The organism is Lentzea nigeriaca (assembly GCF_016907955.1).
GTDB lineage: Bacteria > Actinomycetota > Actinomycetes > Mycobacteriales > Pseudonocardiaceae > Lentzea > Lentzea nigeriaca.
The window spans coordinates 167,386-222,167 of record NZ_JAFBCX010000007.1 but is presented as its reverse complement, the minus strand read 5'-3'; the positions used below and the strand labels follow the sequence as shown (position 1 = coordinate 222,167).

At 68.9% G+C, this 54,782-nt stretch carries 59 protein-coding genes (1 of these 59 running past the window's edge); 27 read left to right on the top strand and 32 right to left on the bottom strand.

Going from position 1 to position 54,782, the window contains the following annotated elements:
* The 3 genes from purM to arfB all read left to right on the top strand — a co-directional run.
* Window positions 1–504, top strand: partial view of a phosphoribosylformylglycinamidine cyclo-ligase gene (gene purM / locus JOD27_RS25595; RefSeq protein WP_204764807.1) — the final stretch only. The gene continues 558 nt to the left of window position 1, outside the view; the window shows 504 of its 1,062 coding nt (coding positions 559–1,062); the start codon falls outside the window, past its left edge; its stop codon occupies window positions 502–504.
* Window positions 505–606: 102 nt separating this feature from the next.
* Window positions 607–1,758, top strand: coding sequence for a SigE family RNA polymerase sigma factor (locus JOD27_RS46780; protein ID WP_307830316.1), 1,152 nt, complete (start codon window positions 607–609; stop codon window positions 1,756–1,758).
* Between the two features lie 10 nt (window positions 1,759–1,768).
* Window positions 1,769–2,191 carry an alternative ribosome rescue aminoacyl-tRNA hydrolase ArfB gene (arfB, locus tag JOD27_RS25585; RefSeq protein WP_030471673.1) on the top strand — a complete coding sequence of 141 codons (423 nt, stop codon included), beginning with the start codon at window positions 1,769–1,771 and terminating at the stop codon, window positions 2,189–2,191.
* On the opposite strand, the gene JOD27_RS25580 is transcribed toward arfB, so the two are convergent.
* Both JOD27_RS25580 and JOD27_RS25575 read right to left on the bottom strand, forming a co-directional pair.
* A complete protein-coding gene (locus tag JOD27_RS25580) occupies window positions 2,174–2,845 on the bottom strand; it encodes a response regulator (RefSeq protein WP_204764806.1) in 672 nt (223 codons plus the stop codon). The genes arfB and JOD27_RS25580 overlap by 18 nt on opposite strands.
* A complete protein-coding gene (locus JOD27_RS25575) occupies window positions 2,842–4,377 on the bottom strand; it encodes a sensor histidine kinase (RefSeq protein ID WP_204764805.1) in 1,536 nt (511 codons plus the stop codon). Before JOD27_RS25575 ends, JOD27_RS25580 begins: the two co-directional genes overlap by 4 nt.
* 130 nt (window positions 4,378–4,507) lie before the next feature.
* Between JOD27_RS25575 and JOD27_RS25570 the strand changes: the two genes are divergently transcribed.
* From JOD27_RS25570 to JOD27_RS25560, 3 genes are read left to right on the top strand one after another with little or no spacing between them, the layout of a single operon-like run.
* Complete coding sequence (locus JOD27_RS25570) at window positions 4,508–5,476, top strand: Bug family tripartite tricarboxylate transporter substrate binding protein (protein WP_307830329.1); 969 nt, start codon at window positions 4,508–4,510, stop codon at window positions 5,474–5,476.
* Window positions 5,473–5,976 carry a tripartite tricarboxylate transporter TctB family protein gene (locus JOD27_RS25565; RefSeq protein ID WP_204764803.1) on the top strand — a complete coding sequence of 168 codons (504 nt, stop codon included), beginning with the start codon at window positions 5,473–5,475 and terminating at the stop codon, window positions 5,974–5,976. The genes JOD27_RS25570 and JOD27_RS25565 overlap by 4 nt, the downstream gene beginning before the upstream one ends.
* On the top strand, window positions 5,977–7,494 hold the full coding sequence (locus JOD27_RS25560; protein WP_204764802.1) for a tripartite tricarboxylate transporter permease: 1,518 nt from the start codon (window positions 5,977–5,979) through the stop codon (window positions 7,492–7,494).
* A 58-nt stretch (window positions 7,495–7,552) separates the two neighbouring features.
* Here the strand turns inward: JOD27_RS25560 and JOD27_RS25555 are convergent, their stop codons facing one another.
* From JOD27_RS25555 to JOD27_RS25540, 5 genes are all read right to left on the bottom strand, one after another.
* Entirely contained in the window at window positions 7,553–8,062 is a 510-nt protein-coding gene (locus JOD27_RS25555; protein ID WP_239568740.1) for a BTAD domain-containing putative transcriptional regulator, read from the bottom strand.
* Complete coding sequence (locus tag JOD27_RS45200; RefSeq protein WP_239568738.1) at window positions 8,059–8,325, bottom strand: hypothetical protein; 267 nt, start codon at window positions 8,323–8,325, stop codon at window positions 8,059–8,061. The genes JOD27_RS25555 and JOD27_RS45200 overlap by 4 nt, the downstream gene beginning before the upstream one ends.
* Before the next feature lie 387 nt (window positions 8,326–8,712).
* Window positions 8,713–9,075, bottom strand: a complete 363-nt coding sequence (locus JOD27_RS25550) for a hypothetical protein (RefSeq protein ID WP_204764800.1) — start codon at window positions 9,073–9,075, stop codon at window positions 8,713–8,715.
* Between the two features lie 320 nt (window positions 9,076–9,395).
* The gene (locus JOD27_RS25545; protein ID WP_204764799.1) at window positions 9,396–10,889 is read right to left on the bottom strand and encodes a CoA-acylating methylmalonate-semialdehyde dehydrogenase; all 1,494 of its coding nucleotides are present in this window, start codon (window positions 10,887–10,889) and stop codon (window positions 9,396–9,398) included.
* Between the two features lie 12 nt (window positions 10,890–10,901).
* A complete protein-coding gene (locus JOD27_RS25540) occupies window positions 10,902–12,014 on the bottom strand; it encodes a LacI family DNA-binding transcriptional regulator (protein WP_204764798.1) in 1,113 nt (370 codons plus the stop codon).
* Window positions 12,015–12,149: 135 nt separating this feature from the next.
* Between JOD27_RS25540 and JOD27_RS25535 the strand changes: the two genes are divergently transcribed.
* The 10 genes from JOD27_RS25535 (at window position 12,150) to JOD27_RS25490 (ending at window position 22,516) form a co-directional block, all read left to right on the top strand.
* Window positions 12,150–13,145 carry a Gfo/Idh/MocA family protein gene (locus JOD27_RS25535; protein WP_204764797.1) on the top strand — a complete coding sequence of 332 codons (996 nt, stop codon included), beginning with the start codon at window positions 12,150–12,152 and terminating at the stop codon, window positions 13,143–13,145.
* A gap of 2 nt (window positions 13,146–13,147) precedes the next feature.
* On the top strand, window positions 13,148–14,008 hold the full coding sequence (locus JOD27_RS25530; protein WP_204764796.1) for a TIM barrel protein: 861 nt from the start codon (window positions 13,148–13,150) through the stop codon (window positions 14,006–14,008).
* A gap of 14 nt (window positions 14,009–14,022) precedes the next feature.
* Window positions 14,023–15,024, top strand: a complete 1,002-nt coding sequence (locus JOD27_RS25525; protein ID WP_204764795.1) for a sugar ABC transporter substrate-binding protein — start codon at window positions 14,023–14,025, stop codon at window positions 15,022–15,024.
* Between the two features lie 15 nt (window positions 15,025–15,039).
* A complete protein-coding gene (locus JOD27_RS25520; protein WP_204764794.1) occupies window positions 15,040–16,089 on the top strand; it encodes an ABC transporter permease in 1,050 nt (349 codons plus the stop codon).
* Window positions 16,086–16,856, top strand: a complete 771-nt coding sequence (locus JOD27_RS25515) for an ATP-binding cassette domain-containing protein (RefSeq protein ID WP_204764793.1) — start codon at window positions 16,086–16,088, stop codon at window positions 16,854–16,856. The genes JOD27_RS25520 and JOD27_RS25515 overlap by 4 nt, the downstream gene beginning before the upstream one ends.
* Entirely contained in the window at window positions 16,853–17,785 is a 933-nt protein-coding gene (gene iolC, locus JOD27_RS25510; protein WP_204764792.1) for a 5-dehydro-2-deoxygluconokinase, read from the top strand. Before JOD27_RS25515 ends, iolC begins: the two co-directional genes overlap by 4 nt.
* Window positions 17,782–18,687 carry a Cgl0159 family (beta/alpha)8-fold protein gene (locus tag JOD27_RS25505; protein WP_204764791.1) on the top strand — a complete coding sequence of 302 codons (906 nt, stop codon included), beginning with the start codon at window positions 17,782–17,784 and terminating at the stop codon, window positions 18,685–18,687. Before iolC ends, JOD27_RS25505 begins: the two co-directional genes overlap by 4 nt.
* Window positions 18,684–19,571, top strand: coding sequence for a 5-deoxy-glucuronate isomerase (gene iolB / locus JOD27_RS25500; protein WP_204764790.1), 888 nt, complete (start codon window positions 18,684–18,686; stop codon window positions 19,569–19,571). The genes JOD27_RS25505 and iolB overlap by 4 nt, the downstream gene beginning before the upstream one ends.
* Window positions 19,568–21,421: a 3D-(3,5/4)-trihydroxycyclohexane-1,2-dione acylhydrolase (decyclizing) gene (iolD, locus tag JOD27_RS25495; RefSeq protein WP_204764789.1), complete on the top strand. Its 1,854-nt coding sequence runs from the start codon at window positions 19,568–19,570 to the stop codon at window positions 21,419–21,421. The genes iolB and iolD overlap by 4 nt, the downstream gene beginning before the upstream one ends.
* A gap of 105 nt (window positions 21,422–21,526) precedes the next feature.
* Window positions 21,527–22,516, top strand: coding sequence for an NADH:flavin oxidoreductase/NADH oxidase (locus JOD27_RS25490; protein WP_204764788.1), 990 nt, complete (start codon window positions 21,527–21,529; stop codon window positions 22,514–22,516).
* A 72-nt stretch (window positions 22,517–22,588) separates the two neighbouring features.
* Here the strand turns inward: JOD27_RS25490 and JOD27_RS25485 are convergent, their stop codons facing one another.
* Window positions 22,589–22,774 carry a DUF3073 domain-containing protein gene (locus JOD27_RS25485; protein WP_189258117.1) on the bottom strand — a complete coding sequence of 62 codons (186 nt, stop codon included), beginning with the start codon at window positions 22,772–22,774 and terminating at the stop codon, window positions 22,589–22,591.
* A gap of 173 nt (window positions 22,775–22,947) precedes the next feature.
* On the opposite strand from JOD27_RS25485, the gene JOD27_RS25480 reads away from it, so the two are divergent.
* A complete protein-coding gene (locus JOD27_RS25480) occupies window positions 22,948–23,808 on the top strand; it encodes a DUF8083 family protein (protein WP_204764787.1) in 861 nt (286 codons plus the stop codon).
* Here JOD27_RS25480 and JOD27_RS25475 read toward each other — a convergent pair.
* The 5 genes from JOD27_RS25475 to JOD27_RS25455 form a co-directional block, all read right to left on the bottom strand.
* The gene (locus JOD27_RS25475; RefSeq protein ID WP_204764786.1) at window positions 23,751–24,932 is read right to left on the bottom strand and encodes an MFS transporter; all 1,182 of its coding nucleotides are present in this window, start codon (window positions 24,930–24,932) and stop codon (window positions 23,751–23,753) included. The genes JOD27_RS25480 and JOD27_RS25475 overlap by 58 nt on opposite strands.
* A 43-nt stretch (window positions 24,933–24,975) precedes the next feature.
* Window positions 24,976–25,545, bottom strand: a complete 570-nt coding sequence (locus tag JOD27_RS25470; protein WP_204764785.1) for an RsiG family protein — start codon at window positions 25,543–25,545, stop codon at window positions 24,976–24,978.
* Window positions 25,546–25,605: 60 nt separating this feature from the next.
* Window positions 25,606–26,430 carry a beta-keto acid cleavage family enzyme gene (locus JOD27_RS25465; RefSeq protein WP_204764784.1) on the bottom strand — a complete coding sequence of 275 codons (825 nt, stop codon included), beginning with the start codon at window positions 26,428–26,430 and terminating at the stop codon, window positions 25,606–25,608.
* Window positions 26,431–26,612: 182 nt separating this feature from the next.
* A complete protein-coding gene (ygfZ, locus tag JOD27_RS25460; RefSeq protein ID WP_204764783.1) occupies window positions 26,613–27,674 on the bottom strand; it encodes a CAF17-like 4Fe-4S cluster assembly/insertion protein YgfZ in 1,062 nt (353 codons plus the stop codon).
* Entirely contained in the window at window positions 27,671–28,060 is a 390-nt protein-coding gene (locus JOD27_RS25455) for a Fur family transcriptional regulator (protein ID WP_239568878.1), read from the bottom strand. The genes ygfZ and JOD27_RS25455 overlap by 4 nt, the downstream gene beginning before the upstream one ends.
* Before the next feature lie 82 nt (window positions 28,061–28,142).
* Here JOD27_RS25455 and JOD27_RS25450 point away from each other — a divergent pair, with 82 nt between their 5' ends.
* Window positions 28,143–28,985, top strand: coding sequence for an aminodeoxychorismate lyase (locus JOD27_RS25450; protein WP_204764781.1), 843 nt, complete (start codon window positions 28,143–28,145; stop codon window positions 28,983–28,985).
* On the opposite strand, the gene JOD27_RS25445 is transcribed toward JOD27_RS25450, so the two are convergent.
* The 11 genes from JOD27_RS25445 to JOD27_RS25400 form a co-directional block, all read right to left on the bottom strand.
* Complete coding sequence (locus JOD27_RS25445; protein ID WP_204764780.1) at window positions 28,982–31,516, bottom strand: glycosyl hydrolase family 18 protein; 2,535 nt, start codon at window positions 31,514–31,516, stop codon at window positions 28,982–28,984. The genes JOD27_RS25450 and JOD27_RS25445 overlap by 4 nt on opposite strands.
* A 69-nt stretch (window positions 31,517–31,585) precedes the next feature.
* Window positions 31,586–32,461, bottom strand: a complete 876-nt coding sequence (locus tag JOD27_RS25440) for a 5-oxoprolinase subunit C family protein (RefSeq protein ID WP_204764779.1) — start codon at window positions 32,459–32,461, stop codon at window positions 31,586–31,588.
* Window positions 32,458–33,045: a 5-oxoprolinase subunit PxpB gene (gene pxpB / locus JOD27_RS25435; RefSeq protein WP_204764778.1), complete on the bottom strand. Its 588-nt coding sequence runs from the start codon at window positions 33,043–33,045 to the stop codon at window positions 32,458–32,460. Before pxpB ends, JOD27_RS25440 begins: the two co-directional genes overlap by 4 nt.
* Window positions 33,046–33,109: 64 nt before the next feature.
* Entirely contained in the window at window positions 33,110–33,754 is a 645-nt protein-coding gene (locus tag JOD27_RS25430; protein ID WP_239568733.1) for a heme-binding beta-barrel domain-containing protein, read from the bottom strand.
* Between the two features lie 429 nt (window positions 33,755–34,183).
* Window positions 34,184–34,483, bottom strand: a complete 300-nt coding sequence (locus JOD27_RS25425; protein WP_204764777.1) for a DUF1416 domain-containing protein — start codon at window positions 34,481–34,483, stop codon at window positions 34,184–34,186.
* A gap of 6 nt (window positions 34,484–34,489) precedes the next feature.
* The gene (locus tag JOD27_RS25420) at window positions 34,490–35,335 is read right to left on the bottom strand and encodes a sulfurtransferase (RefSeq protein ID WP_204764776.1); all 846 of its coding nucleotides are present in this window, start codon (window positions 35,333–35,335) and stop codon (window positions 34,490–34,492) included.
* A gap of 29 nt (window positions 35,336–35,364) precedes the next feature.
* A complete protein-coding gene (locus tag JOD27_RS25415) occupies window positions 35,365–35,802 on the bottom strand; it encodes a DUF4395 domain-containing protein (protein WP_204764775.1) in 438 nt (145 codons plus the stop codon).
* 72 nt (window positions 35,803–35,874) lie between these two features.
* Window positions 35,875–35,946 carry a putative leader peptide gene (locus tag JOD27_RS47215; protein WP_355300619.1) on the bottom strand — a complete coding sequence of 24 codons (72 nt, stop codon included), beginning with the start codon at window positions 35,944–35,946 and terminating at the stop codon, window positions 35,875–35,877.
* Window positions 35,947–36,031: 85 nt separating this feature from the next.
* Complete coding sequence (locus tag JOD27_RS25410; RefSeq protein WP_204764774.1) at window positions 36,032–36,436, bottom strand: thioredoxin family protein; 405 nt, start codon at window positions 36,434–36,436, stop codon at window positions 36,032–36,034.
* A complete protein-coding gene (locus JOD27_RS25405; protein WP_204764773.1) occupies window positions 36,433–37,254 on the bottom strand; it encodes an LmeA family phospholipid-binding protein in 822 nt (273 codons plus the stop codon). Before JOD27_RS25405 ends, JOD27_RS25410 begins: the two co-directional genes overlap by 4 nt.
* The gene (locus JOD27_RS25400; protein ID WP_239568728.1) at window positions 37,251–37,973 is read right to left on the bottom strand and encodes an alpha/beta hydrolase; all 723 of its coding nucleotides are present in this window, start codon (window positions 37,971–37,973) and stop codon (window positions 37,251–37,253) included. Before JOD27_RS25400 ends, JOD27_RS25405 begins: the two co-directional genes overlap by 4 nt.
* Window positions 37,974–38,147: 174 nt before the next feature.
* Between JOD27_RS25400 and JOD27_RS25395 the strand changes: the two genes are divergently transcribed.
* From JOD27_RS25395 to JOD27_RS25365, 7 genes are all read left to right on the top strand, one after another.
* Window positions 38,148–38,903 (top strand): response regulator transcription factor, encoded by a 756-nt coding sequence (locus JOD27_RS25395; protein ID WP_239568725.1) that lies wholly within the window; start codon window positions 38,148–38,150, stop codon window positions 38,901–38,903.
* 10 nt (window positions 38,904–38,913) lie between these two features.
* Window positions 38,914–39,789, top strand: coding sequence for a mycothiol synthase (gene mshD / locus JOD27_RS25390; RefSeq protein WP_204764771.1), 876 nt, complete (start codon window positions 38,914–38,916; stop codon window positions 39,787–39,789).
* A gap of 198 nt (window positions 39,790–39,987) precedes the next feature.
* Window positions 39,988–41,097 carry a phosphate ABC transporter substrate-binding protein PstS gene (gene pstS, locus JOD27_RS25385; protein WP_204764770.1) on the top strand — a complete coding sequence of 370 codons (1,110 nt, stop codon included), beginning with the start codon at window positions 39,988–39,990 and terminating at the stop codon, window positions 41,095–41,097.
* Window positions 41,098–41,130: 33 nt separating this feature from the next.
* Window positions 41,131–42,195, top strand: coding sequence for a phosphate ABC transporter permease subunit PstC (gene pstC / locus JOD27_RS25380; RefSeq protein ID WP_204764769.1), 1,065 nt, complete (start codon window positions 41,131–41,133; stop codon window positions 42,193–42,195).
* Window positions 42,192–43,106, top strand: a complete 915-nt coding sequence (pstA, locus tag JOD27_RS25375; RefSeq protein ID WP_204764768.1) for a phosphate ABC transporter permease PstA — start codon at window positions 42,192–42,194, stop codon at window positions 43,104–43,106. The genes pstC and pstA overlap by 4 nt, the downstream gene beginning before the upstream one ends.
* A gap of 10 nt (window positions 43,107–43,116) precedes the next feature.
* Complete coding sequence (gene pstB, locus JOD27_RS25370; protein ID WP_204764767.1) at window positions 43,117–43,893, top strand: phosphate ABC transporter ATP-binding protein PstB; 777 nt, start codon at window positions 43,117–43,119, stop codon at window positions 43,891–43,893.
* Window positions 43,894–43,903: 10 nt separating this feature from the next.
* A complete protein-coding gene (locus JOD27_RS25365; RefSeq protein ID WP_204764766.1) occupies window positions 43,904–45,064 on the top strand; it encodes a hypothetical protein in 1,161 nt (386 codons plus the stop codon).
* Window positions 45,065–45,067: 3 nt separating this feature from the next.
* Here the strand turns inward: JOD27_RS25365 and phoU are convergent, their stop codons facing one another.
* The 6 genes from phoU to JOD27_RS25335 all read right to left on the bottom strand — a co-directional run bounded on the left by phoU (window position 45,068) and on the right by JOD27_RS25335 (window position 52,138).
* Window positions 45,068–45,733: a phosphate signaling complex protein PhoU gene (gene phoU, locus JOD27_RS25360; RefSeq protein ID WP_204764765.1), complete on the bottom strand. Its 666-nt coding sequence runs from the start codon at window positions 45,731–45,733 to the stop codon at window positions 45,068–45,070.
* Window positions 45,734–45,805: 72 nt separating this feature from the next.
* Window positions 45,806–48,442 (bottom strand): LCP family protein, encoded by a 2,637-nt coding sequence (locus JOD27_RS25355; protein WP_204764764.1) that lies wholly within the window; start codon window positions 48,440–48,442, stop codon window positions 45,806–45,808.
* A 552-nt stretch (window positions 48,443–48,994) separates the two neighbouring features.
* Window positions 48,995–49,849, bottom strand: coding sequence for a GGDEF domain-containing protein (locus tag JOD27_RS25350; RefSeq protein WP_204764763.1), 855 nt, complete (start codon window positions 49,847–49,849; stop codon window positions 48,995–48,997).
* A 141-nt stretch (window positions 49,850–49,990) separates the two neighbouring features.
* A complete protein-coding gene (locus JOD27_RS25345) occupies window positions 49,991–50,443 on the bottom strand; it encodes a hypothetical protein (RefSeq protein ID WP_204764762.1) in 453 nt (150 codons plus the stop codon).
* Window positions 50,436–51,560, bottom strand: a complete 1,125-nt coding sequence (gene dusB / locus JOD27_RS25340; RefSeq protein ID WP_372441731.1) for a tRNA dihydrouridine synthase DusB — start codon at window positions 51,558–51,560, stop codon at window positions 50,436–50,438. The genes JOD27_RS25345 and dusB overlap by 8 nt, the downstream gene beginning before the upstream one ends.
* Before the next feature lie 77 nt (window positions 51,561–51,637).
* Window positions 51,638–52,138 (bottom strand): O-acetyl-ADP-ribose deacetylase, encoded by a 501-nt coding sequence (locus JOD27_RS25335; protein ID WP_204764761.1) that lies wholly within the window; start codon window positions 52,136–52,138, stop codon window positions 51,638–51,640.
* A gap of 120 nt (window positions 52,139–52,258) precedes the next feature.
* On the opposite strand from JOD27_RS25335, the gene JOD27_RS25330 reads away from it, so the two are divergent.
* Window positions 52,259–52,930 (top strand): DUF4241 domain-containing protein, encoded by a 672-nt coding sequence (locus tag JOD27_RS25330; RefSeq protein ID WP_204764760.1) that lies wholly within the window; start codon window positions 52,259–52,261, stop codon window positions 52,928–52,930.
* Here the strand turns inward: JOD27_RS25330 and JOD27_RS25325 are convergent.
* Window positions 52,927–53,475, bottom strand: coding sequence for a superoxide dismutase family protein (locus JOD27_RS25325; RefSeq protein ID WP_239568723.1), 549 nt, complete (start codon window positions 53,473–53,475; stop codon window positions 52,927–52,929). The two genes, JOD27_RS25330 and JOD27_RS25325, sit on opposite strands and share 4 nt — an antisense overlap.
* Before the next feature lie 89 nt (window positions 53,476–53,564).
* Between JOD27_RS25325 and JOD27_RS25320 the strand changes: the two genes are divergently transcribed.
* Window positions 53,565–54,038: a DUF6328 family protein gene (locus JOD27_RS25320; RefSeq protein ID WP_204764758.1), complete on the top strand. Its 474-nt coding sequence runs from the start codon at window positions 53,565–53,567 to the stop codon at window positions 54,036–54,038.
* Here JOD27_RS25320 and JOD27_RS25315 read toward each other — a convergent pair.
* Window positions 54,003–54,698: a hypothetical protein gene (locus JOD27_RS25315; RefSeq protein ID WP_204764757.1), complete on the bottom strand. Its 696-nt coding sequence runs from the start codon at window positions 54,696–54,698 to the stop codon at window positions 54,003–54,005. The genes JOD27_RS25320 and JOD27_RS25315 overlap by 36 nt on opposite strands.
* Window positions 54,699–54,782: the final 84 nt, after the last annotated feature.

Below are 54,782 nucleotides of genomic sequence, written 5' to 3'. Positions count from 1 at the left end.
TCGTCCGGCCTGCACTCGAACGGCTACTCGCTCGCCAGGCACGTGCTGCTGGAGATCGCGCGGATGCCGCTGCAGGGTCACGTCGAGGAGTTCGGCCGCACCCTCGGCGAGGAGATGCTGGAGCCGACCAAGATCTACGCCAAGGACTGTCTCGCGCTGATCGCCGAGACGGAGGTCCGCGGGTTCTCGCACGTCACCGGTGGTGGCCTGGCGGCGAACCTGGCCCGTGTGCTGCCGCAGGGCCTGCACGCGAAGCTCGACCGCGGCACCTGGACGCCGCCCGCGGTGTTCCAGCTCATCGCCCAGCGCGGCCGCGTCGAGCGCGAGGAGATGGAGAAGGCGTTCAACATGGGTGTCGGCATGGTCGCCGTCGTCGCGCCGGAGGACGTCGACCGCGCCCTGGCGGTGCTCACCGCGCGCCACGTGCCGTCGTGGGTGCTCGGCGAGATCACCAGGTCCGAAGAGGGCGGGGCCGCACTCGTCGGAGACCACCCTCGTTTCTAGGTGCGGCGACCACAATCGTCACCGCGACGGTTAGTGGTCACCCGCACCAGGCAACCTCCTACGGTCGTCGTTGCGTACTAAGCGGCGACCGAGGAGGGGGACTTGGACCGCGATCGCGAGTTCGGGGAGTTCGTCGACGCACGCGCTCTCGTCATGCGCCGCACGGCGTACCTGCTGTGCGGCGACTGGCACCGCGCCGAGGACATCGTCCAGACCGCGCTGATCAAGCTCTACGTTGCCTGGTCACGCGTCCGCAAGGACAGCGTGGACGCCTACGCGCGCAAGGTGCTGGTGCGCACCGCCGTCGACGAGACCAGGCGCGGCTTCTTCCAGCGCGAACGCACGGTCGACGTCCTGCCGGAAGCTGCGGTGACCGACGACTCGGCGGACTTCGACCTGCGGCAGGCGCTCGACGCGTTGCCGCCGGGACAACGTGCCGTCGTCGTCCTGCGGTACTGGGAGGACCTGAGCATCACCGAGACCGCCCGCATCCTCGGCAGGACGGAGGGCACGGTGAAGAGCCAGGCGGCCAAGGGGCTGGCGGCGTTGCGCGACCTGCTGGAGGACGAGCCGACGCTGCGGATCTACCGCTCTGAGGTCATCCGCAAGGGCAAGACGAAGCTCGCCCGCAGGCGGACCGCCATCGCGACGGTGATGGCCTTCGTGGTGCTGGCAGGCCTGGGCACGGTCGGATACCTGGCACTGCCGCGGCAGCCGTCCGGAGCGGCCTCGACTGCCGGGGCAGGGGTCGTCGACCGCAACGCCCAGCTCACCGCGATCCTGCGCGACGCCAAGGTGATCCCGGCCGGAGTGACCGTGCTGGACGTCCCGAGCGTTCCGGCAGGTCCACTGCAGTTCTTCGACCACGGAGACGTCCGTCGAGCCGTGGCACTGCTGAAGGACGCCCAGGGCACCGGTGCGGTGACGATCGAGCTCTACCGCGGCCACACCAACACCGGCGACGACGTCAGCTGGTGCTATGAGCCCGAGGTCGCGCCGTGCGAGCTTCGCGTGGTCGACGGCATCAAGATCCGGTCCAGCATCGCGGGCAAGCAGGACGGCCTCCACATCTACCAAGTGCAGGCGCTTCGACCAGACGGCGTGTTCGTCGAGATCAGAAGCGTCAACGTGGGAGAGTTCCGCACCAACATCGTCGGCATGCCGAAACTGGACGGCCCGACGACCCGGCCGACGCCGGTGCTCGACCGAGAGACGCTGATAAAGATCGCGACTTTGCCGGGCCTCACCTATTAGCCTGGCAGGCATGAACGACGTGACCGTGACTCGGACGCTGGTGATCCCGGCGTCCGAGTTGCGCGAACGTTTTTCCAGGTCAGGCGGGCCGGGCGGGCAGGGAGTGAACACCGCGGACAGCCGCGTGGAGCTCTCGTTCGACCTGGCTGCCTCGCCGTCGATCCCCGAGCACCTCAAGCGCAGGATGCTCGACCGCCTGGAGAACAGGCTGGTCGACGGCGTCCTCACGATCGCCGCGTCCGAGCACCGCGCGCAGTTGCAGAACCGCGCCGCCGCACGGGAACGCCTTGCCGCGATCCTGCGCAGCGCCGCCGCCCCGCCACCGCCGATGCGCAAGCCGACCAAGCCCACCAAGGGCTCGAAGGAACGCCGCATCGCCGGCAAGAAGCGCCGCGCGGAGACCAAGCGTGGCCGTTCAGGCTCCTGGGACTAACGCGTAGATCCGTTCCGGCCGGCCGGTTCCGCCGTACCGCAACCGAACCTCGGCCCGTCCGGCAGAAACGAAGTGCTCCAGGTACCTGCGCGCACTCACCCGAGCAACACCGGTCGACGACGCGCATTCCGACGCCGACAGCCCATCTGGATGCGACCGCAGCGCGTTCTCCACGAGCCGCGCGGTCTCCGGTGTCAAACCCTTGGGCAGCAACGGTTTCGAGGTCGGTCGCGCCCCGAACACCTGGTCCACGTCCGCCTGTCCGGCGGAGTCCAGCCGGTACAGCCTGTCCCGCAACGACGCGAAGCGCGCGAGCTGGTCGCGCAGTGCCGAGTAGTCGAACGGTTTGATCAGGTAGTGCAGCACGCCACCGCGCATCGCGCCGCGCACGGTGTCGACGTCGGTCGCCGCGGTGATCACGATGACGTCGACGTCCTCGTTGGCGCGCAACGACTTCAGCACCTCCAGTCCACTTTGGTCCGGCAGGTAGACGTCGAGCAGCACCAGGTCGGGCTTCAGTGAGGCCACCTGCCGCAACGCGTCCGCGCCGGTGTGCGCGACCCCGGCGACCTCGAACCCCTCGGTGCGCGCCACGTAGCCGCTGTGCACCTTGGCCACCATGAAGTCGTCGTCGACGACGAGCACCCGGATCACCAGGGCAGCCTTGCGGTGAAGACCGAGCCCGCCACGCTCACCGAACCTCCGCGCCGCAGGCACGCCCGCCTGATCAGCGCGAGGCCGATGCCGCGTTCGCCGTGCGATGCCGCCTTGGTCGTGAACCCGTGCCGGAACACCTCTTCCGCCAGCTCCGGTGCCACACCGGGACCGGAGTCGCGCACCACGACCTGGACCTCGTCGTCCAACTGCATCACACCCACCTCGATCCACTTCTGAGCGCCGTTCGTGCTCAGCGAGCTCAGTGCATCCAACGCGTTGTCGACGAGGTTTCCCAGCACCATCACGAGATCCGCCGACAGGGCCTCGTCCACGCGTCCCAGCACGCTGTCCGGCTCCATCCGCAGCGCCGTGCCGCGTTCGGCGGCCAGCGAGGCCTTGGCGATCAGCAACGCTGCCACGGCTGGGTCGCCGATGCGCGAGCTCACCTCGGTCCGCCACTGGTCCTGTGCCGAGCTGATCTGGTGAATGTAGTTGCTGACCTCGTCGTACTCCTTCAGCGCGATCAGCCCGGCGATGGTGTGCAGGCGGTTCGCGAACTCGTGCGCCTGCGCCCGCAACGTGTCCGTCGCGTGCTGCGACGCGTCGAGTTCGTGTTGCAGCGCAAGCAGTTCCGTGCGATCTCGCAACGTCACGACCGCGCCGGCGCCCTCGATCGGCATGCGGTTCAGCGTGAGCACGACGCCCTGCCGCAGCACGAGCTGGTCGACGCCGGTCGCGCGGCCGGTCAGCACGTCGCGCAGCCGGTCGTTGAGCTCCAGCTCCTCGACCGACCGGCCGACCGCGTCGTCCGGCAGCGCGAGGAGGTCGCGAGCGTGGTCGTTGACCAGTGTGATCCGGTCCTGGGCGTCGAGGCCGACGACACCCTCCTTGATGCCGTGCAGCAACGCCTCGCGGTTCTCCACCAGCGCGGTGATCTCGTGCGGCTCCAGCCCGAGCGTCTGGTTCTTCACGCGACGGGCCAGCAGCAACGACCCGGTGACGCCGATGACCAGGGCGATCGCCAGGTACCGCAGCACGTCCTCCGGCTGGTCCAGCGCGCCGTCGAACAGCCCCGGCTCGATCACCCCGGCGACGACCATCCCGTTGACCTTGCGGGTCTGTTCGTCGAACACCGGCACGTGCGCCTCGATCGAGTCGTCGACCGTGCCGACCCACGCCTTGCCGTCGAACGCCGTCGTCGGAGTGTCCAAAGTGGATCCGATCTGGGCCGGGTCCGGCGACGCGAGCACGACCCGGCGGCTGTCGACGATCAACACGTAGGAGGCACCGGACAGGCTCCGCGCGGTCTCCGCGGGCGCGGCCAGGACCCGCCAGTTGCCCATCGACGTCTGCACGACGTTCGTGGCCGCGACGTTCTCCGCGACCGACAGCATCCGGCGTTCCTCGTTGGAGCGAAAGTTACTGCCCGTCTGAACGACCGTCAGCGCGCCGACAGCGCACAGTAGCAAGGTGACGACTACGAGTTGCCACACGAGGAGTTGACTGGCCAGGGAACGGCGGCGTCGCATGAAACCTCCCGTGACCAGAAAGACCGAAAGAAACCTTAGAAGCGCAAGAGCGACATCAAGGTTTACACCAGAGCAACATGTCGAACCACGTGAACGAGAGGCGGGGATCACAGTGTCGGTGAAGGTGTGGGTGGCGGTGGCGACGGCGGTGCTCGCCGTCCTGCTGGTGCCACCGCTGCTGACGCCGGGTGCGGACAGCGGCGAGACCAGCCAGGTGCGGACGCTGCGCGTGCTGGTGCCGAACCAACCGGGTGGCGGTTACGACATCACGGCCCGCACCGCGGCGAAGGCCATGGAGGACGCTGACCTGCTGCGCAACGCCGAGGTGTTCAACCTCCCCGGCGCCGGTGGCACGGTCGGACTCGGCCGTACGGTCGGTGAGCGCGGCAACGGCAAGCTGATCATGTCGATGGGCCTGGGCGTCGTGGGCGCGGTGTACACGAACAAGTCACCGAACTCGCTGCTCGACACCACCCCGATCGCGAAGCTGATCGAGGAACCGGACATCGTCGTCGTGTCCAAGGACTCGCCGTACACCTCGTTGCAGCAGCTCGTGGACGCGTGGAAGGCCAACCCCGGCACGGTGACCGTCGGCGGCGGCTCCGCGCCCGGCGGCCCCGACCACATGGCCCCGATGCTGATGGCGAAGGCCGTGGGCCTGCAGCCGAAGACCGTCAACTACATCCAGTTCGACGGTGGCGGCGAGCTGCTCGCGTCGGTGCTCGGCGGCAAGGTCGCGTTCGGCGTCTCCGGTGTCGGCGAGTACCGCGACCAGATCAAGGCCGGCACGTTGCGCGTGCTGGCGGTGACGAGCGGCAAGCGGGTCGACGGCATCGACGCGCCGACGCTCAAGGAGTCCGGAGTGGACGTCGAGTTCGCGAACTGGCGGGGCATCGTCGCGCCGCCGGGCATCACGCAGACCGACCGCGACAAGCTGGTCGACCTGCTGGGGCGGATGCACAGGACGCCGCAGTGGGCGGAGGCCTTGCAGCGCAACGGCTGGACCGACGCGTTCGCACCGGGTGAGGGGTTCAAGACCTTCCTGGACAACGAGAACAAGCGGGTGGCAACGGTGCTGAAGGACTTGGGGCTGGCATGACAGCGACTAGGAGTTGGTTGCGAGAGCGGTCCGAGCTGGGCATCTGCGCCCTGCTGGTGGCGCTCGGCGTGCTGGTGCTGACCGACGCGCTGCGCATCCCCACCGACTTCGCCCAGCGCGGACCGGTCGGCCCGAAGGCGGTGCCGATCCTCGTCGGCTCGCTGCTGCTGGTCGTCGCGGTGCTGCTGGCGCGGGACGTGCTGCGCGGCGGTCGCGGTGAGGCGGAAGGCGGCGAGGACGTCGACCTGACCGAGCCCGCCGACTGGCGCACGGTTCTGCTGCTGTGCGGTGCTTTCCTCGCGAACGCCGCGCTGATCGGCGTGGTCGGTTTTCCGATCTCCGGCGCGATCCTGTTCTGGGGTGCGGCCTACGCGCTCGGCAGCCGCGCGTTCGTGCGGGACCCGTTGATCGCGGCGGGCCTGTCGATCCTGACGTTCGTCGTGTTCAACAACCTGCTCGGCGTCCCGCTCCCCGGTGGCCCGTTGATGGAGGTGTTCTAGGTGGAACAACTGCTCAATGGCTTCGCGACCGCGCTGACGCCGACGCACCTGCTGTTCGCCGCGATCGGCGTGCTGCTCGGCACCGCCATCGGCGTCCTGCCGGGCATCGGCCCGGCGATGGCGGTGGCGCTGCTGCTGCCCGTCACCTACGGCATGGAGCCGACCGGCGCGTTCATCATGTTCGCCGGCATCTACTACGGCGGTATGTTCGGCGGCTCGACGACGTCGATCCTGCTGAACACACCCGGCGAGAGCGCAGCGGTGGTCACGGCGTTCGAAGGCAATCCCATGGCCCGCAAGGGCCGTGGTGCGCAAGCGCTTGCCGCTGCCGCCATCGGCCACTTCGCCGGCGGCATCATCGGCACGATCCTGATCGTTCTGCTGGCGCCGTTCGTGGCCAAGCACGCCGTCGACATCGGCGCGCCCGACCTGTTCGCGATCATGGTGCTGGCGTTCATCGCGGTGACCTCGGTGCTCGGCGCCTCACGGATTCGCGGTGTCGCGTCGTTGCTCATCGGCCTGACGCTCGGTCTGGTCGGCCTCGACGACATGACCGGCCAACAGCGTCTGACGTTCGGCTCGTTGCACTTGGCCGACGGCATCGACGTGGTCGTGGTCGCGGTGGCCCTGTTCGCGGTCGGCGAGGCCCTGTGGGTCGCCGCTCACCTGCGCCGCAAGCCGTTCGAGCCGATCCCGGTCGGCCGGCCGTGGCTGTCGAGGGCAGACCTCAAGCGCACCTGGAAGCCGTGGCTGCGCGGCCCGGCGATCGGGTTCCCGTTCGGCGCGATCCCGGCCGGTGGTGCGGAGATCCCGACGTTCCTGTCCTACGTGACGGAGAAGCGGCTCTCCAAGAACAAGGACGACTGGGGCAAGGGTGCGATCGAGGGGGTCGCGGGTCCGGAGTCGACGGCCTCTGCTTCCGCCGCGGGCACGCTGGTCACGATGCTGACCCTGGGACTGCCGACGACGGCCACCGCGGCCGTGATGCTCGCGGCGTTCCAGCAGTACGGCATCCAGCCCGGTCCGCTGCTGTTCCAACGCGAAGCCGGTCTCGTCTGGGCGTTGATCGCGTCGCTGTTCATCGGCCTGACGTTGCTGCTGGTGCTGAATCTGCCGTTGGCACCGCTGTGGGCGAAGCTCCTGCGCATCCCGCGGCCGTACCTCTACGCGGGCATCCTGTTCTTCGCCTCGGTCGGTGCCTACGCGGTGAACGCGGACATCTTCGACCTGCTGCTCATGTTCGTGATCGGACTGCTGGGCTTCGCGATGCGCCGCTACGGCCTGCCGGTGCTGCCCGCGATCATCGGCGTGATCCTCGGCCCGGCCGCGGAACAGCAGATGCGGCGCTCGCTGCAGCTCTCCGACGGCTCGCTGACCGGCCTGGTCAACAGCCCGATGGCGGTGATCGTCTACGTCGTCGTGCTGCTGATCGTGTTCTTCCCGCTGCTCAAGCGCTTCGTCCCGAGCCCAACCCCTCCTGCTGCTCCCACTCCAGAGCGCCACAAAATCGACGCCTGAGGACAGTACGCGGGGAGCTTTCGTACTCTCTGAGCGCACGGAAGCTCCCCGCGTACCGTCATGCGGTGCGCACGATCAGGATCGCGAACGGTTTGTCGTCCTCCGGTTCGCTGACGGCGAGCTCGGTCTGCTCCCGCAACGTCGCCCACAGCTCCATCACGCGCGCCACCTGCGGTTCCGGCAACCCGCAGATCGTGACGAACGCCCGCACCTGTTCGGGCTTCGTCGGCAGCTTGCCGCGTCTGAGCATCGAGTAGACCTGGCTGCGCGGCAGCACCTGGCCCGCCCGCCGGGAGACCTCCGGCCGGGTCAGCCCCGACCGCACGTGGATCGTCCGCAGCAGCTCGATGAACTCGGCCTCGGTCGCGGCCCGCAGTTCTGCGGTCGACGTCGCGATCAACGGCAAGGCGGGCTCGGGGTCGATGCCGAGCTCGGCGGAGAGGATGACGCGCACCTCGCGGTACGCGGCGAGCGCTTCCGCCCGCCGCCCTGACCTCGTGAGTCCGAGCATGAGCTGTGACCAGAGCCGGTTCAGGCGCTCGAGCGGGTCGCCCTCCGGGTAGGTCATCGCTCGTCTTCCTGCCAGATCACCATCGGGTTGGCGGGCGGCAGCGGGCCGAACCTGGCGCTGAACAGCCGGCTGCGGCTCAGCGTGGTGGTCACGGTCAGAACGGCTGTCGTCGTGGCGACGGCGGCGACCGGCGAGTGGCCCTGCGCGAGCATCCATCCGGTGAAGACGAACGCGGTCGGCGCCAGCAGGACGCTGCTGGTGGCGGACGTGGAGCACTTTCGGCGCGGATGCGGTGCCCCGTTGTAGGGGGTGGTGGTCATGCGTTCTCCTGGAAGAAGGGACCCGGCGCAGGGCGGCACCGTGCGCCGGGCAGACCAGCTGGTTTGGCGGGACAGCGGAAAAGCCGATGTGCGGAAAGCGTCCGTGCGGGCAATTGGCGTTGCCGCAGGACTCCGCGACATAACGGCTCGACCACGATCCTGTCACTCACACGGGTGATTGCCAACCGAATCGTCGTCCAGGTTTTTCATGTCCTGTGCAACGGGGTCCGACATCGTCCAACGAGGTCCAACTGACCAGTTTTTGTCACCTTTTCCGGCGTCCCTGACCATGCGGTGGTCAATTGGTCGTATTGGCCACGTCCAATGCCGTCCAACAGTCTGGTGGGCACCGTGGTGGACGGTTAGGCTTGCGAACGTGCCGGAATGCTATTCCGGTGGTGAGAAACCCCTGGCCGAGCTTTGGACCAGCTGAGCAGCGGGGTGCGGCCTCCTGTTGGCGCGGGAGGCCGTCACGCGCCGCCACTGCTCCACCCACCCGTCGAGCGCGTCGGCCGGCTCCCCGCACCCGGTGAGGAAGGCCCGGAGCTGGTCTTCTCGCTTCTGGAACCGGAAGGTGCACAGCGCGTGGGCGCTGCTCTTCGGCAGTACGCGGGTGCCGGCGCTGTCCGACACCTGCTGGTAGGACAATCCTCTCGTCTCGCGCAGCTGGTTCAGCGCGCGAACGAACTCGGCACATGTGGTGGCGCGGCGTGCTGTCGCGAACGGACTGTCGTCCTCGCTGGGCGACATCGTGTTCGGTCCTCCTGCTGCGGCGTTCCTCTTCCTTTCCGGCGAGGGCTGTAACGAACGCGACCGCGCCCGCGAGAAAGGAAGCGTTGTTCGACTGATGAGCGCGGATCCTACCGCCGTGTCCAGCATCTTTGTCGAACCGATGATCTGTGTCGGAATATTCCATGATCAGCGAACTGCGGAAATCTCAGCAGGACAATCGTTCGCTTAGTTCGTCGGCCCAGATCAGCGCGCCGCGGCCGGCTGCATTGGTTCGTACCAAATAGAAACGGTGGCCCTGTTCGCTGAATGCGGACAGGGCCACCGTTGGGCCGAACGGGTCAGCCGTGCGTCGGGAAGCCCAGGTTCACGCCGTGCTGCTGCGGCCAGCGGGCCGTGATCGCCTTCGCGCGGGTGTAGAACTTCACGCCCTCCGCGCCGTGCACGTGCGTGTCGCCGAACAGCGAGTCCTTCCACCCGCCGAACGAGTAGTAGGCCATCGGCACGGGGATGGGCACGTTGATGCCGACCATGCCGACGTGCACGCGCCGCTGGTACTCGCGGGCGGCCAGGCCGTCACCGGTGTAGATCGCCGTGCCGTTGCCGTACGGGTTGGCGTTGACCAGCTCCACGGCGTCCTCGAACGTGTCGACGCGCACGACCGACAGCACCGGGCCGAAGATCTCGTCGGTGTAGATCGTCATGTCGCGCGTGACGTGGTCGAACAGCGTTGGCGCGAGCCAGAAGCCGTTCTCGTGGCCTTCCGGCGCGTGGCCGCGGCCGTCGACGACCAGCGTCGCACCGGCCGCCTCACCGGCGTCCACATAGGACTTCACCTTGTCCCGGTGCACACCGGTGACCAGCGGGCCCATCTGCGCGTCGGGGTTGGTGCCCGGCAGCACCGACGGGTGCAGGTCGCGGGTCCGCGCCGCGACCTTCTCGACGAGGGCGTCACCTGTCTCGCCGACGGCGACGACGACCGAGATCGCCATGCACCGCTCACCGGCAGAGCCGTAACCGGCGGAGACGGCGGCATCGGCGGCCACGTCGAGGTCGGCGTCCGGCAGCACGACCATGTGGTTCTTCGCGCCACCGAGTGCCTGCACGCGCTTGCCGGCCGCCGTGCCGCGCGAGTAGACGTGCTTCGCGATCGGAGTCGAGCCGACGAACGACGCCGCGGCAACATCCGGGTGGTCGAGCAGCGCGTTGACCGCGAAGGCATCGCCCTGCAGGACGTTCAGCACGCCGTCGGGCAGCCCGGCCTCCTGGAACAGCTCGGCGAGCCGCACCGACGCCGACGGGTCGCGCTCGGAAGGCTTGAGCACGAACGTGTTCCCGGTCGCGATGGCGATGGGGAACATCCACATCGGCACCATCACGGGGAAGTTGAACGGCGTGATGCCCGCGACCACGCCGAGCGGCTGGCGCAGCGAGTACGCGTCGACACCGCGCGAGACCTGCTCGGAGTGCTCACCCTTGAGCAGCTGCGGGATGCCGCACGCGAACTCGACGACCTCCAGCCCGCGCTGCACCTCGCCCGCGGCGTCGGAGAGGACCTTGCCGTGCTCGGACGTGATGATCTCGGCGAGCTCGTTGCGTGCCTCGTGCAGCAGGTGCCGGTAGGCGAACAGGATCCTGCTGCGGGTCGACAGCGACGACTCGGACCACGACTGCGCCGCCTTCAGTGAGGACGACACCGCGAGATCGACGTCGGCCTGCTCCGCGAGCACGACCTGGGCCGCGACCTCACCGGTGGCCGGGTTGAAGACGTCGGACGTGCGGGACGACACCCCCGTGGTGCGGGCGCCGTCGATCCAGTGGGGGATGGTGCTCAACGCGGACTCCGTTCAATGGTCGCGGCTGCGCCGCTCCGGCGACTTCGCCTGGAAGTCGGCCGTCCGGCTCCCGCTTCCCGCCGAATCGCCTTCGGCGGCTGGCAGCAAGGGGGAACCGGACGACCGACGCGAAGTCGCCGGTGGGGCAGTCGTGTTGCGGACGACGAGAGAGGGATTGAGGAGATGGCGCACGGGTTCGGTGCGCCCGTCGCGAACTCGTTGCAGCAAGGCGAGAGCTGCCAACCGGCCGAACTCGGCGCGCGGCTGGTCGATCGTGGTCAGCGAAACGTGGCGGAGAGCCGCCAACGACGTGTTGTCGTACCCCACAACGGAAACGTCAGCAGGCACGCGCAGCCCGGCGTCCTCCAACGCCGAGATCGCGCCGACGGCGTTGAAGTCGTTGCAGGACAGGATGGCGGTGGGCAAGGTGCCATCGGAGATCAGCCTGCGAATCGCCCGCGCGCCGGCGGCGTCGGTGTACTCGGACGACACGACCTGCGGCACAAGGCCGTGCGCTTCCATCGCGGTGACGTATCCGCGCCGACGAGGTCCGGCCTGGGTGCCTTCACCGCCGTCCAGATGGGCAATGCGCTTGTGCCCCAAGGAGACCAGATGGTCGACCGCCAGCCGCGCGCCCTGTTCGCCGTCGTCGTTGATCGTATCCACAGTGGACACCCGAGACGACCGGGCGACGAGCACGATCGGAAGCTGTTCGGCGGCCTTCGAAATCGCCGTCGCGGGTACCACGGGCGACAACAGGATCAGACCGGCCGGGCGGAACGAGAGCAGCGATTCCAGCGCCCGGCGCTCGCGCGCGGGCGAACGGCCACCGGTGTTGATGATGATGTCGAACCCCTGCTCGCGCGCTACCTCGTCGATGCCGTCCACGACCTCGGCGAAGAACGCGTTGTGCAGGTCGGACACCATCACGCCCAGCACGGTCGACGTGCGCGACGCGAGAGACCGCGCCATCGCGTGCGGCGAGTACCCCAGCTCCTCCGCGGCCTTCAGCACTGCGGCGCGTCGCGCCTCGCTCACCTTGGGTGAGTTGCGCATCACGAGTGACACCAGTGCGCGGGACACGCCCGCACGCAGAGCCACGTCCTCCATCGTCGGTCTGACCACCGGTAACCACCTCCCCTCACGTCACGGGCGGGAAACACACCCTTGACACCCGTGTGACGGAAGCTACAGCATTAGAGCGCTCCAACCAATAGAGCGCTCTAACACATCATCGGCGATGAACAGGGGAAACCTGCGATGCGGATCGGAGTAGCGGGTGTCGGTCGAATCGGCACCATGCACGCGACCAACCTCGCCGCACTGGATCGAGTCGACGAGGTTCTTCTCTTCGACCCGGTGCCCGGTCGTGCCGCGCAGGCGTCGGCTGAGCTGAGCGGAACCAAGGCGGTGGACGACCTCGACACGTTGCTCGGCAACGTCGACGGCGTCCTGCTCGCCACCCCGACGAACACCCACCCCGAGATGCTGCGCGCGGCGATCGCCAAGGGTGTCCCCACGCTGTGCGAGAAGCCGATCGCGAGCGACCTCGCCGAGATGACCGCGCTGGTCGAGGACGTCGAGAAGTCCGGCGTCGAGGTCCTGGTGGGCTTCCAGCGCCGCTTCGACCCGGCCATCTACGAGCTCAACCGCCGCATCCGCGCGGGCGAGGTCGGCAACATCTACCTGGTCAGGGCCGTCGGCAACGACGCGAACCCGCCGGACTTCTCCTACCTGCCCGCGTCCGGTGGCATCTTCCGCGACCTGCTGATCCACGACCTGGACTGCGTGCCGTGGCTGGTCGGCGAGCCCGTCGTCGAGGTCTACGCGTCGGGCTCCGTCCTGGTGCACCAGGCGTTCGCGGACGCCGACGACGTGGACAACGCGGTCGTGATGCTGAAGTTCGCGGGCGGCGCGCACGCCACGCTGGCCGGCGGCCGGCACGACCCGGTCGGCTACGACCACCGCATCGAGGTGCTGGGCAGCAAGGACTCGCTGGTCGCGGGCGTCGACCCGCGCACGCCGCTGAACTCGCTGGAGCCCGGCGGCCACGTGGCCGGACCGGACGCCTACCCCGGCTTCCCGGAGCGCTTCCACCGCGCGTACGTCAACGAGATGAACCTGTTCACGCAGGTCATCAAGGGTGAAGTCGCGAACCCGTCACCGGCGCGGGAGAGTCTGATCAGCCTCCGCCTGGCTGAAGCGTGTGAGCAGTCGCGCCGCACCGGCGCACCGGTGAAGATCGAGGGGAACTAGGCATGGCCAAGATCGCTGGAGCACCCATCTCCTGGGGCGTGTGCGAGGTTCCTGGCTGGGGCAACGTCCTGCCGGCCACGACCGTTCTGGACGAGATGAACTCGCTGGGCCTGGCGGCCACCGAGCTCGGCCCGCCCGACTACCTGCCCGCCGACCCCGGTGCGTTGAAGGCGCTGCTCACCGAGTACGAACTGACGCTCGTCGGCGGGTTCCTCGCCGTCACGCTGCACACGGACGTCCAGTCCACTCTGGACGAAGCCGACCGCGTGGCGGGAATCCTGAAGGCGGGCGGGGCCGAGGTGCTCGTGCTCGCCGCCGCGACGGGTCTCGACGGCTACGACGAACGACCGCAACTCACCGACGACGAGTGGAACACCCTCGTCGACACCTGCGCGAAGATCCGGGAGATCGCCGCCGAGCACGGGCTCACCACCGTGCTGCACCCGCACGTGGGCACCCACGTCGAGCGGGAGGCGGAGGTCGACCGGTTCCTCGCGGACTCCGATCTCCAGCTCTGCCTGGACACCGGCCACCTCCTGATCGGTGGCACGGACCCGGTCGAGCTGGCGCGCCGCTACCCGGACCGGATCGGTCACGTGCACCTCAAGGACGTGCGTGACGAGATCGCGGCGAAGGTGCGCAGCGGCGAGCTCAGTTACACCGATGCCGTGGAACAGGGCATCTACGTGCCGCTCGGGGACGGCGACGTGAACGTGGAAGCGCTGGTGAAGCTCGTTCAAGAGGCGGGCTACACCGGATGGTTCGTGCTCGAGCAGGACACCCAGCTCAAGGACGGAAGTCCAGTGGACAAGCCACTGAAGGACACCGCGCGCAGCCTCGCGCACCTCGGAAAGATCCTCTGAAGGGACTGGAGACGATGAAGTCTCGCTTGGTCATCCGTGCGGGCGCTGTGGGCGCAGTTCTCGCAGTTGCCCTACTCACCGCGTGTAGCGGTCCCACGGGTACTAACACCCAGAACACGCAGAACACGCAGAACAACAGCTCATCCGGCAGTTCGGGTGACCTCAAGGTCGCCGTGATCACGCACGGCACCGCGGGTGACGCGTTCTGGAGCGTGGTGAAGGTCGGCGCGGAGGACGCGGGCAAGCAGCTCGGCGTCGGCGTCACCTACAACTCCGACGGCGACCCCGGCGCCCAGGCCAAGTTGATCGACAACGCCGTGTCGCAGAAGGTCGGCGGCATCGTGGTGTCGATGGCGAACCCGGACGCGCTGAAGACGTCCATCCAGAACGCGGTGAAGGCCGGCATCCCGGTCATCACGATCAACTCGGGCAGCGCGAAGAGCGCGGAGTTCGGTGCCATGGCACACGTCGGCCAGGAGGAGTCGATCGCCGGTGAGGAAGCCGGCAAGAAGCTCAAGGCCGCGGGCAAGACCAAGCTGCTGTGCGTGATCCACGAGGCCGGCAACACGGGCCTCAACCAGCGCTGCGACGGTGCCCGCACCGGTTTCGGCGGCACGGTGGAGAACCTCCAGGTCGACATCTCCAACCCGACCGACATCGAGTCCCGTATCAAGGCCAAGCTGCAGTCCGACACCTCGTTCGACGGCGTGCTGGCGCTGAACCCGCAGGTCGCGGTGAACGCGGCGTCCGCCATCAAGGGCGCGAGCTCGAAGGCGCAGGTCGCGACGTTCGACCTGAACGCCGACGTGGTCACCGCTATCAAGGCCGGTGACGTGCTCTTCGCCGTCGACCAGCAGCAGTACGAGCAGGGCTACCTGCCGATCGTGATGCTGAAGCTGTTCAAGGAGAACGCCAACACGCTCGGCGGTGGCAAGCCCGTACTGACCGGTCCCGGCTTCGTCGACAAGTCCAATGTGGACAAGGTCGCGGAGTACGCCAAGAACGGCAAGCGGTAGGGAGTGAGCGGGGAGATGACCGTGACGGCCAAGGCCCCACCGGCTGCCGACGAACGGCTGAGCAAGCCGAGGCTGCTCGACCAGATGGTCGTGCGTCCGGAGATCGGCGCCATGCTCGGCGCACTGCTCGTGTTCCTCTTCTTCTCCGTGGTCACCGAGCAGTTCCTGAGCCTGGGCGGTGCCGCGACCTGGCTGGACGACGCGTCCATGCTCGGCATCATGGCGGTCGCCGTGGCGCTGCTCATGATCGGTGGCGAGTTCGACCTCTCCGCCGGTGTCATGACGGCGTCCACCGCGCTCGTCACGGCTCTCCTCGCCACCCAGCTGGGACTCAACGTCTGGCTGGCGTTGCTGGTGTCGCTCGCCTTCGCGTTGGCGGTGGGAGCGTTGAACGGCTGGCTCGTGATGCGCACGGGCCTGCCGAGCTTCATCGTGACGCTGGGCAGCTTCCTCGCGTTGCAGGGCCTCAACCTCGGCGTCACCCGCCTCGTGACGGGCAGCGTCCAGGTGTCGGGCATGCGGTCGACGGCCGGCTACGAGTCGGCGGGCTTCCTGTTCGCGTCGACGTTCCAGATCGGCGGCTCGAACTTCTACGTGTCGATCATCTGGTGGGTCCTGTTCACCGTCATCGCGTCGACCGTGCTGGTGCGCACCAAGTTCGGCAACTGGATCTTCGCGATCGGTGGTGCCGCGCAGAGCTCGCGCGCGGTCGGTGTGCCGGTCGTGCGGTCGAAGATCCTGCTGTTCATGACGACGGCGTTCGCCGCGTGGCTCGTCGGCTCGATCAACATCCTGCGGTACGCGAGCGTGCAGGCGAACCAGGGCATCGGCCTCGAGTTCCAGTACATCATCGCGGCGGTGATCGGCGGCTGCCTGCTGACCGGTGGCTTCGGTTCCGCGGTGGGCGCGGCGATCGGCGCGTTGATCTTCGGTATGGCGCGGCAGGGCATCGTCTACGCCGGCTGGAACAGCGACTGGTTCCAGTTGTTCCTCGGCGTGATGCTGCTGGCGGCCGTGCTGGTGAACAACATGCTTCGCCGTCGGGCGGAAAGGGTGAAGCGATGACGTCACTCATCGAGGTCGAGAACATCGGCAAGACCTACGGCAGCGTCATCGCTCTGAGCGATGTGTCCACTGTGGTCAACGCCGGTGAGGTCACCTGCGTGCTCGGCGACAACGGCGCGGGCAAGTCGACCCTGATCAAGATCCTGGCCGGAGTTCACCAGCACGACCAGGGCTCGTTCAAGGTCGAGGGCGACGAGGTCAGGTTCTCGTCGCCGCGCGAGGCCCTGGACCACGGCATCGCGACCGTGTACCAGGACCTCGCGGTCGTGCCGCTGATGTCGGTGTGGCGCAACTTCTTCCTGGGTTCCGAGCCGACGACGAAGTTCGGCTTCCTGGACCGCAGGAAGGGGCGCGAGATCACCAAGAAGGCGTTGTCCGACATGGGCATCGACCTGCGCGACGTGGAACAGCCGGTCGGCACGCTGTCGGGTGGTGAACGGCAGTGCGTCGCCATCGCCCGCGCCGTCTACTTCGGCGCCAAGGTGTTGATCCTCGACGAGCCGACCGCGGCTCTCGGCGTGAAGCAGGCCGGTGTGGTGCTGAAGTACGTGGCCCAGGCCCGTGATCGCGGTCTCGGCGTCGTGCTGATCACGCACAACCCGCACCACGCCTATCCGGTCGGCAACCGGTTCCTGCTGCTCAAGCGCGGCCGCGCGCTGGGCAGCTACGAGAAGCCGGAGATCGGTCTGGAGGAGCTGACGCGCCAGATGGCCGGTGGTGCCGAGTTGGAAGCGCTGGCTCACGAGCTGCGGGGTGTCGAGGCGTGACGTCTCTCGAAGTGCTGACCGTCGGCCGGGTCGGTGTCGACCTCTACCCCGAGCAGTCGGGGGTGCCGCTGGCCGAGGTCAGCACGTTCGCCAAGTCGCTCGGCGGCACCGCGACCAACGTCGCGGTCGCCGCCGCGCGGCTCGGCCGTCGTGCCGGGGTGCTGACCAAGGTCGGGCCGGACGGGTTCGGAACGTATGTGCGGCAGGCACTTGAAGGCTTCGGAGTGTCGTCGGAGTACGTCGGGACCTCGCCCGATCTGCTGACTCCGGTGGTGTTCTGCGAGCTGAACCCGCCCGCGGACCCGCCGCTGCTGTTCTACCGGCTGCCGACCGCTCCGGATCTGACTTTGAGCGAAGACGACGTGCCGTGGTCGCTCACGCGCGAGGTCCCGCTGTTGTGGGTGACGGGCACCGGGGTTTCCGCCGAGCCCGCTCGTTCGTCGCAACGGATGATGCTCGCGAACCGGGCGCGGCACGGGCACACCGTGCTGGACCTGGACTACCGGCCGATGTTCTGGCCGGATGTGAAGACAGCGCGCGCCGAGATCAGCTGGATGCTCGACCACGTGACGGTCGCGGTGGGCAACCGGACCGAGTGCGAGATCGCGGTCGGCACGTCCGACCCGGACGAGGCCGCCGATCGGTTGCTGGCGCGCGGGATCTCGTTGGCGCTGGTCAAGAAGGGCGCCGAGGGTGTGCTCGTGGCGACGCCGGACGGCCGGTGGACGGTCGAGCCGACGCCGGTCGAGGTCGTGTGCGGGCTCGGCGCGGGTGATGCGTTCGGCGGATCCGTGGTGCACGGCCTGTTGTCGGGCTGGGACCCGGTGAAGATCGCCCGCCACGCCAACGCGGCCGGCGCGATCGTGGCGTCCCGGCTGGCCTGCGCCGATGCGATGCCGGACCAGAAGGAGATCGAGGATCTGCTGTGATCACTGACGAGCAGTGGGCTGAGCTGCTGGAGACGCGAGCGACCGATCCCGGCGCGGTGCGGCGGGCGTATCAGGCTCGCCGTCGGCGGAACTCGTTGCTGAACGGCAAGTCCACGCTGTTCCTGGTCGCGGCGGACCACCCGGCGCGGGGCGCGCTGGGCGTCGGCGGCGACCCGCTGGCGATGGCCGACCGCAGGTCGTTGCTGGCCAGGTTGCTGACGGCGCTGGCGAACCCCGAGGTCGACGGTGTCCTCGGCACGCCGGACGTGATCGAGGACCTGCTGCTGCTGGACGGCCTGAACGAGCGCGTGGTCATCGGTTCGATGAACCGCGGCGGCCTGGCCGGTGCGGACTGGGAGATCGACGACAGGTTCACCGCCTACGACGCGTCGTCCATCGCCGCGTTCGGGCTGGACGGCGGCAAGATGCTGCTGCGCCTGGTCGACTCGGACCCCGGCACTATCCCGACGCTGGAAGGCTGCGCGCGGGCCGTCACCGAGCTCGCGGAGCACGGGCTGATGGCGATGGTCGAACCGTTGCCGTACAAGCGTGATCACAACGACAAGCTGGTGCTGCAGAAGAACTCCGCGGCCTTGTCGCGTGCCTCGGCCGTTGCCGCCGGGCTGGGCGCGACCTCCGCGTACACCTGGCTGAAGCTGCCCGCGCCGGACGAGCCGGACGTCGTGCTGGACACCACCGCGCTGCCCGCGCTGGTGCTCGGCGGTGTGCCGTCCGAGAAGCCGGAGGACGACCTCGCGTCGTGGGGCCGCTCGCTGCGCCACCCGACCGTGCGCGGACTCGTCGTCGGCCGCGCGTTGCTCTACCCGCCGGACGGCGACGTCGCCGCTGCCGTCGCCGCCGCTGCCGAAGTCCTTCGTACCGCAAGGGGAATCACGGCATGACTTTGCACCGTCCACACGGGACGCTCTCGACCGCCTCGGACGTCATCTCGTTGACACCAGAGGACGCGGGGTGGGCGTATACGGGACTGCGCGTGCTGCGGATCGAGGCCGGTGGGTCGCGCACCGTCGAGACCGGCGAGTTCGAGGCGTTCGTGCTGCCGCTGGCCGGGTCTTTGACGGTGGAGGTCGACGCCGAGCGTTACGAACTGCAGGGCCGGGAGTCGGTGTTCACCCGCGTCACGGACTTCGCTTACGTGCCCCGTGACGCTTCGGTCGTACTGTCCTCTGTAGACGGATGCGAGGTCGCGCTGCCGATGGCGCGGTGCTCGAAGCGGTTGTCTCCCAAGTACGGCCCGGCCGACGCTGTTCCCGTCGAGGTGCGTGGCTCTGGCAACGCCACCCGCCAGGTCACCAACTTCGGCGTACCGGGCGTGTGGGACCACGCGGACAAGCTCAACGCGTGCGAACTCATCACCCCGGACGGCAACTGGTCCTCGTATCCGCCGCACAAGCACGACGACTCGGAGCCGTGCGAGGTGAACAACGAGGAGGTCTACTACTTCCGCATCGCCGACCGGGACCAGGTCACGCCCTCCCGCACCGGTTTCGGTTTCCACCGCACGTACACCGACGACGGCACGATCGACGAGGACGTGACCGTGCGCGACGGTGACGTGTTCCTGATCCCGCGCGGCTACCACGGCCCGTGCGTCGCGGCGCCGGGATATCCCATGTACTACCTGAACGTTCTCGCCGGTCCGGGCGCCGAACGCTCGATGGCGTTCTGCGACGACCCGGCGCACACCTGGGTCCGGGACAGCTGGGCGACGCAGGAACTCGACCCGCGCTGCCCGGTCACGACCGCAGAGGGGCGGGTCAAGTGAAGCTCACGACCGCGCAGGCGTTGGTCCGCTGGATGCTGGCCCAGCGCACCGAACTCTTCGACGGCTCGCACGCGCCGCTGTTCCTCGGCGTGTTCGCGATCTTCGGCCACGGCAACGTCCTCGGCCTCGGCAACGCCCTGGAGGAGGTCCGCGACCGCCTGCCGGTGTGGCGCGGCCACAACGAACAGGGCATGGCCCTCGCCGCGGTCGGCATCGGCAAGGCCTCCCACCGCCGCCAGGTCGGCGTCGCCACGTCGTCGATCGGCCCCGGCGCCCTGAACATGGTCACCGCCGCGGGCGTGGCCCACGCGAACCGGTTGCCCTTGTTGCTGTTGCCGGGCGACACGTTCACCGGCCGCGCACCCGACCCGGTGCTGCAGCAGGTCGAGCACTTCCACGACCCGACCACGACGGTCAACGACGCGTTCCGCGCGGTCAGCCGCTACTTCGACCGCATCACCCGTCCCGAGCAGCTGCTGTCGACGCTCCCGCAGGTCGCGCGGATCCTGACCGACCCGGCCGACTGTGGTCCCGTGACCCTGGCTCTGCCGCAGGACGTGCAGGCCGAGTCCTACGACTTCCCGGAGTCGCTGTTCGCCGAGGTCGTCCACCGCCCGTTGCGCCAACGCCCAGACCTGCACTCGCTGGCCGAGGCAGCGCGGGCAGTCCGAGGTGCTTCGCGCCCTCTCCTGGTGCTCGGCGGCGGCGTCCGCTACTCGGGCGCCGCGGGCCGTGCCCTGCGGTTCGCCGAGCAGCACAACATCCCGATCACCGAGACCACCGCGGGCCGCACGCTGGTCCCGCACGACCACCCGCTGCACGCGGGCCCGCTCGGCATCACCGGCTCGACCTCGGCCAACGTCCTGGCGGGCGAGGCCGACCTCGTGATCGCCGTGGGCACCAGGCTGCAGGACTTCACCACCGCGTCCTGGACCGTCTTCTCCCCCGACGTGCGGATGATCTCGCTGAACGCGGCCCGCTTCGACGCCGTGAAGCGCGGCTCGTTCGCCCTGGTCGCCGACGCCGACGAGGGCCTGCGCGAACTCACCGACGTCCTCGGCTCCTGGCAGGCTCCCGCCGACTGGGCCCGCCGCGCCCTGACCGAGCGCGCGAAGTGGGACGAGCACATCACCGCCCTGCGCACCCCTGGTGACGGCCTCCCGACGTACGCGCAGGTCGTCGGCGTCGTGAACGACGTCAGCGGCCCCACCGACTACGTCATGACGGCGTCCGGCGGCCTGCCGGGCGAGCTGATCGGCGGCTGGCGCGCGTCCGGCGAGGCCACGATGGACGTCGAGTACGGCTTCTCCTGCATGGGCTACGAACTGGCCGGCGCGTGGGGCGCCGCCATCGCCCACACCGGCGGCATCGTCACCACGCTGCTCGGCGACGGCTCGTACCTGATGCTGAACTCCGAGCTGTTCTCCGCGTCCTTCGCGGGCCACGGCTTCGTCGCTGTGGTCTGCGACAACGACGGCTACGCGGTGATCCACCGCCTGCAGACGGGCCAGGGCGGCGCGGGCTTCAACAACCTCTACGCCGACTGCACGACCAGTCACACCGAACCCCCGCGCACGGACTTCGCCGCCCACGCCGCGTCGATGGGCTGCGCGGTCTTCCCCGTGGAGTCTTTGGGTGAGCTGGAAGGCGCCTACCGCAAGGCTCGCGAGGTGGCGGTGTCCGAACGCCGCCCGGCCGTCGTCGTGATCCGCACGCACCCGTCGTCGTGGACCGAGGCCGGGGCGTGGTGGGAGGTCGGCGTGCCGGAGACGTCGCACCGGCCGGAGATCGCTCAGGCTCGGGAGGAAGTGCTGGAGGGCAAGGCCCGTCAGGTGCGCTACCTGAGCTGAGCGTCACCTCCCGGTGACTGAGACGACCTCACATCGGGGAACAACACGCGGACAGCGACCCCTTGAACAGTTCGTAGGCCTACGAACTGTTCAAGGGAGCCTCCCGTGAGCTTGCTGTTCTCTCCGCTGACCCTGCGCTCGGTCACCCTGCCCAACCGCATCGCGGTGAGCCCGATGTGCCAGTACTCGGCGACCGACGGCGTACCGAACGACTGGCACCTCGTCCACCTCGGTTCGCGCGCGGTCGGTGGCGCCGGCCTGGTGATCGCCGAGGCCACGTCCGTCGAGCCGAGGGGCCGGATCTCGCCGGAGGACGCCGGCATCTGGAACGACGAGCAGGTGCAGGCGTGGAAGCGGATCACGGCGTTCATCAAGGAGCAGGGCTCGGTTCCCGGCATCCAGCTCGCGCACGCCGGGCGCAAGGCCGTCGGTGACTGGGTTCCGGTCGCGCCGACCACCGAGCCGTTCCCCGGCCTGAACACGCCGGAGAAGATCACCAACCACACGGAGATCGTCAAGGCGTTCGTCGAAGGCGCGCTTCGAGCACTCGAAGCCGGGTTCGAGGTGCTCGAGATCCACGCCGCGCACGGGTACCTGCTCCACGAGTTCTACTCGCCGCTCACGAACGAGGGCAGCCTCGAGGAACGCATCGCCGTGCCCGTCGAGGTCACCGCCGCGGTGAGGGCGGCGGTCGGCTCGGACGTGCCGGTGATCGTGCGGATCAGCGGCACCGACTGGGTCGAGGACGGCTGGACCGCCGACGACAGCGTTGTGCTGGCACAGGCGCTCAAGGCCGCGGGTGCGGACCTGATCGACGTGTCCAGCGGTGGCAACACCGCGCAGGCGGACATCCCGGTCGGGCCCGGCTACCAGGTGTCGCTCGCCGAGGCGGTGCGACGCAAGGCAGACGTGCCCACGGGTGCGGTCGGCCTGATCACCGAGGCGACTCAGGTCGAACAGGTGTTGAACGACGGTTCCGCCGACCTGGTGCTGCTCGGGCGCGAGATGCTCCGCGACCCGTACTGGCCGCTACGCGCGGCACAGCAGCTGGGTGTGGAGATCAAGGCACCGAGGCAGTACGCCAGGGCGTTCTGAGAGCGCCCTCAGAGTTCAAGGGTTGGGCACCGAGGATCCGGTTGCCCAACCCTTGAACTCTTCAGGCTGAATTCAGCGACGGTAGTCGTCGTAGTCGTCGTACGGGTCGTCGTGGCGCTCGTCGGCACCACCACTCCCGTTCGACGACGGTTCGCCAGACAGCTCGCGCTGCAGAGCAGCGAAGTCGGTCTCATGGGAGCTGTACTTGAGCTCCCTGGCGACCTTCGTCTGCTTGGCCTTCGCTCGGCCGCGCCCCATGGCTCGACCCCCTCGCACAGGGACGGGGGCGGCCGGGGGAACGGCGGCCCCACTCGTCTCGACAACTAGTTCCTGGTAACTACCGTACCGTGCCGATGGGGTTCCTCGCGACGCGGTAGGCGTGACACGTACCGCCAAATCTCGCGGCCGCCCTCGCGTGGAAGGATGCACAGGTGCCCAGACCGTTCGTCGCCTACCTACGGGTGTACGAACCGTTATCGGAGTTGGACGCACCGCTAGCGGAGAAGGTCCGAAACGCCCTGGAAACCGGCCCGTTACCCCGTGCGGAGGTAGGGGAGCGGGAACGGGAACTGTGGTTGCGATCACAGTTGGCCGACAAGCTCCTCCCGGGCGAGTCCTTCGACGTGATGACGATCAGTCCCGCGGAGGTGCCGACCTCCGACACCGCGCGTGTCGGGCCGGGACCGCTCGTCTGCCCTCTGGACCTCAGGCCGCGGTCCGCGGCGGCTCTCGTGGGCTTCCTGGCGTCCTCTCCGCCGATCCTGCAGGACGCGGCACTCGGCGTGGCGCCGGAGACCGTCCGGTCGCGTGCCTCGGCCGTGATGGCGGAGCTCGCCGCCGGGGCCGTCCACGTCATCTCCACGACCTGGACGGTGCCGCTGCCGTGGTTCTCCCTCGTCGACCCGGCTCAGCGCCGTGTGGTGCTGGCGAGCGCCCAGGACGATCCGGAACGGCAGGTGTCGTGGCGGGTCGCGATGGCGGACGCCCGTCGCCGCGTGGCACGGGCGCTGAAGGTCGTGAAGGGCTCGCTGGGCAACGAGGGGCCGGCCAAGGTCCTCGCGGACACCGGACGCTGGCTGGACCACTTCCACCCGCACTCGGCCGTCGAGCTCGACTACGGCGGCCTGGTCCAGCTGATGAACGACAAGGACCTGCTGGAGGACACCTCGGCGGCCGACGTCAACGCCATCGTCGACGCGCTCGAGACGGGCGACGCCGAGGAGGTGGCGCTGCGCTACGAGACGCTGCGCGAGTTCTGGGGCGAGCTGGCCCGCAGGGAACGCCACGGCTGAAGCAGCGCCCAGCCCGTCAACGACGCCGCTGCCGCGAGCACCATCGCCGCGGGCCACGCCACGTGCACGGCGACCCAGCCCGCGATGCCCGGCGTGATCGCCGCACTGAGGTAGTTCGAGGTGTTCTGCATGCTGATCGCGGTCGCGCTGCGGCCCTCCGGCGCCAGTTCACCGGCCTCGGTGACGGCGAGCCCGTTCCAGGCCAGCGCGAGCACGCCGGTCGGCACCAGGACCGCGATCAGCACCGGCAGCGGCGCCTGGTCCAGTACGGCGGTCAGCACGAAGCCCACTGCCATCGCCACGGCGAGGATCCGCAACGGCCCGACCCGGCTGCCCACCCGGTCCGACCAGATCCCCGCCGCCAACCGGCCCGCGCCGCCGAGCGCCTGAGCGATGCCGAACACCACCGCGGCGGTCGTCACGGTGAGACCGCGGTGTTCGTGCAGGAACGGCACCAGCAGGGTCGCGGCGGTGAACTGGGGAACCACCAGCAGGCCGCTGGCCACGGTGAGCCTGATCAGCTTCGGGTCCTTGAGCACGAGGCCGTGGTCGCTGCCGCCGCGCGTGGCCCCCGGCGGCTCGCGGACCAGCAGCGCCACCGCCAGCGCCACGAACGCGGTCACCGACGCCAACGCCACGAACGCCGCCGGAACGCCACGGGTGATCGCGATGCCGGGCAGGAACGCCGCCGTGAGCGCGGCACCGAGGGGCGTCGCCGTCTGCCGCACGCCCATGGCCAGCCCGCGCCGGCCGGAGGAGAACCACGACATCACCGCCCGGCCGCTCGCGGCGTTCACGCTCGCCCCGAACAGCCCGGCGCCGAGCAGCGCGAGACCGGCGATCCAGGCGTTGCCGAGCGCCACCCCGACCAGGCAGGCCGCGGCGCCGACTCCGCCGATGGTCATGGCGAGCCGTTCACCCCGCCGATCCGCGAAGAGGCCCCACGGGACCAGCGCGACCATCGTTCCGAGGTTGACAGCACCGAGCAGCAGCCCCACCTGGGGCAACGTCAGGCCGAAGTGGTCGCGGAGCTGCGGGCTGATCGCCGAAAGGCCGAGGAAGACCGCCGCGTTCGTGCCTTGCGCCAAAGCCCCGATGCACAGCACGACCCAGCGGTACCCCATGGGGTCACGCTAGGTCGGTTGCTCAAAAAGTGGAACGGTTGTCTTACCTCTTGGGACGGTGGTGTCCGCGCTCGGCTGCCAGCAGCTCGTCCACCGACGCGCTGCCGCGCTGGTAGCGCGACGCGATCTCGGCGTTGAGCTTGTCCACGACCTCCTGCACCTCGCGCCGCCGCACAGACACCGAGGCCTCCTCCGAGATGAACGTCTCGAGCACCTCGCCGAGGCGGGTGTCGGACAACGAGCTCACGTCGGAGAGGTCGACGTCGGAGATGAGCGCCTCGACGTGCCGTTGATGCGCATCAGCACGTGACGGCTCATGGGTCTGGTACCGGCCGAGGCCGGTCGCCGGACCGACCGCGTTCGTGGAGAGGATCGTGGCCAGCTGCTCGACCACCGCCGAGCCGCCGGAACTGCGGCGCTCCTGTTCCGCGCGCACGATGTCGATCCGCGCGTGCAACAACCGCCGCAGGTAGGACAGGTCGGTCTCTTCCTGCGCTGCCTCGTCGCGGAGTTCGCGCACCTCGACGAGCGGGCGCTGCTCGACGCCCTCCGTGTAGTCGGGGGCGAGCACCCGGTCGATTCGGCGGCGCCCGCCAGGACGCACCTCGATCACGTGTCCATCCTGCGGTAGATCCTCCTCACCCGCCAACACATCCCGTGCACCAAAGTTGTCTCAAATGTGCACGCCGAGGAGCTTGCGGGCCTCGTCCGGTGTCAAAGCAGGCCGTTGCGCGATCTTCGCCAGCCCCGCGGCACGAGCCACGAGCTGTGCGTTGTCCCGCACCGGCACGCCTCGCGAATAGCTGATGGTGTCTTCCATACCCACTCGGAGATGGCCACCCGCACCCAGTGCGGTGAACATCACCGGAAGAGTGGTACGGCCGATCCCGGTGGCGGAAAACGTTGCCCCGTCTGGCAGAGCGTTGACTGCGGCGATCAGCGTGGCCGCGTCACCGGGCATGCCGCCGGGCACTCCCATCACGAGGTCCACATGCACATGACCACCCGCGGGCAGGCCGTGCTGGTCCAGCAGACGTTTCAACGACGCGAGCTGGCCGATGTCGAAGATCTCGTACTCCGGCACGATGCCGCGTTCCTGCATGCCCTTGTGCAGCGCGACGACGAACTCCCAGCGGTTCATGAACACGTCGTCGCCGAAGTTGACGGTGCCCATCGTGCAGGACGCCGAGTCCGGCATCGCCTCGAGCACGCGCAGCCGGTCCGACTCGGGGTCGTGCACGGATCCGCCGGTCGACAGCTGGACGACCAGGCCGGTCTCCGAGCGCAGAGCCTCGACGGTGGCTTTGAGCAGACCCAGGTCCAGCGACGGCTTGGTGTCCGCGCCGCGGATGTGGACGTGGATCATGGCCGCGCCGACCTGCTCGCAGCTCTGGGCCGTCGCGACCAGCTCTTCCAGGGTCACTGGAAGCTGCGGGACGTCGGCTTTCGCGTGTTCCGCTCCGGTGGGAGCGACGGTGATGAGCGTGCCCAAGGACATAGCCCCGGACTGTAGCGGGCCGACCACCAACCTTCACCGTCGCTTTCGGCGCTCAACACGGCACCTCGCGGCACCGTCCCCGCGCCCTCAGACGTCCGATACGAGTGCGCGGGGACGGCACCGCGATGCACCCGTCTGAACGTCGAAAGCGCAGGTAAAGGCTGGTGGTCGACCCGCTGGGCTCAACCCCGCAGGTTGCGAACGGCTTCCCGGCCCAGACCAGGGGTGTCCGGCGGCACCGAGTCCGGGTCGATCCGTGCCTGCACCTCACGTTCGGGTGCACCGGCGACCAGGTCCGACTCGATCGGTACGGATCGTTTGACCAGTGCCAACGCGATGGGGCCCAGCTCGTGGTGCAGTGCCACGCTGCCCACCCGGCCGACCGTCTTCCCGTCCAGGGTGACCGGGTCACCGGTCTCCGGCTGGGCGTCGGCAGAACCATCCAGGTGGAGTAGGAGCATCCGGCGCGGCGGGCGTCCCACGTTGTGGACCTTCGCGACCGTCTCCTGGCCGCGGTAGCACCCCTTGCTGAGGTGCACGGCCGGGTCGATCAGGTTGACCTCGTGCGGGATCGTGCGCTCGTCGGTGTCGACGCCCTGGCGCGGCCGCAGCGACTCGACCCGCAGCGCCTCGAACGCCCAGCTGCCCGCGGGCCGCGCGCCGGCGTCCGTGATCCGCTGCCACCACTGCGCCAGCTCGCCGCGTGGGACCAGCAGGTCGACGGCGTCCTGGCCAGGCCACGACATGCGGCGCACGAAGCCCTCGCCGAGCGCGTCGACACCGGACGGCACCGGGATGCCGAGCTTCTCGAGGATCACGGGCGTGTCCGGCCCGACGATCGACAGCAGCGCGAACTCGGCCGTCGCGTCCCGCGGTTCGACCTTCGACCAGAAGACCATCTTCTTCAGGTACGCCAGCAGGTCGTCGACCTTCTCGACGTCGAGGAACACCGTGCCGCCGACGTTCGCGACGACCATGTGGTGCTCGAGCCTGCCCTGCGCGTCGAGGATCAGCGCCTCGGTCGCGGCACCCTCGCCCAGCTGCTCGAAGTGCTGGCTCGTCAGCTGGTGCAGCCACTTGAGCCGGTCCTCACCCGGAACCGCGATCACCCCGCGGTTCGACCGATCCACCACGACCACCGAACGAGCGGCGGAACGTTGCTCGGCGAACGGGTCGCCGTAGTGCCAGGCAACGCCTGCGTCGGTGGAATCGTCGGGCGGCGGGACGGCTCCTGGGAGGATCACTCGGTCTCCTGCTCCTGCTTCAAACAGTCTCGGCACGTGCCGGACAGCGCGAGATGGCTTGCATCCAGTTCGAACCCGTCGCGCTCGCGCAATGTTCCGACCAACGGGTCGAGCAGCTCACACGGGATCTCGTCGATGCGCCCGCAGACGTGGCACACGAGGTGCACGTGCTGGTGCTCGTCGACCGAGTAGCTCGGCGCGCCGTGGCCCAGATGCGTGTGCCGCACGAGCCCAAGCCGGTCGAGCAGGTCGAGCGTGCGGTAGATCGTGGTGATGTTGACCGTCGGCGCCGTCTGCTGGACGCGCTGGCAGATCTGCTCCGGGGTCGCGTGCTCGAGCGAGCGAACCGCGTCCAGCACGAGCTGGCGCTGCGGCGTCATCCGCATGCCGCGGTCGTGCAGCGTTTTGCGCAGGCCTCTTGCGGTCTCCACGTCAGCAATGTTAGTTGCTGCCAGTAGGCTCCGTTCCATGCGCGTGCTGGCACTGCTCGACGGAACCCTCGCTGACCCCGACTCGCCGCAGATCCGCGTCGACGACCTCGGACTCATGCGCGGCGACGGCGTGTTCGAAACGATCCTCGTGGTCGACGGGAAGCCCCGCGAACTCACACCGCACCTGGACCGGCTCGACCGGTCCGCCGCGATGCTCGACATGCAGCCCCCTCCGCGTGCGGAGTTCGAGCGCGCGGTCGAGCTCGTCATCGGCAACTGGGAGGGCGGCAGCGAGTTCGCCCTCAAGCTCGTCTACACCCGCGGCATCGACGGCGGTGACGGCACGCCCACCGGGTTCGCGCTCGGCATGGAGATCGGCGCGAAGGTGCTCAAGCAGCGCGCGGAGGGCCTCTCGGCGGTGACGCTGGACCGGGGCATCGACGCCGACCTCGCCGACCGCGCGCCGTGGCTGCTGCTGGGCGCCAAGTCGCTGTCGTACGCGATCAACATGGCGGCCATCCGAGAGGCCGAGCGCCGCGGCGCCGCCGAGGTCATCTTCACGACGTCGGACGGTTCCGTGCTCGAGGGCCCGACTTCGACCGTGATCCTGGTGCGCGGCAAGACGCTCGTGACGCCGCCGTCGAAGCTCGGCATCCTGCCCGGCACCACGCAGTACGCGTTGTTCCGCGCCGCCGAGCGCGCCGGCTGGACCGTGCTCGTGGAGCCGATCCAGACCGGCGAGCTCTACGACGCCGAGGGCGTGTTCCTCGCGTCCAGCGTCCGCAAGATCACGCGGGTGAACGTGCTGGACGGCAAGCAGCTGCCCGACTCGTCGGCCCTGCTCACCGAGCTGCAGGGCCTCTACGAGTCCGAGTACTAGCGGAAGTTGGCGTCGACCGCGGCCATCAACGGGCCGCGGTCACCGGACATCTCCCAGATCATCGCGCCTAGCAGACCCTTCGACTTGATCCAGTCCGCCTTGCGCTGGATCGACCAGGCGTCGTCGAAGGTCCACCACTGGTTGCCGTTGTAGCAGTACGTCGCCACGGCCTGTTCGTCGTGGTGGACGGTGCAGTTCGGCACGCTCGCCACGAGGTTCGCGTACCCGCGCGTGCCCGCCTCCTCGGCGAACTGGCCCGGAGCGGCGCCACCCGCGGCCTGCCACTCGCCGTTCTTGCCGCCTGCCGTCACGTTCTGCCAGCCGCGGCCGTAGAACGCGAGCCCGACGGTGATCTTGCGTGGCGGCACACCGGCGTTGAGGTACTCGGTGACCGCGTTCTCCACGCTGAAATGGAACGAGTACGGGTCGTCGGTGTCGGCGTGCAGGTTGCCCTGGTGGCCCGTCCTGTTGGGCTCCCACGAGTTGTCGCTGCCCGCGCCGTGGAAGTCGTAGCCCTGGACGTTGAAGATGTCCATCGACTGCGCGACCCGTCCGAGCTCCCAGCCCGCCGCGATCTTGGCCGGGTCGGCGGGGGTGAACGCGGTGAGCTGGTAGCGCTTGCCGGTCGTGGCGCCCAGCGCGTCGAGCTGACGACGGAACTCCTCGATCAGCAGCGAGTTGTTCGCCTTGTCCTGCGGTCCCCAGTGGTTGCCCGCGTGTCCCTCGGCGCCCGGCCACTCCCAGTCGAGGTCGATGCCGTCGAAGATCCCCGCCGCGGTGCCGGGGCCGCCAGCGCCGTTGTACACGGGCAGATTGCCCTTGAGGTAGATGTCCAGGCACGACGACACGAACTTCTTGCGCGCCGCGTCGGTCGCCGCGACGTCGGAGAAGTACTTCGAGTACGTCCAGCCGCCGAGTGAGATCAGGACCTTGAGGTGCGGGTACTTCACCTTGAGCTTCTTGAGCTGGTTGTAGTTGCCGCGCAACGGTTCCCAGCCCGTGTCCGCCACGCCGTCGACGGACTGCGCCGCGCTCATCGGCCTGCTGTAGTCGGCTTCCGCGTCACCCGCGCCGTCGCCCTGGTTCGGGTCCTGCGGGTTCGGCGTGGTGCCCTTCGTGACGCCGTGCAGACACGTCAGGTTGACCGGGTCGATGTTGCCGAACGCGTAGTTGACGTGGGTCAGCTTCGCGGCGTCCATGTCCTTCACGAAGTACTGCCGCCCGTAGATGCCCCACTGCACGAAGTACCCGACACGGGCGTACCCGCCGACGATGTCGCTCGTGCGCTCGGTCAGCGCGTTGCTCGGCGAGGACAGGTTGTCGTAGATGTCCCGTGCCCGGACCGTGAACGTGTAGCTCGTCGACGGTGCGAGGCCGGTAACGGTTGCTGTGGTGCCGGAAACGGTCATCCTCACGGTCGTGCCCACGTAGACGTCGTAGTTCGCGACGCCGCGGTTGTCCGTGGATGCGTTCCACGCCAACGAGATGCTGCCCGCGTCCTTCGCCGTGGCGCGCAGGTTGCCCGGTGCGGTCGGAGGTGTCGTGTCGTCGGCCGGGTTGTTGGTCGTGACGCTCAGCGCGCTGCTCGGTGAGCTCAGCGTTCCCTTGGTGTCCTTGGCTTTCACCGTGAACGAGTAGGCGGTGTTCGGGTTCAGGCCGGTGACGACGGCGGACGTCGTGGTGCTGCTGGTCGCCAGGGCTGAGCCCGCGTAGATCTCGTAGGCGGCGATCGGCAGCGAGCCCGCGGTGGAGGCGTTCCACTGCAACGTCACCGTGCGCGTGGTCTTTGTCGGTGACGTCAGACCCGTTGGGGCGCTTGGCGGAGTGTCGGCGCTGCCGTCGCAGTTCGCGTTGTTGATCCGGCACGTCACCGGGTCGACGTTCGAGCTGATCGAGAACGTCGGGCTGTACGGCTCGGTGCTGCCGCCCGCCGCGACCGACTTGTTGTAGTAGGCCGGGGTGAGCGTGACCTGGTTGCCGCTCTGGGAGATCGTGCCGTTCTGGCCGTTGCCGACCGTCACGCCGTTCGGCAGCGTGAAGACGATCGACCAGTCGCTGACCGCGGCGGTGGTGTGGTTGCGCACGATGAACTTGGCCGTGCCACCGGCGACCGAGTAGTCGGCGGTGAGGCCGGTCGGTGCCGGCGCGGGATCACCGCTGCCGTCGCAGGCCATGTTGTTGATCGTGCAGGCGGTCGGGTCGGCCGCGGCGCTCAACGTGAACGTCGGGCTGTAGGGCTCGGTGCTGCGTCCGGCAGGGATGTTGTTGATGTAGAAGGCAGGAGTGAGCGTCACTCTCGTGCCGTCCTGGGTCGTGGTCGCGTTCTGGACGTTGCTCACCGTGACACCGGCAGGCAGGTCGAACTTGATCGACCACCCGTTGAGCGCGGTCGTGCTCGCGTTGGCGACCACGAACTTGCCGCTCGTACCGGTGCGGGAGAAGGTCGCGGTGATGCCCGTGGCGGCCTGTGCGGGCACGGCCAGGGCCAGTACAGCGACCAGAACTGCCAGCAGGGCAGGGATTCGGCGCATGCGGAACTCCAGGTTCGTAGAGGTCCGCGGCGGCCTGGCGGTTACGGTATTTGGTCTGGACCACTACCGTCAACGGTGTGGCCCCGTCGTGCTGACCCGCATCGGGCGGAACCTGACCGTCGTCCCCGGCCGCGCCTGGCCGAGAAACCGCAGGTGATCACGGTCGACGACACCGATGACGGGATAACCGCCCGTCGTGGGGTGGTCGTTGAGGAAGACCACGGGGTGCCCGTCCGGCGGCACCTGCACCGCGCCGGTGATCATGCCCTCGCTGGGAATCTCGCCGTCACGACGATTCAGCTTCGTGCCGCGCAGCCGCACGCCGACCCGGTTGCTGCGGTCGGACACCGTCCAGACCCCTTGGCGCAGCTGGGTTTCCGCGTCGTCGAACCAGTCGTCCCTCGGGCCGAGCAGGATGGCGACGTCGAGTTCCAGCGGTGCCCGCAGTGGCGGCACGACGTCTGCGCCGTTCGCGGGAGCGGGCGTGCCGAGTTCGAGAACGTCGTGGTCCCGCAAGGGTTCTGGACCGATCCCGGAGAGCAGGTCGGTCGACCGGCTGCCGAGTGCCGGCGGGGTGTCGATGCCGCCGGAGACGGCCAGGTAGGTGCGCAGGCCGGTGTCCGGGGTGCCGATCTCCAGCGTGGAGCCCTTGGGGAGATGCAACGGCTGGTGTGAGTCGGCGAGCTTGCCGTCGATCCGGACTTCCACCGCCGGTCCGGTCACCGCGACCGTGCAGGACGCTTCTGCCGTGATGTGCGTGCCGCCCAGCAGGAGTTCGAGCCCCGCGGCGGTCTCCGGGTTGCCGACGAGGCGGTTGGCGAGCTTGATGGAGTCCGGGTCGACCGCGCCGGACGGCGGTACGCCGAGGTGGGCGTGGCCGGGTCGGCCGAGGTCCTGGATCAGCGCCTGGGGACCCGTGCGGACGACCGTGATGGTGCGCTTCATGCGACCACGAACCTGACGCTGTCGCCGGGCGCCAGCAGTGCGGGGGTCTCGGCCGCCGGGTCGAAGAGCGTGATCTCGGTGCGGCCGATCAACCGCCAGCCGCCGGGTGTGGCTCGGGGGTAGGCGGCGGTGAACTCGCCCGCGATGCCGACGCTGCCCGCCGGCACCTTCGTGCGCGGCGAGTCGAGCCTGGGCTGCTGGAGGACGTCCGGCAGGCCGGTCAGGTAGCCGAAGCCGGGGGCGAAGCCGCAGAACGCGACCTCGTAGGTGGCTCCGGTGTGGAGCCGGACGACCTCGTCGGGGGTGATGTTCGCCGTGTCGGCGACGAGGTCGAGGTCGGGGCCGTCGTAGCTGACGGGGATGGTGACCTCGCGGGAGCGTGTTTCCGGCGCGTGGGTCAGGTCGACGGTGGCGAGGGCCTCCCTGACCTGCGGGAGAGCGCCCTTGACCAGCACCGTTCTGGCGGCGGGGACGAGCTCTTCCACGCCGTCGAGCCCCTGGAGCGCCGCGCGGACGGCCGCGACCTCGATCAGCGAGTCGACCTCGACCAGGAGCGCATCGGTTCCGCAGCGCCGCAGCAGCATGGACACATGTTACGGGGAATCGTGGGATTGTTGAACAATCCCACGACCCTGAATCGCGTGTCTTTCAGCCGACCACGCGCTTGAGGTGCGCCGACGTGTGCGGCTGCATCTTCTGCCCGACCATCGCCCGCTCCTCGACGTACGCGAGGTCGCCGTTGTTGACGATGCCGTACAGGCGCTGCGATGCCGTGACTTCCTTGGCGCTCGCGGTGCGGATCACGGCGTCCGTCTCGAACTCCCACGACGTCTGGGTGCGCGGCTTGCCGTAGTACAGCTCGACGATGCCCGTGTTGTGGGTGAGCAGCAGCTCGATCGTGTCGTCCGGCTGGGGACGCCAGAAACCCTGCTCGCGGGCCGCCGGGCGGATGACTTCGCCGGCCTCGTTCAACAGCCAGCTGCGCGCCTCGTAGATGAGGAACGGGCGACCGTCGTGGGCGAACGTGATCTGCTGGCCGAAGCGGAACGGGCCGTCGATCGTCGGGTAGACGACCTCTCCTTCGCCTCGCCAGACGCCTACCAGCGGGAGGACGCTCAGCAAGGCGTCGTTCAGGTTGGCGCCTTCTCGCAGGTTCGCGGTGTCGCCGGGGATCGGCATGTCCGTGAACTGCGGGAGGTTGCGGGCTCTGGTGGCCGCGGCGCGCTCTTCCGCCAGGCGGATGGCCTCGTCGCCGCTGCCTGGGATCGGGGTGCCTGGGGTGCTCTGCGTCATCGCTGGTCGGAGTAGAGGCGGTAGACGACGTAGCCCGCGAACCACATGACTGCGATCGTCACTAGTACCAGGAGTCCGGTGAAGATGTGTTCCACCGGGAGAGGATATCTCGCGTGGTCTGACGTGCAGGGTTGTGGTGGTGCAGGACACCGTGGCCTGCTCTGGGGTGCGTGTGGGTTTTGTGGGTCGTCCCCCGGTTGCGTCGGCGGGTTCCGGTTGCGAGTCCGTAGGTGGTTGCGTTGTGGGTGGGGCGTGACGGGACCCACCCCACCGGCCCGGTATGCCAAGGACTGCTCGGCTCCGCCTTCGCGTTGCCTCGCCTTCGGCTCCGGGTCGGCTCGCCTTCGCGAGAAACCAGAAATGTGAAGGCCCCCGGCGGGGTGTGCCGCCGGAGGCCTTCGTCGTACCCACTGCGCTTGCTGCGTGGCGTCAGGCGACTGCGATCTCCACCGCGTGGATGCCGGGGCCCTCGGCCGACACGGCGGCCTGGCCGTTGCCGGTGCGGTGCAGGGCGCGGACGGTCCAGCTGCCCGGTGCCGCGAAGAAGCGGAAGTCGCCCTCAGGGGAGGAGACGACCTCGGCCGTGAACTCGCCCGTCGAGTCCAGCAGGCGGACGTAGGCGCCGCCTACCGGGGTGCCGTCGGCCAGGACCTTGCCCTGCAGGACGGTTTCGGTCGTTGACGCTTCGATGGTGCCGCCCTGGACGGGCGCGCCGCATGAGTCGGACATGAGAAATCAGGCCTCCTTGCCGGAACCGAGTTCGATCGGCACGCCGACGAGCGAGCCGTACTCCGTCCAAGAACCGTCGTAGTTCTTGACGTCTTCGTGGCCGAGCAGCTCGCGCAGGGCGAACCAGGTGTGCGAGGAGCGCTCGCCGATGCGGCAGTAGGCGATGGTCTTGCGGGAGCCGTCGAAGCCTGCCTCGGCGTAGATCTCGCGGAGTTCGTCGTTGGACTTGAAGGTGCCGTCCTCGTTCGCGGCCTTGCTCCACGGCACGTTGACGGCCGAGGGGATGTGGCCTGCGCGCTGGGCCTGCTCCTGCGGGAGGTGGGCCGGGGCGAGGAGCTTGCCGGAGAACTCGTCGGGGGAGCGGACGTCGACCAGGTTCTTGTTGCCGATGGCGTCGACGACCTCGTCGCGGAAGGCGCGGATGCTGAGGTCCTGCTCCTGGGCCTTGTAGGAAGTCGTGGGACGGGTGACCTCCTCCTTGTCCAGGGGGCGGCCGTCGAGCTCCCACTTCTTGCGGCCGCCGTCGAGGAGCTTCACGTCCTGGTGGCCGTAGAGCTTGAAGTACCAGTAGGCGTAGGCCGCGAACCAGTTGTTGTTGCCGCCGTAGAGGATGACGGTGTCGTCGTTGGAGATGCCCTTGGCCGAGAGCAGCTTCTCGAAGCCCTCGCGGTCGACGAAGTCGCGGCGGATCGGGTCCTGGAGTTCGGTCTTCCAGTCGATCTTCACGGCGCCGGGGATGTGTCCGCCGTCGTACGCGGTGGTGTCCTCGTCGACCTCCGCGAACACGACGCCGGGCGTCTGGAGGTTCTCCTCGGACCAGGCGGCCGAGACCAGCACGTTCTCACGGCTCATGGGAAGTTGCTCCTGTAGTAGTGCGTGTTTTATTGCGGACGTGCGAGCGCGGGTGCGTACCGGCGCAGCAGTAGGTAGACCTCGCAGCCGAGGCACAGGCCCAACGCGGCGTTGAGCAGTGCTGCCACCAGTGCGAGGGCGGTGGCCACGATGCCGAGCGTGGTCAGTCCGGTGGCGTAGCCGAGGGTGCCGATCAGTGCGAAGACGAAACCGACGCCCTGGGCGAAGCGCAGCGGGGCTGCCTCCTCGCGTTCGGTGGCCGGGGTCAGGCGAGGCTGGATCGCGAAGCGGTAGACGTGGCCCCACGGGTTGAGCTTCAGCGAGATGAACGCGCACATCGCGAACAGCACCGTCTGGGCGCCGAGCAGGCGCCACCAGCCGGTGAGCAGGACGACGGCCAGGATGACGGTGGTCATCCAGGCGGAGAAGCGCGGACCGCGCGGGTCTACTGGGGCATCTTTCGGCACGACGACCTCCGGACATTCGGACGAGGAGAAATCAGTCCGTCAGAGGTAGCTGTTGGGCGTCAAGCGGCCCAATCAGCTCGTCGTGCGACACAGGCTGCTGCGCACGCGGCACAGGTCAACCGCGCGTCGCTTCGTGAGCAGCATGGTCATGCCAGCGAGGGTAGTACTGGATCCCTCGGTCCGGGAGACATGTCCATCAGGTGGAACAACGCAGGTTCACTCGACCGGATTAGGACAGATGTGGCTGCAAAGCGGCCAGGAGCGTGTCGCGTTTCGGCACGCCACCGACTCGCAACACCTCGGTGCCGTCGGCGGTCAGGGCCAGGGTCGTCGGCGTGCGCATCACGCCCAGGGCGGCGGCGACGTCCGGCAGGTTCGTCACGTCGAGTTCGGCGTGGGTGAGGCCGTCGGTGCGGTCGGCCAGGTCGCGCAGGATCACCTTCGCGTGGCGGCACGGGGCGCAGAACGTCGTGGAGAGCTGGACCAGCGTCACCCCCGGCGCGAGCAGGGCGCGCACGGGCGCGGGCAGGTCGACGGATTCCTTGCGGGAGATGCGGCCCTCCCTGACCTTGAGCAGCACACCGATCGCGCCGGCCACGGCCAGCGCGCCCATCAGCGCCCACACACCAGTCATCGTTGGACCAACGGTACATCCGTGATCACGCCGCGGAGGATGAACGCACCGCTCTCCACCTCGACGGCGGTGGGCGTCGCGCCGAACGGGAGCGTGCCGGGGTCGATCTTGATCGCGAGGGCCTGGCGCAGCTGCGGGATGATCTCCTTGAGCGAGGTGTCCTCGAGCTCGATGTCGTCGATGTTGATCTGGATGGCGCCGCTGACCAGGGCGATCTGGCCGTAGGCCGCGACCGTGACGACCTTGCCCGCGACGGTGGTCTGGCCGGAGATCTTGATCGCGGCGGTCGTCTTGGGAGCGTTCACGTCCGTCGGCGTCGGCGTGGCGACGCGGTTGTCCGGCTCGATCGAGAGCTTGTCGAACGGCGTGACCTGGTTCGCCAGCCGGTTCAGGTCCAGCGCCTTGATCTTGATGCTGCCCTCGACCTTGTCGATCGTCGCCTTGGAGACGTTGCCCGCCAACAGGTCGGCCAGCTCGACGCGGGTGTGGCGGAGGTCGGCCACGATGTCGAGGTCGCGCAGGTCGACGCCCTGCTGCTCGTTCTTGATCGGCACGCCGGACGCCTCGATCCGCACGTGCTTGTAGTCGCCGCGGACCGCCTGCAGCATGAACGGGAAGCCGTTGATGCGCACCGACGGGTCCTCGTTGAGCTGCAGCTTCTCCCGCATGCGCTGGGCGATCTGGTACTCACCGGCCGCGGCGAGCGCGAAGTCGGCCGCCACGAGCAGCACGGCGAGCACGATCACCGTGACGATGAGGAACTTGCCACGCCGCGACTTCTTCTTCGGCCTCGGGCGGGTCGGAGTGTGCGCAGTCATTCCTCGTCCTCGACGTTGCCGGCGGTCCATGCCGCCATCCGGTCTACCAGGTCCGCGGTCGCGGCTGATTCCGCGTGCCGCATGCCGGGCTCGATCCACAGCTCGGCATGCCCTGAGGACGCGCGGTGCAGTGACCTGGCGTGTTCCGGGGTGAAATAGTGATCCAGGTCACCGTGCACGATCAGCAGCGGGGTCGGCGCGATTCGCGAGACCACCTCCAGCGGACTCTCTGGCGGTTGTACCCAGCTGTCGCCCAGCCGAACCCCGATCGCACGGGCCGCGAGCTTGCCGTGCGGCTGCTCCAGCAACCAGTGCACGCGTCGCATCGGCGCGGTCTCCCGTGACCACCACCGGGCGGGAGAACTCACGGAGACGACGGCATCAGGCCTGGTCTCCCCCAGTGCGGCGTGCCGGATGACGATCGACGCGCCCATCGAGAACCCGACCGTGGCGATCTTCGAGTAGCCGAGCTCGCGCGCCTTGAGCACCGCCGCCTCGATGTCGTGGACCTCGTCCGCGCCGACCGTGGACCGTCCTTCGGAGCGTCCGTGGCCGCGGAAGTCGAACGCGACGACACCGCCGTGCGCGGCCAATCGGGCGAGCACCCGAGCGACGTACGGCTTGGCCACGTTGTTCGTGAACCCATGTCCTACGACGAAAGCGAGGTCGCCTTTGCCCTTGTGGTGCACGCCGTGCAGGCGTACGCCGCCATGTGACATGGATGTAACAGGCGTGACGCTTGTGGAAACAAGTGTGAGCACGGCTTCTTGACCTGGGAATTTCTGGGGGTGCACCGGTATTGTCTCCGTCATCCGCAGGCAACGGGGCCCGGTCACCGTACGCCGCTGGTCTGGTCGAGGTGACCGACCACGGCCGATTAGGAGGGCGCCGCGATGAGCATCGACGTGCTTCTGCTGACGACAGACCCGGACCCGGAGGCGGTGTTGCCCGCGCTGGCGCTGCTTCCGCACGCCGTGCGCCCGCTCCGCCCGGAGGTCTCGGCGCTGCTCGAGGCAGGGCCGCACGACATCGTGCTGGTCGACGCCCGCACCGATCTGGTCGGCGCTCGCTCGCTGTGCCGCCTGCTCGACTCGTCCGGCGTGGACGTGCCCGTGGTGGCGGTCGTCACCGAGGGCGGTCTGGTCGCCGTCAACTCCGACTGGTCGGTCGACGAGATCCTGCTGCCGACCTCCGGCCCCGCCGAGGTCGACGCCCGCCTGCGCCTGGTGCGCTCACGCCGCGGTGCCTCCCAGCCCGGTGGCGACGGCGCTCTGCAGCTCGGCGACCTCGTGATCGACGAGGCCACCTACACCGCGCGCCTCAAGGGCCGCCCGCTCGACCTCACCTACAAGGAGTTCGAGCTGCTCAAGTACCTCGCGCAGCACGCGGGCCGGGTCTTCACCCGCGCGCAGCTGCTGCAGGAGGTCTGGGGCTACGACTTCTTCGGTGGCACCCGCACCGTCGACGTTCACGTGCGACGCCTGCGCGCCAAGCTCGGCCCCGAGCACGAGGCGCTGATCGGCACCGTGCGCAACGTGGGCTACAAGTTCGTCCGCCCGCCGCGTCCCGGCTCCTCGCGCCGTCCGGCCGAGGTGACCGAGGTGGACGACGTGGTCCGTGTCCTGGATGAGGCTGTGATCGCGCGGTAGGTTCGCCTGTGTGGCGCAACTGAGCTGGTACGACGAGCTGACGACCGACCAGGCTGCCGAAGTCGGGCAGTTGCTGGCGGCTGCGGAGAGCACCGACGGCGTGGCACCGGTCGGCGAGGCCGTGCGACTGCGGATGCGCCCCGGCGCCACCGGCAGCAAGCACCTCCTCGCGTACCTGAACGACCGGCTCGCCGGGTACGCGCACGTCGACATGATCGGTGACTCCGGCGGCCACAAGGTCGCCGAGCTCGCCGTGCACCCTGATCACCGCCATCAGGGCGTCGGCGAGGCGTTGGTGAAAGCCCTGCCGCAGGAGTCGCTGCGGATCTGGGCGCACGGCGGTCACCCGGACGCCGACCAGCTCGCGGCGAAGCTGGGCTTCCGCAAGGTCCGTGAGCTCTTACGGATGCGGCTGCGCGTCGACAACGACCTGCCGGAGCCGAAGCTGCCCGACGGGATCACCATCCGGGCGTTCGTTCCCGGCAAGGACGAGGCCGCGGTCGTCTACGTGAACCACCGCGCGTTCGACTGGCACCCCGAGCAGGGCTCGATGTCGATCGAGGACGTGCGCGCCAAGGAGAACGAGGACTGGTTCGACCCGAACGGCTTCCTGCTCGCGTTCGACGCCGAGGACCGGCTGGCCGGCTTCCACTGGACGAAGGTGCACACGCCCGAGCTGGGCGAGGTGTACGTGGTGGGCGTCGACCCCGACCGGCAGGGCGGTGGGCTCGGCAAGGCGCTGACCCTCGCGGGCCTGCGGCACCTGCGGGAACAGCAGGTCAAGGAGGTCATGCTGTACGTCGAGTCGGACAACACGGCGGCGGTGCGGGTCTACACCAAGCTCGGCTTCACGCTGTGGGACGCCGACGTCCAGTACGGCCGGTAGTCAACGGATCGTCACAAAACGCATACGCGCTGGTCACGCCGTCACTCTTTCGGTCGTGTGACCCGTTACTTCCCGTTCGGTGTTCACCTGCCGTTCACCCCGACTAGGTGGGCTGTCCACCATGGATACCTACCTTCCGAAGCGAGCGGCGACGTCCGTCGCGAAACCGCTAATGCTTCCGCAAGGTGGAGGACCAAGGTGAAGATCCAGCGGCACGGCGCCGTGCTCGGCCTCGTCGCGGCCAGCGCGCTCCTGCTCGGTGCGTGTGGCAGTGACAACAACACGGCGGCGGGCGGCAGCACGCCGACCAGTGGCGCGTCCGCGCCCGTCGAGTGCGGTGGCAAGGCCAAGCTGAACGCTGAGGGCTCCTCCGCGCAGAAGAACGCCATCGACGCGTTCGTCCAGGCCTACAAGGCGGCCTGCCCCAGCGCGGACCTCGCGTACAACCCCTCCGGTTCCGGTGCGGGCGTCAAGAACTTCAACGCGGGCCAGGTCGACTTCGGTGGCTCGGACTCCGCGCTGAAGGCGGGCGCCGAGGTCGAGGCCGCCACCAAGCGCTGCCAGGGCAACCCGGCGTGGAACCTCCCGCTGGTCTTCGGCCCGGTCGCGATCGGCTTCAAGGTGTCCGGTGTGGACAGCCTCGTGCTGGACGCCAAGACCACCGCCGCGATCTTCAGCGGTGCGGTCAAGAAGTGGAACGACCCGGCCATCAAGGCGCTGAACGGCTCCGCGAACCTGCCGGACAAGGACATCGCGGTCATCTACCGCTCGGACGAGTCGGGCACCACCGACAACTTCCAGAAGTACCTCACCGCCGCCGGTGGCTGGACCAAGGGTGACGGCAAGCAGTTCAAGGGCGGTGTCGGCGAGGGCAAGGAGAAGTCCGCCGGTGTCGCGCAGGCCGTCGGCTCGATCGACGGTGCGATCACCTACGTCGAGTGGTCGTTCGCGCAGGACAACAAGCTCTCGATCGCCAAGATCGACGCCGGTGCCGGCGCGGTCGAGCTGAGCGCGGAGTCGGCAGGCAAGGCCATTGACGGCGCCAAGGTCAAGGGTGAGGGCAACGACCTGGTCCTCGACCTCAACTCGATCTACGGCACGAAGGCCGCCGGTGCGTACCCGCTGCTGCTCGCGACCTACGAGATCGTCTGCTCGAAGGGCTACGACGCCGACACCGCGAAGGCCGTGAAGGCGTTCCTCACCGTCGCCGCCACCACGGGCCAGGGGCAGCTCGCCGCCGCCGGCTACGTGCCGCTGCCCAAGGCGTTCCAGGACAAGCTGCTGACCGCTGTGAAGGCGATCGCCTGAGGTTGATGCGAGACTGCGAACCACGCTGACGCGATGAACGATCCCGTCGTGGCCAAGCGCCCCGCCGGCTCCGGTGACCCCGGAGCCGCGCGGGGCGTTGCGGCTGCTCCCACCGCTTCGGAGGCTCCGATTCCCCCGACACCGGCAGCTCCAGAAACCACCAAGGCACCGCACGTCCGGCCCGGTGACCGCATCTTCCGCGGCCTGGCCACGGGGTCCGGTGTCTTCATCGTCGTCCTCATCGGCGCGATCGGCCTGTTCCTGATCCTGCAGGCCATCCCGTCACTCGGCCTGGACCAGATCAACTTCCTGACCAGTCGCGAGTGGAACACCACGGACCCGGCGAACCTGCGGTTCGGCATTCTCGACCTGCTGCTCGTCACGGTGATCGTCTCGATCCTCGCGCTGCTGATCGCGATGCCGATCGCGTTGGGCATCGCGCTCTTCCTCACCCAGTACGCGCCGCGCAACCTCGCCAGGCCGTTCGCGTACGTCGTTGACCTGCTCGCGGCGGTTCCGTCGATCGTCTTCGGTCTGTGGGGCCTGTTCGTGCTCGGCCCGGTGCTCTTCCCGTTCTCCGAGTGGCTGATCGACAACCTCGGCTGGTTCCCGCTGTTCGCCAAGGGCAACGTCAACGTCCAGCTCGGCGGCACCATCTTCACCGCGGGCATCGTCGTCGCGGTGATGATCCTGCCGATCATCACGGCCGTCAGCCGCGAGGTCTTCGACCGCACGCCGAGGATGCACATCGAGGGTGCCATCGCGCTCGGCGCGACCAAGTGGGAGGTCGTGCGCACGACCGTCCTGCCGTTCGGCAAGGCCGGTTACGTCTCCGCCTCGATGCTCGGCCTCGGCCGCGCGCTCGGCGAGACCATCGCCGTCATGATCATCCTGAGCACCACGACGGCCTCGTTCGGCTGGTCGCTCTTCGACGGCGGTGCCACCTTCGCGTCGAAGATCGCGCTGGCTGCACCGGAGTTCAACGACACGCGCTCGGCCGGTGCCTACATCGCGGCCGGTCTGGTGCTCTTCGTGCTGACCTTCGTCGTGAACGCCATCGCGCGCTCGATCGTCGCCGGCCACAAGGAGTACGAGTGAGCACGAACCTCGCGGACCCCACGCGCCTCGCGACGCCACCGACGTTCCAGGCGGTCAGCCTCTCCCGCCGGATCAGGAACGGCTTCGCCACCACGCTCGTGTGGGGTGCCTTCCTGATCGCGATCATCCCGCTGGTGTGGGTGCTCTACACCGTGGTCCAGCGCGGTTTCCCGGTCATCCTCGACGGTGACTGGTGGCAGAAGTCGTTGTCCGGTCTGCTGGCCCGTCAGCAGGGCGGCGGCGCGTACCACGCGATCTACGGCACCCTGGTGCAGGGCCTGGTGTGCGGCATCATCTCCGTGCCGATCGGCATCATGATCGCGATCTACCTCGTCGAGTACGGCGGCCGCTCGAAGCTCGCGAAGGCCACGACGTTCATGGTCGACATCCTCACCGGTGTCCCCTCGATCGTCGCGGCGCTGTTCGTCTACACGGTGTGGATCACCTACGCGGGCATGGGCCGCAGCGCGTTCGCCGTGTCGATCGCGTTGGTGCTGCTGATGGTCCCGGTCGTGGTGCGCACGACCGAGGAGATGCTCAAGATCGTCCCGGACGAGCTGCGCGAGGCCTCCTACGCGCTGGGCATCCCCAAGTGGAAGACGATCGTCAAGATCGTCATCCCGACGGCCCTCTCCGGCATCCTCACCGGCGTCATGCTCGCTCTCGCCCGCGTCATGGGTGAGACCGCGCCGGTGCTGGTGCTCGCGGCCTACGCGCCGTTCATCAACTACAACCTCTTCGACGGCCCGATGGCCTCGCTGCCGTTGATGATGGTGAACGAGCGCAACAACCCGACGCAGGCCGGTTTCGAGCGCCTGTGGGGCGCGGCGATCACGCTCGTGCTGATCATCACCCTGTTCAACCTGCTGGCCACCGTGATCTCGCGGGCGCTGGCGCCGAAGACGAAGTGAGCGGGCGGACATGGCCAAGCGACTCGACATCAAGGACCTGAACCTCTTCTACGGCAAGTTCCACGCCGTCGAGAACGTCTCGCTCGCGGTGCCGCCGCGCAACGTGACCGCCTTCATCGGTCCCTCCGGTTGCGGCAAGTCCACCGTGCTGCGGTCGCTGAACCGCATGCACGAGGTCGCGCCCGGCGCACGCGTCGAGGGCAAGGTGCTGCTCGACGGCGAGGACATCTACGCGTCCACTGTGGACCCCGTCGAGGTGCGCCGCACCATCGGCATGGTGTTCCAGCGGCCCAACCCGTTCCCCACGATGTCCATTCGCGACAACGTGGTGGCTGGCCTGAAGCTCGCGGGCGTGAAGAACAAGAGGGAGCTCGACGAGGTCGCCGAGCGCTCCCTGCGCGGCGCCAACCTCTGGAACGAGGTCAAGGACCGCCTCGACAGGCCGGGCGGCAGCCTCTCCGGTGGTCAGCAGCAGCGTCTGTGCATCGCCCGCGCCATCGCGGTGCAGCCGGACGTCCTGCTGATGGACGAGCCCTGCTCCGCCCTGGACCCGATCTCCACGCTGGCGATCGAGGACCTGATCACGGAGCTGAAGAAGGACTACACGATCGTCATCGTGACGCACAACATGCAGCAGGCGGCGCGTGTGTCCGACCAGACCGCGTTCTTCAACCTGCTGGGTGTCGGCCAGCCCGGTCAGCTGATCGAGGCCGACGACACCGAGAAGATCTTCTCCAACCCGGGCCAGAAGGCGACCGAGGACTACATCTCCGGCCGTTTCGGCTAGATTTTCGCGGGTGAGCCCGCAGAGCAAGTCTCGCAAGAAGAAGCAAGGCAAGGCACCAGGCCGCCGGCCCGAGAAGCAGTCCCCGTACGGGGCGCTGCTCGAGTCGGCGGCCGCGCTGCGTTCGGAGTCCTGGTTGCTCGCGGACGCCTGGGCGAGCGAGCTGTACGCCACGCTGTGGCTCGCCGGATCCGGCCACACGCCGATGATCGACGCGCTCGCCGCGATGGACGACCCTGCGGCGCTCACCGCGTTGCGCGCGTTGTCCGGCGTGGGCGACGAGGGGACCCGCGCTGCTGCCGTGGCGGCCGCGGAAACCGTTGCGGCACGGGGTGTTGCCGAGCCGTCCTGGTACGTCGCCGGCGCTTCCCTGGAGTTCCGTGAGGCGTTCCTCGTCACGAACCTGTTGGGAGACGTGGAAGTCGTCGCGATCACCCAGGAACGCGCCTCGACACGCGAGACGGTGCTGTTCATGCGCCAGCCGGTGCTCGGGGCCACGGCCATCGAGCTGTTCACCACTCCGGACGAGGGCACCACGGCGTTGCTGGAGGACATGATCGCCTCCACTCCGGACGCGTTCCGCGACCTGATCACGCCGTTGAGCGCCGCCGAGGCGTTCGACCGGGTGTGGCCGGACGTCGAGCAGTTCTGGGAGGACGGTCCCGACGAGGAGGCCGAGGAAGGGCTGATCGGCTCCGAGGACGTCCGGCACCCGGTCCAGCTGATCGCCCTCGCCGACGCCCGCGTGCGCGCGCTGGTTCCCGACGACCACGAAATTCCCGCCGTCAGTCCGGAAAGGACGGACGAGGTCGTCGAGGCGTTCCTGGCTTCAGATCACGGGATCGCCGACGTCGATGCGGCTCGTACGTTCGCACGGATCGTCGCTTCGGCTGCGGTGGACCAGAACCGCGACCCGGTCGTGTATGGACCGGCGTCGCTCACCGCCGTGCTGATCCTGAACGTGGCCGCGCGGCTGCACGTGTCGGACGAGGATCTGGCTCTGCTGCCGGACATCGTGCGCGCGTGGGCGTACTTCACCGTCGACGCACGGGATCTGCCGCGCGACGAAGCCCGCGAGGCCTGGGACGAAGAACTGCCCACCGTGCTCGCCGAGTTCTCCGAGGCCTACGCCGATCCGGAGCTCGCGGCAGAACGCGATGGGCAGTTCCGTTAAGTATTAAAGGTTCTCGTCGCCACCGTAGCCGGGCATCCGGCCGGTGACGACGAAGACCGTGCGCTTGGCGACCGACACGGCGTGGTCGCCGTAGCGCTCGTAGAAGCGGCCGAGCAGCGTCACGTCCACCGCGGCGGCAACGCCGTGCTGCCACTCCTTGTCCATGATCACCGAGAACAGGTGGCGGTGGATGTCGTCGATCGCGTCGTCCTCGTCCTCGAGGCCGCGCGCGCGGTCGACGTCCTTGTTGCGGATGATCTCCGCGGCCTCGCGGGCGAGCTTGACCGCGATCTGGCCCATCTCGGCGAAGTACGGCTGCACGTCCTCGGGCAGCGCGGACGCCGGGTGGCGGCGCCTGGCGGCCTTCGCGACGTGCAGGGCGAGGTCACCCATGCGCTCGACGCTCTCGGCGGCGTGGATGACCGCGAGCACGGTGCGCAGGTCGGTCGCGACCGGCGCCTGCAGCGCGAGCAGCGCGTACGACTGCTCCTCGATGCTGGAGCGGACGTCGTCGATCTTCTGGTCACCGCTGATGACCTGTTCCGCGAGGCCGAGGTCTGCCTGCAGCAGGGCGGCGGTCGCGTTCTGCATCGCCTCGGCGACCATCACGGTCATGTCGGCCAGACGGTCGGCGAGCTGTTCGAGCTGGTCATGGTAGGCCTCGCGCATGGCGCTCAGCCTACGTCCCGACCATCGCAGCAGCGACATTCCAGCATGAACCGCAGGTGAACCCCAGGCGAATCACTTCGCGCAGGGGTCCTCTGCCGCGTTCACGACGTCCAGCTTCCCGGTCGTCTGGTTCTGGTTCGCGTTCTGGCCCTGCGCCTGCGTGCCCGGCTGCGGTGTCTGGATCTGCTCGTCGAAGCCGGAGCCGATCGTGAGCACCACCGCGCCGCCCATCTCGGGTGCCTCCACCATGTCCGCACTGGGCACCGCGGCCTTGAGCGTCGCAGCCCAGTCCTCACGGCCCTTCGCGAACTTGATGGTGGTCTTCGCGCCCTTCTCCGTGGCTTCGCCCCGGTTCGAGATCTTGAAGCCCTTCTGCTGCAACGCGTTGGCGGCCAGGTTCGCGGCACGGTTGCCGGCCGGGTCACCGTTGAGCACCTGGATCGTGACCTGCTTGGGGTCGATCACCGAGCCGGGCTTGGCCGGGGTGTTGGGGTCGCCCGGCGTCTGCTCGGTCGGCTTCTCCTGCGGCAGCGGCGTTCCGTCGATGATCGTCTGGAACAGCTTCTTGACGTCCTCGTCGCGCAGGCGCTCGATGTTGTCGTCGTTGGACTTCGTCGGCCCCTCGTCCGTCCAGTGCGGGATCGTCACGAACGAGACGCGGCCGGCGTCGAGGCTCTGCAACGAGTTCGCGAGCTCCAGCAGGGACGCCACGTCGATGTTGTCGCCGACGGTGGACTTCGTGAGGGCGTTGATGAAGTTGTTGAGCTTGCTGGGGCTCAGCAGCACCTCGTTCGACAACGCCTGGCGCAGCATCGCCGACAGAAAACCCTGCTGTCGCTTGATGCGGTCGAAGTCTCCGCCGACGTCTCCCGCGACCGTGCGGGCGCGTACGTACTGCAGCGCCTGGTCGCCCTTGAGCGTGTACTTGCCGGGCTTGTCGAGGATCACCCCGAGCTTGTCGTCCTTGATCGCCTTAGGCGTGCAGATCTGCACGCCGCCGATCGCGGTCGACATCTCGCGGAAGCCGACGAAGTCGATGCTGACGAAGTGGTTGATCTTGAGGCCGGACAGCTGGGTCATCATGTTGGTCACGCACTCGGGCCCGCCGTCGTTGTAGATGGAGTTCGCCATGACCTCTTTCTCGGGAGCAAGAGGTCCGCCGTACTGGCCGTTGTCCGGGTTCCACTGGCGGCATGCGGGCCGGTCGACCCGAACGTCACGCGGCAGCGAGGTGACGACCATGCGCTTCCGGTCGGCGGGGATGTGCGCGAGCATGATCACGTCCGAGCGCGCGCCGCCCTCGGTGGCCTGGGTGCCGACGTTGTCGCCCGCCTTGGCGCCCGCCCTGGTGTCCGAGCCGACGAGCAGGAAGTTCTCGTCACCGAGCTGCTTCTCCGCCTGATGCACGGCCTGCGAGTTGCCGCCGAGCGCGTCGATCTTCTGGATCTTGGAGTCGGCCCACTGCGTCGCGGTCCAGGCGACGCCGGTCGACGCGAACACCACCGCCGCCGCGGCGATCGCCCCGATCCTGGCGGCGCGCATCAGCCTGCGCTGCTGCGGCGTGCGACCGACGACCTTCTGCTCGTCGTCCTCTTCGCTCTCGCCGAGCGTGACCGGATCCGCGAACTGGGTCGCTTCGTCCAGTTCGTCGTCGTCCTTGACCCACGGCATGAGCTTGGCGCGCCGCTCCTTGCGCTGGCGCTCCTGCTCGAGCAGTTCGTCGTGCACCGCGGAGAACCGCGCGAGGGTGTGGTCGACCTCGCGACGCTTCTTCACGTCCTCGCCGATGGCCTCCATCTCGGTCGTGAGGCACGTCGGGTCCATCTCTTCGCGCTTCTCCACCTTGGCCACGCCGACCGCCGCGGCGATCTGGGTGGCCTCGGGGCTGGGCGCGTCGGCCGGGGGCTCCTCGGGCTTTGCCGGTGCGCCTGTTGCCGCGGGACCGGCGGGTGCGGGAGCACCGGGTGCCGCGGGACCGGCAGGTGCGCCAGGTGCGCCGGGTCCGCCGCCGAGTCGGCTGGAGATCGCCGGTCCGCCGGGCATCGGACGGGGACCGCTCGACTCCGCCCTCGGGGGCATCGGCCGGGGGCCGCTCGACTCCGCGCGGGACGGCATCGGGTGCCGGCCGGTCATGTCCGCGTTCGGGGTCATAGGCCTGCGTTCCGGTGCCTCGCCGGGGGCGGGAGGCCGCAGCATGCCGTTGGCCGTCGCATCCCGCGGAATCCCGTTGGACGACGGCGCGTCACCGGGAGCGAGCCTGCGCGGCGGTGCGCCGTTGGCGTCGGGCCGGCGGATCGTGCCGCTGGGCATGCCGTTCGCCTCGGGCACCCCGTTCGGCGCCGGACGCCGCGGGATGCCGTTCGACGAGGGCGCGTCACCAGGTGGCATCCGGCGCGGGTCGACGGGAGGACGCGGCATGCCGTTGGCGGTCGCGTCGCCGGGTGGCTGCGGCCGCTGGATGCCGTTGGAGGACGGTGCGTCGCCGGGCGCGAGCCTGCGCGGACCGGTGTCACCGGGGCGGCGCTCACCGGGAACCGGGCGGCGCTGCATCCCGGTCGCGTCCGGACGCGGTCGCGTTCCGGTCTGCTCACCGGGAGGCGGGAAGCCGGGCCTCGGCCGCGTTCCCGTCTGCTCGGCCGGGACGTCCGGACGATGCCGCCTGCCGGTCTGCTCACCGGTGAAGTTCTGCGGGGGAGCCTGGTCGGCCATCGGCGGTCGCGGGCGCGTACCGGTCTGCTCACCTGGCCGATGAGCGACCGGCGGCTGCTGCCGCGGTTGCTGAGGCTGCTGCACGGGCGGGTCGGGCAGCGCACGTCTGCCCGTCGCGGGTGGGTCCGGCAGGGCACGCCTGCCTGTCGTGGATGCGTCGGGCGAGCCTGGCGGGACGGGTCGGGGGAGATTCGTCCTGCTGTGCTGCTCGATGAGGTCCGAGACGCTCAGGCCCCCAGAGCCTTCCATCGAGCGACGTCTACGGCCGGTCGGCTGGTCGTGGTGCTGGGGATCCTGATCACCGCGGGAAGAGGGGCCGCCACGTCGGGGGTCGTCGGGCACCCAATCTCCCTTCTGGGTCAGAAGCTAATAGCGGTTCGTCATTACAAGATGACGACGACCGGGATACAACGGTTGCATCACCGGGCGTGTCAGTTGCGCCCGCGATACTACGGATGTAGCCGACTTCTGACGACCACTCCGGGTGATACGGCTGCTATCTATACGCGATTACGCGCAGTCCGTCTGCCCTGAACGGGTGAGCCAGCTCACTCAGTAGTAACCGAGAACACGCGTCTCGGTGATGGCACGCCTACCTGCCGCCGCGCCTGCGAGGCGGACCCGTCCATCCGCACGGTACGCCACCGCGTTGCGACCCGACTGCTTGGCCGTGTAGAGCAGGCTGTCGGCGCGCAGGAGCTGTTGCTCGGCGCTGACCGCCGGGCGTCGGGGAGCCTCGTCCGCGGGCGGTTCGTACGCCAGGCCGGCGCTGACCGTCACGCGCAGCCCGTCCGCGATCTCCTGCCACGGGTGACGCTCGACACGTTCCCTGGCCGCCTCGGCGATCTCCACGGCCGTCGTGGCGTCCACCCGTGGCAGCACGAGCACGAACTCCTCGCCGCCGTAGCGGGCGCAGAAGGCGTCCTCGGGGAGACCGTCCTGCAGCAGCTCGACCACCCGCTGCAGCACCCGGTCGCCGAGCAGGTGCCCGAACGAGTCGTTGACCTGCTTGAACCAGTCGAGGTCGATGAGTGCGATGGCGAGCCCGTGCCGGCACGCGCCGTGCTCGGCCACCAGATCCATCAGTCGCTGGTCGAGGTAGCGGCGGTTGTAGGAGTCGGTGAGGCTGTCGCGCAGGCTCTGCTCGCGTGCCTCCGCGTGCTCCCGGCGCAGCCGGTCGACCTCGCGGCGCAGCTGTTCGGGAACGCGCGGCTGCCCGTCCTGGTCGGCGTGGACGAGGTCCAGAGCGGAACGCAGGTGCTGGTACGCCTGGCGCCACTGGCCACGGGAGGCGAGCAACGTCGCGATGGACTCGTGCAGCCCGACCAGTCCGGGCCCCTGCCGATCGGCGTCGGGGGCCTCGCCGTCCTGCTGGGTCTCTGCGATCTCGGGTCGCAGCGCGGTCATCGCGGTCACCTCCTTACTTGGCAGGTGTCGTCTCCCGAGGGGCGGCGCTTGAGCGAGAAGGACGCGTCGGAGTGGGATTTCCCCCGTCCGGTTGACCGTTGACTGCTCCGATCAAGTGAGCGAAAGTGATCAACAACCCGCTCAGCCACCGATGCAGGGCGCGAACCCGTACACCTCGTCGTCCAGCAGCACTACGTGCAGGGATCCGATCTGGCTGCCGATCACGGCGTCCTCCTGGCGCAGCGTGACGGTCACCGCCACGACGTACACGTCCCCTCGCGGATGGGCCTTCTCGCCAGGGGGTGCCCAGTCGGCGTCGCTGCGAAGCGTCGACCAGGTCGGCTCGACCTTGATCGTGGCGCCGCGAAGATCGCACGTTTTCTGCCGGAAGTCCGGATGTTGGGTGTCCTTCAACAACTTCTGCTGCTGCGACGCACCCTCGTCGCCCGCCTTGTTGAGGCGCTCGTAGAACTCCCGGAACTTGGCGCGGTTGCCGTCGGTCAGCTGGACAGGCCGTGGCGTGCCCGCGATCGGGCCGGCGCAGCCCGCGAGCAGCGCGAGCGAGGCGAGGAGAACCGCGACGCGTTCAGCCACCGGAGTGCATCACGTCCGCGCCGGCCGGAACCGTCGCGTCCTCGGGGTCGTCGAGCCACCCCTCCGGCAGCACGACCTTGGCCGCGGACCCCTGCCTGCCACGCGGTCCCTCGGCGTGCTCAGGGAACGGCACGGTGGGGTCGAGCTGCCCGATCAGGTCGTCGAGCTGCCGCAGGCTCGACACCATCGCGAACGCCCGCCGCGTGTCGCCGCCGACCGGGAAGCCGTGCCAGTACCAGGCCATGTGCTTGCGCAGGTCGCGCAGGCCCTTGTCCTCGCCGTAGTGGGCGGCGAGCAGCTGGGCGTGCGTGCGCAGGACCTCGGCGACCTCGCCGAGGCTCGGGCCCGCGGGGATCGGCTCGCCCCGGAAGGCCGCCTGCAGGTCGCGGAACAACCACGGCCTGCCAAGACATCCACGCCCGACGACCACACCGTCGCAGCCCGTCTGCGCCACCATGTCGAGCGCGTCCTGCGCACTGAAGATGTCGCCGTTGCCCAGCACCGGAATGCTCGTCACGGCTTCCTTGAGCCGCGCGATGGCGGTCCAGTCGGCCTTGCCGGAGTACCGCTGCGACGCCGTGCGCGCGTGCAGCGCCACGGCCTGTGCACCCTCGTCCGCCGCGATGCGTCCCGCGTCGAGGTACGTCAGGTGGTCGTCGTCGATGCCGATGCGGAACTTCACGGTGACCGGCATGTCCCCCGCGTTGCGCACGGCGGCCCGCACGATCTGCCGGAACAGCTCCCGCTTGTACGGCAACGCCGCCCCGCCGCCCTTGCGCGTCACCTTGGGCACCGGGCAGCCGAAGTTCATGTCCATGTGGTCGGCGAGGTTCTCGTCCACGATCATCTTCGTGGCCTCGCCGACGTTGCGCGGGTCGACGCCGTAGAGCTGCATCGACCGCGGGTGCTCGTCCTCGTCGAACGTGATCATGTGCATGGTCATGGCGTCGCGCTCGACCAGCGCCCGCGCCGTGATCATCTCGCACACGTACAGCCCGGCCCCGTACCGACGGCACAGCTGCCGGAACGCCACGTTGGTGATGCCGGCCATGGGCGCGAGCACAACGGGCGGATCGACGGCGAACGGGCCGATTTTGAGGGTGGAGGGAACGGGCACGCCCTCCAGGTTACGGCACTGACCTGCCGCGATCTTCACCGAACGTGACCGCCGCGGCGTGCCGGCTGCGACGTTCGTCACGCCGGTTCGGCCAGCTCCGCGGTGAGTGCGTGACGGGTCTCCTCGTCGAACGCCACCAGCCGGATCCGGTCGACGACCGGCAGCGACCGCACCGCCCTGACCGCCACCCGAGCCGCGCGCTGGGCGGGAAAACCGTAGATCCCCGTCGCGATGGCGGGGAAGGCGATGCTCCCGACGTCGAGGTCCGCGGCCAGCCGCAGCGAGTTGAGGTAGCAGTTCGTGAGGACCTCGTCCTCGCCGTGCTCGCCGCCCTCCCAGACCGGCCCCACCGTGTGGATCACGTACTTCACCGGCGAGAGGCCGAACGCGGGCGTGGCCACCGCCTGCCCCGGTTCGCACGGCGCCAGCTTCGCCCCGGCCTCCGCGAGCCTCGGCCCGGCAGCCCGGTGAATCGCCCCGTCGACGCCACCGCCGCCCAGCAGCGACTCGTTCGCCGCCGTGACGATCGCGTCGACCTGCTCCGTCGTGATGTCGCCCAGCACCACTTCGATCCCCATGCGTCGAGCCTGGCACCTGCGCGTCCGTGATTCGGCCGACTTCACGCAGCGCGAACACACCCGGTGCCCCGATCGGGTGTCAGGGGCTTCTGCCAACATGCCCCTGGAGGTGTCCGAGGCGTGGGGGCGGTTCAACTGATCAGGTCCGGGTTCGAGCGGTTCTTCGTCGACGGGCCCGTCGGCAAGCCGACCGGCGGTGGCGAACAGCAGGTCGTGGCTGTGCAGCAGGTGGGCGAACTGGCACTGCCGACGGGCAGACTCGTGGCGGCGGACCCGTTCGTCGTGTGGCCGGAGGACGCCGAGGCGTTCGCCACGACCGTCGAGCCTGGTATGTACCCGGTGTCGGTCTCCCTGGTCTCGTGGGTCGACAGCGACGGCTTCCCCGACCTCCGCCAGGGCTACCGCGTCGCCGCCGCGAAGGTGACGGTGCGGGACGAGCCCGCGTACTCGTGGACGCCCGCCGTGCTGCCGGGCGAGCCCGTGCCGATGCGGGAGGAGTTCGGCTACGACGTGAAGTCGAGCACCGGCGCGTTCTTCGACCTGTCCGCGGCTTCCGCCGTCGACCGCCTGGCCAGCGACGACGAGGCGGGCAACTGCGACCTCATCGACGCGCTCGGCAAGGTGGGCGGTGGCCGCGGCCCAGCCAACGTCACCGACCCGCGGTCCGGCCTGAACGTCGTGGCGTTCTCGACCGGCTGGGGCGACGGTGTCTACCCGACCTGGGTCGGCCGCAACACCGCGGGCGACCCGGTCGCGTTCGTCAGTGAGTTCTTCGTCATCAACCGCTTCTAGAACGCCACGTTCACGCAGGCGAGGCGCGGACCGGCCGTTCCAGAATCGTTCGGTCCGGTGTGCGTGTGCTCGTTGTGCAGCACCACGGACTGCGCGTGCCGGTCCGTGAACTGCCAGTCCACAGTGGACTTGGCGTAGGCGAGGCCGTGCGCGTCCGCGTGTACGTCGAGCCAGATCTCGTTGCTGGGGTTGGCATACACCGGATCGACCGACGGCTGCTTCGGGTCCACCACGTTCTGGTAGTGCGGCCCGGCGTCGGCAGGCGCCGCCCCGCACTTCTTCACGTGCACGTGCGCCCCGTACGGCCGGTCGGGCAGCAAACCCTTGAGCAGCAACACAACGGTCGTGCCGCCGTTGGGCGTCGGTATTCCCAGGACGTGCACCTTGGCGCCGATGGGCACCTTGGCGGTGTCGTACGTGACAGCCTCGGCCGTCGCGCTGTAACTCTCGAACTTCGCGGAGGTGTGGGCCACCCTGGCGGGTTCTGCGTGCGCGGTTCCGGTGAACACGAGCCCGGTGGCGACCGCGACTGCAAGTGTCTTCATGACTGTCCTGCATAGCCCCACCAGTCGCATTCCGCCATTTTGAGACGGGATCGGCGTTTCAACTGGCCCCTTTCGGGTACGCGACTGGCGTGAGTGAAGCCGAGGAATCCGACCAACGCAGACTCGCCCGCAACGTCAACGAGCTGCTGCAAGAACTCCGCGTGGCGCAAGCCGGCGTGCAGATCCTGTTCGGATTCCTGCTCTCCATCGCCTTCACCGACAAGTACGCCTCCACCGGCACCTTTGTCCGCACGACCCACATGGTCACGGTGTTGTGCGCGGCGCTGGCCGTCGCTTTCCTCACCGCCCCGGCCGCGTGGCACCGCGTGTTGTTCCGCCAGGGCCGCCGCGAGGACGTCGTGGAGTCGGGCAACACGTTCGCCCTCGTCGGCCTCGGCTTCCTGGCCCTGGCGATGACCGGCACCGTCCTCCTGCTGGCGGAGGTCATCCTGCCGACCTGGGTCGCGATCGTCGTGGGCGTCTCGGCGTTGATCGTGTTCGCCGGCCTCTGGTTCGCCTGGCCGTTCTCAACCAAGGGTGCTGAGAACCGCGAGCGCCCCTAGCCCCGCGGTGACCGGCGCCGCCAGCACCAGCGCCCTCCTGCTCGGCCGCGGCTGCTCCCGGAGCGTCCTGATCCCCAACGGCACCAGCGCGACGCACAACCCGGTCGTGCCGACGATCGACACCAGCTCGGTGCCCTTCAGCACCCCCAGCGGCAACAACCCCATGCACGCCAACGCCACCGCAGGCACCGCCTTCAGCACCCCGCCGAGGTACGCCCCGATCGCCAGCACGTACCACCCGAACATGATCGTGAATGACAGGTAGCTGAACAGGTGCAGGTCGGAGTACCCGTCCGCCACCAGCCGCGTGGCCTCCTCCACCCCGCGGTGCCGGGCCGCGTTGAACGCCGCCTGGTCCACCCCGGCGTGGAACGTCCTGGCGAACAGCCCCACCGTGACCAGCACCCCGCCCCAAGCCGCCCACATCGGCCTCTTGGGAGCGATTCGCCGCGCAATCTCGGCCACCGCGGGCCACATCACCACATGCCCCGCCAGAAACGCCGTGTACGCCGCCGTCATCAACGCCGGATGTTCCGCGGCCGCTTTCAGCTGGTCCGTGAAGAAGAAGTTGTACGGCGACCTCAACAACGTGCCGGTCAGCAACAGCACCGGCCCGGCAACCAGCGCTCCGCCCGCGATCCACCCGTTGGGAAACCTCATGCCGTTCACGCTGCCAGCGCGAACGCACGCTCGGATCGGCCTGCGGTCCGAGCGTTTTCCTCAGACCACGGTCTGAGCCCCGCG

What these genes read in the sequence shown, in the direction of transcription:
- arfB (WP_030471673.1), top strand. Translation starts at nt 1,769, where the DNA reads ATGAACGACGTGACCGTGACTCGGACGCTGGTGATCCCGGCGTCCGAG.
- JOD27_RS25575 (WP_204764805.1), bottom strand. Translation starts at nt 4,377, where the DNA reads ATGCGACGCCGCCGTTCCCTGGCCAGTCAACTCCTCGTGTGGCAACTC.
- JOD27_RS25565 (WP_204764803.1), top strand. Translation starts at nt 5,473, where the DNA reads ATGACAGCGACTAGGAGTTGGTTGCGAGAGCGGTCCGAGCTGGGCATC.
- JOD27_RS25555 (WP_239568740.1), bottom strand. Translation starts at nt 8,062, where the DNA reads ATGACCTACCCGGAGGGCGACCCGCTCGAGCGCCTGAACCGGCTCTGG.
- JOD27_RS45200 (WP_239568738.1), bottom strand. Translation starts at nt 8,325, where the DNA reads ATGACCACCACCCCCTACAACGGGGCACCGCATCCGCGCCGAAAGTGC.
- JOD27_RS25550 (WP_204764800.1), bottom strand. Translation starts at nt 9,075, where the DNA reads ATGTCGCCCAGCGAGGACGACAGTCCGTTCGCGACAGCACGCCGCGCC.
- JOD27_RS25535 (WP_204764797.1), top strand. Translation starts at nt 12,150, where the DNA reads ATGCGGATCGGAGTAGCGGGTGTCGGTCGAATCGGCACCATGCACGCG.
- JOD27_RS25530 (WP_204764796.1), top strand. Translation starts at nt 13,148, where the DNA reads ATGGCCAAGATCGCTGGAGCACCCATCTCCTGGGGCGTGTGCGAGGTT.
- JOD27_RS25525 (WP_204764795.1), top strand. Translation starts at nt 14,023, where the DNA reads ATGAAGTCTCGCTTGGTCATCCGTGCGGGCGCTGTGGGCGCAGTTCTC.
- JOD27_RS25520 (WP_204764794.1), top strand. Translation starts at nt 15,040, where the DNA reads ATGACCGTGACGGCCAAGGCCCCACCGGCTGCCGACGAACGGCTGAGC.
- JOD27_RS25515 (WP_204764793.1), top strand. Translation starts at nt 16,086, where the DNA reads ATGACGTCACTCATCGAGGTCGAGAACATCGGCAAGACCTACGGCAGC.
- iolB (WP_204764790.1), top strand. Translation starts at nt 18,684, where the DNA reads ATGACTTTGCACCGTCCACACGGGACGCTCTCGACCGCCTCGGACGTC.
- JOD27_RS25485 (WP_189258117.1), bottom strand. Translation starts at nt 22,774, where the DNA reads ATGGGGCGCGGCCGAGCGAAGGCCAAGCAGACGAAGGTCGCCAGGGAG.
- JOD27_RS25475 (WP_204764786.1), bottom strand. Translation starts at nt 24,932, where the DNA reads ATGGGGTACCGCTGGGTCGTGCTGTGCATCGGGGCTTTGGCGCAAGGC.
- JOD27_RS25465 (WP_204764784.1), bottom strand. Translation starts at nt 26,430, where the DNA reads ATGTCCTTGGGCACGCTCATCACCGTCGCTCCCACCGGAGCGGAACAC.
- JOD27_RS25455 (WP_239568878.1), bottom strand. Translation starts at nt 28,060, where the DNA reads ATGCGGATGACGCCGCAGCGCCAGCTCGTGCTGGACGCGGTTCGCTCG.
- JOD27_RS25450 (WP_204764781.1), top strand. Translation starts at nt 28,143, where the DNA reads ATGCGCGTGCTGGCACTGCTCGACGGAACCCTCGCTGACCCCGACTCG.
- JOD27_RS25445 (WP_204764780.1), bottom strand. Translation starts at nt 31,516, where the DNA reads ATGCGCCGAATCCCTGCCCTGCTGGCAGTTCTGGTCGCTGTACTGGCC.
- JOD27_RS25440 (WP_204764779.1), bottom strand. Translation starts at nt 32,461, where the DNA reads ATGAAGCGCACCATCACGGTCGTCCGCACGGGTCCCCAGGCGCTGATC.
- pxpB (WP_204764778.1), bottom strand. Translation starts at nt 33,045, where the DNA reads ATGCTGCTGCGGCGCTGCGGAACCGATGCGCTCCTGGTCGAGGTCGAC.
- JOD27_RS25430 (WP_239568733.1), bottom strand. Translation starts at nt 33,754, where the DNA reads ATGACGCAGAGCACCCCAGGCACCCCGATCCCAGGCAGCGGCGACGAG.
- JOD27_RS25425 (WP_204764777.1), bottom strand. Translation starts at nt 34,483, where the DNA reads ATGTCCGACTCATGCGGCGCGCCCGTCCAGGGCGGCACCATCGAAGCG.
- JOD27_RS25420 (WP_204764776.1), bottom strand. Translation starts at nt 35,335, where the DNA reads ATGAGCCGTGAGAACGTGCTGGTCTCGGCCGCCTGGTCCGAGGAGAAC.
- JOD27_RS25410 (WP_204764774.1), bottom strand. Translation starts at nt 36,436, where the DNA reads ATGACTGGTGTGTGGGCGCTGATGGGCGCGCTGGCCGTGGCCGGCGCG.
- JOD27_RS25405 (WP_204764773.1), bottom strand. Translation starts at nt 37,254, where the DNA reads ATGACTGCGCACACTCCGACCCGCCCGAGGCCGAAGAAGAAGTCGCGG.
- JOD27_RS25400 (WP_239568728.1), bottom strand. Translation starts at nt 37,973, where the DNA reads ATGTCACATGGCGGCGTACGCCTGCACGGCGTGCACCACAAGGGCAAA.
- JOD27_RS25395 (WP_239568725.1), top strand. Translation starts at nt 38,148, where the DNA reads ATGAGCATCGACGTGCTTCTGCTGACGACAGACCCGGACCCGGAGGCG.
- pstC (WP_204764769.1), top strand. Translation starts at nt 41,131, where the DNA reads ATGAACGATCCCGTCGTGGCCAAGCGCCCCGCCGGCTCCGGTGACCCC.
- pstB (WP_204764767.1), top strand. Translation starts at nt 43,117, where the DNA reads ATGGCCAAGCGACTCGACATCAAGGACCTGAACCTCTTCTACGGCAAG.
- phoU (WP_204764765.1), bottom strand. Translation starts at nt 45,733, where the DNA reads ATGCGCGAGGCCTACCATGACCAGCTCGAACAGCTCGCCGACCGTCTG.
- JOD27_RS25355 (WP_204764764.1), bottom strand. Translation starts at nt 48,442, where the DNA reads ATGGCCGACCAGGCTCCCCCGCAGAACTTCACCGGTGAGCAGACCGGC.
- JOD27_RS25350 (WP_204764763.1), bottom strand. Translation starts at nt 49,849, where the DNA reads ATGACCGCGCTGCGACCCGAGATCGCAGAGACCCAGCAGGACGGCGAG.
- JOD27_RS25335 (WP_204764761.1), bottom strand. Translation starts at nt 52,138, where the DNA reads ATGGGGATCGAAGTGGTGCTGGGCGACATCACGACGGAGCAGGTCGAC.
- JOD27_RS25325 (WP_239568723.1), bottom strand. Translation starts at nt 53,475, where the DNA reads ATGAAGACACTTGCAGTCGCGGTCGCCACCGGGCTCGTGTTCACCGGA.
- JOD27_RS25315 (WP_204764757.1), bottom strand. Translation starts at nt 54,698, where the DNA reads ATGAGGTTTCCCAACGGGTGGATCGCGGGCGGAGCGCTGGTTGCCGGG.